Source organism: Amycolatopsis bullii, assembly GCF_014654205.1.
In the GTDB taxonomy this organism is placed as follows: domain Bacteria; phylum Actinomycetota; class Actinomycetes; order Mycobacteriales; family Pseudonocardiaceae; genus Amycolatopsis; species Amycolatopsis plumensis.
On sequence record NZ_BNAW01000007.1, the window covers coordinates 229249 to 271409 of the forward strand.

31 protein-coding genes (1 of these 31 running past the window's edge) are annotated in these 42161 nt (G+C 72.6%); 18 read left to right on the forward strand and 13 right to left on the reverse strand.

All coding sequences use genetic code 11. The features are described 5' to 3' along the window. Nucleotides 1–3428, forward strand: the 3' portion of a protein-coding gene (locus IE317_RS12500) for a HAMP domain-containing protein (protein WP_191309599.1). It extends 1123 nt beyond the left edge of the window; 3428 of the gene's 4551 nt are visible here — the last part of the coding sequence; the start codon falls outside the window, past its left edge; the stop codon is at nt 3426–3428. After that, entirely contained in the window at nt 3425–5809 is a 2385-nt protein-coding gene (locus IE317_RS12505; RefSeq protein WP_191309513.1) for a SpoIIE family protein phosphatase, read from the forward strand. The genes IE317_RS12500 and IE317_RS12505 overlap by 4 nt, the downstream gene beginning before the upstream one ends. A gap of 58 nt (nt 5810–5867) precedes the next feature. Here the strand turns inward: IE317_RS12505 and IE317_RS12510 are convergent, their stop codons facing one another. Together IE317_RS12510 and IE317_RS12515 are read right to left on the reverse strand one after the other, a co-directional pair. Then, nucleotides 5868–6965 (reverse strand): calcium:proton antiporter, encoded by a 1098-nt coding sequence (locus tag IE317_RS12510; RefSeq protein WP_191309515.1) that lies wholly within the window; start codon nt 6963–6965, stop codon nt 5868–5870. A 52-nt stretch (nt 6966–7017) separates the two neighbouring features. Then, nucleotides 7018–7932 (reverse strand): LysR family transcriptional regulator, encoded by a 915-nt coding sequence (locus IE317_RS12515; RefSeq protein ID WP_191309517.1) that lies wholly within the window; start codon nt 7930–7932, stop codon nt 7018–7020. A 70-nt stretch (nt 7933–8002) separates the two neighbouring features. Here IE317_RS12515 and IE317_RS12520 point away from each other — a divergent pair, with 70 nt between their 5' ends. From IE317_RS12520 to IE317_RS12530, 3 genes are all read left to right on the forward strand, one after another. Next, nucleotides 8003–9736 carry a pyruvate dehydrogenase gene (locus IE317_RS12520; protein WP_191309518.1) on the forward strand — a complete coding sequence of 578 codons (1734 nt, stop codon included), beginning with the start codon at nt 8003–8005 and terminating at the stop codon, nt 9734–9736. A gap of 134 nt (nt 9737–9870) precedes the next feature. Further along, a complete protein-coding gene (locus IE317_RS12525) occupies nt 9871–10971 on the forward strand; it encodes a hypothetical protein (protein ID WP_229902671.1) in 1101 nt (366 codons plus the stop codon). 89 nt (nt 10972–11060) lie between these two features. Next, nucleotides 11061–11729, forward strand: coding sequence for an HNH endonuclease family protein (locus tag IE317_RS12530; RefSeq protein ID WP_191309520.1), 669 nt, complete (start codon nt 11061–11063; stop codon nt 11727–11729). On the opposite strand, the gene IE317_RS12535 is transcribed toward IE317_RS12530, so the two are convergent. Next, a complete protein-coding gene (locus IE317_RS12535) occupies nt 11726–12478 on the reverse strand; it encodes a fructosamine kinase family protein (protein WP_191309522.1) in 753 nt (250 codons plus the stop codon). The two genes, IE317_RS12530 and IE317_RS12535, sit on opposite strands and share 4 nt — an antisense overlap. Before the next feature lie 54 nt (nt 12479–12532). Between IE317_RS12535 and IE317_RS12540 the strand changes: the two genes are divergently transcribed. Further along, nucleotides 12533–12889 carry an MmcQ/YjbR family DNA-binding protein gene (locus tag IE317_RS12540; RefSeq protein ID WP_191309524.1) on the forward strand — a complete coding sequence of 119 codons (357 nt, stop codon included), beginning with the start codon at nt 12533–12535 and terminating at the stop codon, nt 12887–12889. Here IE317_RS12540 and IE317_RS12545 read toward each other — a convergent pair. The 3 genes from IE317_RS12545 to IE317_RS12555 form a co-directional block, all read right to left on the reverse strand. Continuing rightward, complete coding sequence (locus IE317_RS12545) at nt 12814–13671, reverse strand: GNAT family N-acetyltransferase (protein ID WP_191309526.1); 858 nt, start codon at nt 13669–13671, stop codon at nt 12814–12816. The genes IE317_RS12540 and IE317_RS12545 overlap by 76 nt on opposite strands. 41 nt (nt 13672–13712) lie before the next feature. Beyond that, nucleotides 13713–15779 carry a putative Ig domain-containing protein gene (locus tag IE317_RS12550; protein ID WP_191309602.1) on the reverse strand — a complete coding sequence of 689 codons (2067 nt, stop codon included), beginning with the start codon at nt 15777–15779 and terminating at the stop codon, nt 13713–13715. 219 nt (nt 15780–15998) lie between these two features. Further along, nucleotides 15999–18974: an AfsR/SARP family transcriptional regulator gene (locus tag IE317_RS12555; RefSeq protein WP_191309528.1), complete on the reverse strand. Its 2976-nt coding sequence runs from the start codon at nt 18972–18974 to the stop codon at nt 15999–16001. A gap of 357 nt (nt 18975–19331) precedes the next feature. Here IE317_RS12555 and IE317_RS12560 point away from each other — a divergent pair, with 357 nt between their 5' ends. Further along, nucleotides 19332–19703, forward strand: coding sequence for a DUF488 domain-containing protein (locus tag IE317_RS12560; RefSeq protein ID WP_191309530.1), 372 nt, complete (start codon nt 19332–19334; stop codon nt 19701–19703). Nucleotides 19704–19782: 79 nt separating this feature from the next. Here IE317_RS12560 and IE317_RS12565 read toward each other — a convergent pair whose 3' ends face one another. Both IE317_RS12565 and IE317_RS12570 read right to left on the reverse strand, forming a co-directional pair. Continuing rightward, nucleotides 19783–22113, reverse strand: coding sequence for a glycoside hydrolase family 2 protein (locus IE317_RS12565; protein ID WP_191309532.1), 2331 nt, complete (start codon nt 22111–22113; stop codon nt 19783–19785). Between the two features lie 76 nt (nt 22114–22189). Further along, complete coding sequence (locus IE317_RS12570) at nt 22190–23236, reverse strand: LacI family DNA-binding transcriptional regulator (RefSeq protein ID WP_191309534.1); 1047 nt, start codon at nt 23234–23236, stop codon at nt 22190–22192. A 174-nt stretch (nt 23237–23410) separates the two neighbouring features. On the opposite strand from IE317_RS12570, the gene IE317_RS12575 reads away from it, so the two are divergent. Genes IE317_RS12575 through IE317_RS12615 form a run of 9 tightly spaced genes read left to right on the forward strand, consistent with a single transcriptional unit; the run spans nt 23411 to nt 34371 of the window. Continuing rightward, nucleotides 23411–24928, forward strand: a complete 1518-nt coding sequence (locus IE317_RS12575) for a sugar ABC transporter ATP-binding protein (protein WP_191309536.1) — start codon at nt 23411–23413, stop codon at nt 24926–24928. After that, a complete protein-coding gene (locus IE317_RS12580; protein WP_191309538.1) occupies nt 24925–25965 on the forward strand; it encodes an ABC transporter permease in 1041 nt (346 codons plus the stop codon). Before IE317_RS12575 ends, IE317_RS12580 begins: the two co-directional genes overlap by 4 nt. Further along, on the forward strand, nt 25958–26950 hold the full coding sequence (locus tag IE317_RS12585; RefSeq protein ID WP_191309540.1) for an ABC transporter permease: 993 nt from the start codon (nt 25958–25960) through the stop codon (nt 26948–26950). The genes IE317_RS12580 and IE317_RS12585 overlap by 8 nt, the downstream gene beginning before the upstream one ends. A 5-nt stretch (nt 26951–26955) precedes the next feature. After that, a complete protein-coding gene (gene rhaS, locus IE317_RS12590; protein ID WP_191309542.1) occupies nt 26956–28017 on the forward strand; it encodes a rhamnose ABC transporter substrate-binding protein in 1062 nt (353 codons plus the stop codon). Further along, nucleotides 28017–28352: an L-rhamnose mutarotase gene (locus IE317_RS12595; RefSeq protein ID WP_191309544.1), complete on the forward strand. Its 336-nt coding sequence runs from the start codon at nt 28017–28019 to the stop codon at nt 28350–28352. Before rhaS ends, IE317_RS12595 begins: the two co-directional genes overlap by 1 nt. Beyond that, the gene (gene rhaI, locus IE317_RS12600) at nt 28349–29524 is read left to right on the forward strand and encodes an L-rhamnose isomerase (RefSeq protein ID WP_229902672.1); all 1176 of its coding nucleotides are present in this window, start codon (nt 28349–28351) and stop codon (nt 29522–29524) included. Before IE317_RS12595 ends, rhaI begins: the two co-directional genes overlap by 4 nt. A gap of 2 nt (nt 29525–29526) precedes the next feature. Further along, nucleotides 29527–31545 carry a bifunctional aldolase/short-chain dehydrogenase gene (locus IE317_RS12605; RefSeq protein WP_191309547.1) on the forward strand — a complete coding sequence of 673 codons (2019 nt, stop codon included), beginning with the start codon at nt 29527–29529 and terminating at the stop codon, nt 31543–31545. A 10-nt stretch (nt 31546–31555) separates the two neighbouring features. Next, nucleotides 31556–32974, forward strand: a complete 1419-nt coding sequence (locus tag IE317_RS12610) for an L-fucose/L-arabinose isomerase family protein (RefSeq protein ID WP_191309549.1) — start codon at nt 31556–31558, stop codon at nt 32972–32974. A 44-nt stretch (nt 32975–33018) separates the two neighbouring features. Beyond that, the gene (locus IE317_RS12615; RefSeq protein WP_191309603.1) at nt 33019–34371 is read left to right on the forward strand and encodes a rhamnulokinase; all 1353 of its coding nucleotides are present in this window, start codon (nt 33019–33021) and stop codon (nt 34369–34371) included. Here the strand turns inward: IE317_RS12615 and IE317_RS12620 are convergent. The 4 genes from IE317_RS12620 to IE317_RS12635 all read right to left on the reverse strand — a co-directional run bounded on the left by IE317_RS12620 (nt 34368) and on the right by IE317_RS12635 (nt 37088). Next, entirely contained in the window at nt 34368–34964 is a 597-nt protein-coding gene (locus IE317_RS12620; protein ID WP_191309551.1) for a mycothiol-dependent nitroreductase Rv2466c family protein, read from the reverse strand. The genes IE317_RS12615 and IE317_RS12620 overlap by 4 nt on opposite strands. Before the next feature lie 66 nt (nt 34965–35030). Then, entirely contained in the window at nt 35031–35639 is a 609-nt protein-coding gene (locus IE317_RS12625) for a response regulator transcription factor (RefSeq protein WP_191309552.1), read from the reverse strand. Further along, nucleotides 35636–36703, reverse strand: a complete 1068-nt coding sequence (locus tag IE317_RS12630) for a sensor histidine kinase (protein WP_229902673.1) — start codon at nt 36701–36703, stop codon at nt 35636–35638. The genes IE317_RS12625 and IE317_RS12630 overlap by 4 nt, the downstream gene beginning before the upstream one ends. Nucleotides 36704–36713: 10 nt before the next feature. Further along, nucleotides 36714–37088 (reverse strand): hypothetical protein, encoded by a 375-nt coding sequence (locus IE317_RS12635; RefSeq protein ID WP_191309554.1) that lies wholly within the window; start codon nt 37086–37088, stop codon nt 36714–36716. Between the two features lie 133 nt (nt 37089–37221). On the opposite strand from IE317_RS12635, the gene IE317_RS12640 reads away from it, so the two are divergent. Together IE317_RS12640 and IE317_RS12645 are read left to right on the forward strand one after the other, a co-directional pair. Further along, nucleotides 37222–38262, forward strand: coding sequence for a LacI family DNA-binding transcriptional regulator (locus IE317_RS12640; RefSeq protein ID WP_191309556.1), 1041 nt, complete (start codon nt 37222–37224; stop codon nt 38260–38262). A gap of 241 nt (nt 38263–38503) precedes the next feature. After that, entirely contained in the window at nt 38504–41680 is a 3177-nt protein-coding gene (locus IE317_RS12645) for a TIM-barrel domain-containing protein (protein WP_229902674.1), read from the forward strand. 135 nt (nt 41681–41815) lie between these two features. Here IE317_RS12645 and IE317_RS12650 read toward each other — a convergent pair. Further along, on the reverse strand, nt 41816–42161 hold a 346-nt coding region (locus tag IE317_RS12650; protein ID WP_191309560.1), incomplete at its 5' end, for a DUF305 domain-containing protein.

Consider the following 42161-nt stretch of genomic DNA (forward strand, 5'->3'; position numbering starts at 1 on the left):
AGGACCTCACCGAGTCGGTCAACGTCATGGCCGACAACCTCACCGCGCAGGTTCGCTCGATCGCCCAGGTCACCACCGCGGTCGCCCGCGGTGACCTGTCCCAGAAGATCCGCGTCGACGCCCGCGGCGAGATCCTCGAGCTGAAGGACACCATCAACACGATGGTGGATCAGCTGTCCGCGTTCGCGGACGAGGTCACCCGGGTGGCGCGCGAGGTCGGCACCGAAGGCAACCTCGGCGGCCAGGCCACCGTCCGCGGCGTGTCCGGGACCTGGAAGAACCTGACCGACAACGTCAACGTGATGGCGTCCAACCTGACCGGCCAGGTCCGCTCGATCGCCCAGGTCGCCACCGCGGTCGCCCGCGGCGACCTGTCGGGCAAGATCACCGTCGAGGCCAAGGGCGAGGTCGCGGCACTGGCCGACGTCATCAACACGATGGTCGACACGCTGTCCGCGTTCGCGGACGAGGTCACCCGCGTGGCCCGCGAGGTCGGCACCGAGGGCATGCTCGGCGGCCAGGCGCGGGTGCCGAACGTGGCCGGGACGTGGAAGGACCTCACCGACAACGTCAACTCGATGGCGAACAACCTCACCGGGCAGGTCCGCAACATCGCCCAGGTGACCACCGCCGTCGCGCAGGGCGACCTGACCCGCAAGATCGACGTCGACGCCCGCGGCGAGATCCTGGAGCTCAAGACCACGATCAACACGATGGTCGACCAGCTCTCCGCGTTCGCCGCGGAGGTCACCCGCGTGGCCCGCGAGGTCGGCAGCGAGGGCCGGCTCGGCGGTCAGGCCGAGGTCGAGGGCGTGTCGGGCACCTGGAAGCGGCTGACGGAGAACGTCAACGAGCTGGCCGGGAACCTCACCCGCCAGGTCCGCGCGATCGCCGAAGTGACCAGTGCGGTCGCCGAGGGCGACCTGACCCGCTCGATCACCGTCGACGCCTCCGGCGAAGTCGCCGAGCTGAAGGACAACATCAACTCGATGGTGGAGTCCCTGCGCGAGACCACCCGGGCGAACCAGGAGCAGGACTGGCTGAAGTCCAACCTGGCCACGATCACCGGGCTGATGCAGGGCCGCCGGGACCTCGCCGTGGTCGCAGCCGCGGTGATGGACGAGCTGGTCCCGCTGGTCAACGCCCAGTACGGCGCCTTCTACCTGGCCGACGACACGGCCGACGTGCCCGAACTGCGGCTCGTCGGCGCCTACGGCCACCCGGACGACGGCGACGGCCCGGCCGTCCGCTTCCGGGTCGGGCAGTCGCTGGTCGGGCAGGCCGCCCGCAGCCGCCGCGCGATCGCCGTCGACGACGTCCCGCCCGGCTACGCCACGATCTCCTCCGGCCTGGGCAGCACCGCGCCGGCCAGCCTGATCGTGCTGCCGATCGTGGTCGAGGACCAGGTGCTCGGCGTGATCGAGCTGGCCTCGGTGCACGGCTTCACCACGGTGCACCGCGCGTTCCTCGAACTGCTGATGGAGCAGATCGGCGTCAACGTCAACAGCATCGTCGCCAACGCCCGCACCGACGAGCTGCTCGGCGAGTCGCAGCGGCTGACCGCGGAACTGCAGGCCCGCTCGGAGGAACTGCAGGCGCGGCAGGAAGAGCTCCAGTCGTCCAACGCCGAACTGGAGGAGAAGGCGGCGCTGCTGGTCACGCAGAACCGCGACATCGAGACGAAGAACCTGGAGATCGAGCAGGCCCGCCAGGAGCTCGAGGCGCGGGCCCAGCAGCTGACGCTGGCGTCGAAGTACAAGTCGGAGTTCCTGGCCAACATGAGCCACGAGCTGCGCACCCCGCTCAACAGCCTGCTGATCCTCGCCCAGCTGCTCGCGCAGAACCCGACCCGCAACCTCACCGCGAAGCAGGTCGAGTACGCGGGCATCATCCACTCGGCGGGCTCGGACCTGCTGCAGCTGATCAACGACATCCTCGACCTGTCGAAGGTCGAGGCCGGGAAGATGGACGTCACCCCGGAGCAGGTGTCGCTGCGCCAGCTCATCGACTACGTCGAAGCGACGTTCCGGCCGATGACCTCGCAGCGCAACCTGGACTTCCGGATCACCGTCGCGCCGGGCTCGCCCCCGGAGCTGCTGACCGACGACTCGCGGCTGCGGCAGGTGCTGCGCAACCTGCTGTCCAACGCGGTCAAGTTCACCGAGGTCGGCGGGATCGAGCTGCACATCGAGCCGGTCGACCCGGACACCCTGCCGCGGCCGCTGCGGGCCCACGGGCCCGCGCTCGCCTTCCGGGTCACCGACACCGGCATCGGGATCGCCGAGCACCAGCTCGAGTCGATCTTCGGCGCGTTCCAGCAGGCCGACGGCACGACCAGCCGCAAGTACGGCGGCACCGGGCTGGGCCTGTCGATCAGCCGCGAGATCGCGCAGCTGCTCGGCGGCGTCATCAGTGCCGAAAGCACGCTGGGCGAGGGCAGCACGTTCACCTTCACGCTGCCGGTCGCGCGCCCGGACTTCGCGCCGCTGCCGGCGGGGGAGCACCCCGGCACCGCGGTGGTGCCGGCCGACCCCGGCGCGGTCGTCCCGGCGTCCGGCCCGCGCGCCCACCGGCGGCTGCTGGTCGTCGAGGAACGCCAGCACGGGTTGCTGACGCTCGTCGCCGAGAGCGCGGCGGCGGACCTGGCCGACAGCCGGGACATCGGCCTCTCGCCCGCCGACGTCGAAGTCGTGACGGCGGTCGGCACGCAGGAGGCGGCCGCCGCGCTGGCCACCGACGCCTACCACTGCGTGGTGCTCGACCTGGACCTGCCGGACCGGACCGCGTTCTCCTTCCTCGACGCGATGGAGGGCGACAGCGCACTGCGGCTGGTCCCGGTGCTCGCGCACAACAGCCGCCGGCTCGACGGCGAGCTCGAGCAGCTGGTGCAGTCCCGCGCGGACATGCAGTCCCTCGAAGTGCTCTCCGGGCTGGACGAACTGCGCGAGCGCATCGCGCTGCACCTGTCGGCCGAGGAGCCCGGCGCGGTGCTGCCGCTGGTCCGCCAGGACGAGCCGGCCGCGCCGGTGCGGGCGGCCGACGTCGACACCACCCTCTCCGGGCGGACGGTGCTGATCGTCGACGACGACCCGCGCAACGTCTACGCGCTGACCGGGATCCTGGAGCTGCACGGCATGCACGTGCTGCACGCCGAGGACGGCCGCAAGGGCGTCGAGACGGTCGCGTCGCACCCCGGCATCGACCTGATCCTGATGGACGTGATGATGCCGGAGATGGACGGCTACACCGCGACGGCGAAGATCCGCGCGATGCCCGAGCACGCCGGGATCCCGATCGTCGCGGTGACCGCGAAGGCGATGCCGGGCGACCGGGAGAAGAGCCTCGCCTCGGGCGCGACCGACTACGTCACGAAACCGGTCGATGCGGACGACCTGATCACCCGCATCAAGCGGCACGTGACGGCGTGATCGGCGACGAGCGGTTGCCCGCCGAAGACCAGCCCGTCCCCGTGCTGCCCTCGCCGGCCGAGGTGTCGGCCAACCTGGCCCGGCTCGCCGACACCGTCGCCCGCCTGCGCGGCGAGGTCGACCACGCGCACGCCGTCGCCGACGGCCGCGGGCTGATCGAGCTGGCCAAGGGCGTGCTGATGGAACGCCTGCACTGCACGCCGTCGGACGCGGCGAAGCAGCTGGAGTCACTGGCCGAGCGCTCCGGGATGACGCCGCTGGAGTTCGCGGCGGACGTCGTCGGCGAGGCGGCCGAGGATCGCATCACCGAGGTGACGCAGGAGTTCCTGGCCCGGGCCGAAGGCGAAGAGTCCGTCGCGGTGCGGCTGCGGACGGCCGAGAGCGGGGTGCTCGCGGCGGGCGACACCCAGCGCGTGGCGGAGTCCATTCTGGAGCACGCGCTGCGGCCGCTCGGCGCGACCGCCGTCGCGGTGTGGCTGGCCGGGCCGGACGGGTCGCTGACGCTGGCCGGTTCGGCCGGGTTCTCCGCCGAGGAGGCGGCGCGCTGGTGCTACGTCCCGCCCGGCGTGGCGACGCCGGCCCGCAGCGCGCTGATCGAGCGCGACACCGTCTGGTTCCCGACCCTCTCCGGCGGCGGGCTGCCGTCGATCGGGCAGCACACGCTCTCCGGCGGCGGCCGGGTGGCCGTTCCCACCGGCACCGGCGGGCGGATCATCGGCGTCGTCGAGATGTGCTGGCCCGAGCCGCTGCCCGCGGAACCGGGCCGCCAGCGCCGTCAGCTGGAAGCACTGGCCGAGCTGTGCGCGCACACCCTGGACACCTGGGACGGCGTGGTCGCGCCGGCGCCCGGCGGCGACTTCCTCGGCGAGCTGGTCGACTTCATCGACGGCCTGCACGACCCGGCCGTGCTGCTGTCGCCGTGCGTCGACGGCGGTGACCGGCTCAGCGACTTCCGCATCCACCACGCCAACGTCCGGTTCACCGACCCTGGCGGGCGGCCGCGCAGCCGGATCGTCGGCACCCGGCTGCTGGAGTCCTACCCGCTCGCGGCCGAGGAGAGCGGCCTGCTCGACAAGATCCAGCGCGTCTACGCCACCGGTGAGCCGTTCCGGGCCGAGAGCATGGCGGTCACCACCCTGGTCGACCAGGTGCCGCTGACCGTGCTCACCGACGTCAGCCTCACCCGCTTCGCCGGGAACGTGCTGCTGATCCTGCGCATCCAGGACGACGCGGCGAAGCTCGCGGTGCTGCTGCAGCACGCCCAGCGGCTCGGGCGGATCGGTGGCTTCGAGGAGAACGTCGTCACCGGGGCGATCACCTGGAACACCGAGCTGTTCGCGTTGTACGGGCTGCCGCCGAACTCCGCGCCGCTGTCGCTGCACGACCTGGCCGGGCACGCGCACTCCGACGACGCGCCGGCGATCGGCCGGTTCCTGCGGGCGGTGCTGCACCACAAGCGCCCGTCGTCGACGGCGTTCCGGCTGCAGCGCTCCGACGGCGTCGCCCGGCACATCCGGGTGGTCGCCGAGCCGGTCGTCGACGGCCGTGGCGAACTGGTCGCGGTCCGCGGCGCCTACCAGGACGTTTCGTCGCAGCACTGGACCGAGGTGGCGCTGGCGGCGACGCGGGACAGGCTCGCCGAGACCGAGCAACAGGCGATGGAGCGCAACCGGCTCGCGCTGCAGCTGCAGCACGCGATCATGCCGCCGGCCAAGGGCCCGATCGACATGCCGGGCCTGCGCGCGGCCGTTCGCTACCGCCCGGCGGAGAAGGAGCACCTGGTCGGCGGCGACTGGTACGACGCGGTCGCGTTGCCGACCGGCGAGGTCCTGCTGTGCGTCGGCGACGTCGCCGGCCACGGCATCGACGCGGCGACGGGCATGGTGAGCCTCCGCAACGCCCTGCGCGGCCTCGCCGCGACCGGCGCCGGGCCGGGCCAGCTGCTGACCTGGCTGAACCTGGTGGCCTACCACCTGACCGATCACGTGACGGCGACGGCGGTGGCGGCGGTCTACGACCCGGCAAACCGCAAGCTGCGCTGGGCCCGAGCGGGCCACCTGCCCCCGATCGTCCGCCACCGCGACGGAACGGCCACGACGTTGCCCCTGATCCGCGGCTCGCTCCTCGGCGCGGTCCGCGACGTGACGTACGAGGAGGACGAGCTCCAGCTGGCCGAGGGCGACATCCTGCTGATCTACACCGACGGGCTGATCGAGCGGCGCGACCGCCCGGTGCAGGATTCGGTGTCCCGCCTGGTCACCCTGGTCGACGGCCACGACGGCGGCCTCGAGCACCAGCTGGACCGGCTCCTGACGTACAGCACGGCGGACACCGACGACGACACCTGCGTGGTCGGGATCGAGGTCCAGACGGACTCGTGAGTGGAAAAGAGGGTTCTAACCCGCTTTTCCACTCACGACCAGCCGCGGCAGAGGCGGGTCAGGGGTTGATGGCCAGGACGAGGAAGCCCGCCAGCAGGACCAGGTGCACGCCGCCCTGGAGGCGGGTGGCCCGGCCGGGGACCACCGTCAGGACGCTCACCACCACCGTCAGGGCGAGCAGGACGATCTGCGTCGAGCCCAGGCCGAGCAACAGCCGGCCCGGCAGCCACACCGACGCCAGCGCGATCGCCGGGATCGTCAGGCCGATGCTGGCGATCGCCGAGCCGTAGGCCAGGTTGAGGCTGATCTGCATCCGGTCGCGCTGGGCCGCGCGCACCGCGGCCAGGGTCTCCGGCAGCAGCACCAGCAGCGCGATCACCACGCCGACGAACGACTGCGGGAACCCGGCCGCGCGCACCCCGGCCTCGATCGCGGGCGACTCCACCTTCGCCAGCCCGACCACCGCGACCAGGGCCACGAGCAGCAGGGCCAGGCTGCCCAGTGCCGCGCGGTTCGACGGCGGGTCGGCGTGGTCGTCCTCCTTGACCGCGCCGTCGGCCGCCACCGGGAGGAAGAAGTCGCGGTGGCGCACCGTCTGGGTGAGCACGAACGTCCCGTACAGCACGAGGGACGCCAGCGCCGCGAACGTCAGCTGAGTGGGGGAGAACGCCGGCCCCGGCGTGCTGGAGGTGAACGCCGGGAGCACCAGGCTCAGCGTGGCCAGCGTCGCGACCGTGGCCAGTGCGGCCCCGCTGCCTTCGGAGTTGAACAACGTCGAGCCGTAGCGGCGGGCCCCGACGAGCAGGGAGATGCCGACGATGCCGTTGGTGGTGATCATGACGGCGGCGAACACCGTGTCCCGCGCCAGCGAGCCGGTGTCCGGCCCGCCGGACACCATCATCGTGACGATCAGCGCGACTTCGATGACGGTGACCGCCACCGCGAGCACCAGCGAGCCGAACGGTTCCCCCACCCGGTGGGCGACGACCTCCGCGTGGTGCACCGCGGCCAGCACGGTCGCCCCGAGTGCGACGGCGACGAGGGCCACGAAGACCGGGCCCAGGTCGCGGCCCCAGGCGAGCGCCAGCACGAGCACGCCGAGCACCGGGGTGACGGAGGTCCAGGACAGCAGGAAGGATCTCAGCGCGGCGACCATGCCCTCCACCTTGACACACGACCACGGGTTCCGCTGCCCCGCAAGGCACTTCTCACATCGTCCCATGTGGACGGTGCGGGTCCGTCGGCACCAGCCGCGGCGCCGCGGCGACGACGTGACGGCGGAAGGTTTCGCTCAGCGGCGGCAGGTTCCGGCCCGCCGCCCAGGCGAGCCCGATGTCGCGCGCAGCGTCCACATCGGTCAGTTCGAGGTGTGGTGCCGGAAATTCCGCGCTGTGCGGCAGCGGCACCACGGACACGCCGAGCCCGGCGGTGACGAGACCGCGCAGCGTCTCCACCTCGTCGCCCTCGAACCCGACACGCGGCGCGAACCCGGCCTCGGCGCACAGCCGCTCGGTCGTCTCGCGCAGCGCGTACCCCGGGCGCAGGAGGATGAACGTCTCGTCCGCGACGTCGGCGAGGCGCACCCGCCGCCGCCCGGCGAGCCGGTGGCGCGGGGGCACCGCGAGCCGCAGCGGCTCGACGAGCAGGCGGGACCAGTGCAGCTGTGGGTGCCCGCGGTCGCCGCTGGTGATGACCAGGTCCGCGGTGCCGTCGAGGAGCTCGGCCTCGAGCCCGGCCTCGCCGTGCTGCCGCAGCTCGAAGCGGGCGCTCGGGTGGTCACGCAGGAAGCCGCTCAGCACGGCGGGCACCAGCCAGGTGCCGAACGTGTGCAGGAAGGCCAGCGGGACGACGCCGGTGTCCGGCGCGACGATCTCGCCGACTTCGCGCAGGCCCTGGTCGAGCTGGTCGAGCACGAGGTCGACGTGCCGCTTGAAGGCGTGCCCGGCCGGCGTCAGCCGCAGCACCCGCCCGGACCGGCGGAACAGCTCGGCGCCGGCGTCGTGCTCCAGGCGGCGGAGGGCCCGGGACAGCGCCGGCTGGGTGAGGTGGGCCCGCGCGGCGGTCTCGGTGACGGTGGCGCCGGCCGCGACCGCGCGGAAGAGCCGCAGCGTCTGGACGTCCATGCGTCCAGTGTATGGATTTTCAGCCAATCAGGCATTGGACGCATCGATCATCGGAGGCCACCCTGGAGGTATGGCTACCGTGGCAGAACAACTGGTCAGGACCCTGCGCGACGCCGGGGTCGAGCGCATCTACGGCATCGTGGGGGACAGCCTGAACCCGATCGTCGACGCGGTCCGCCGCACCGACGGCATCGAGTGGGTCCACGTCCGCCACGAGGAGACCGCCGCCTTCGCCGCGGCGGCCGAAGCGCAGGTCACCGGCAAGCTCGCGGTCTGCGCGGGTAGCTGCGGGCCGGGCAACCTGCACCTGATCAACGGCCTGTTCGACGCCCATCGCTCGGGCGCGCCGGTGCTGGCGATCGCGTCGCACATCCCGTCGAACCAGATCGGCACCGGGTTCTTCCAGGAGACCCACCCGGACCGGCTCTTCGCCGAGTGCAGCCACTTCAGCGAGGTCGTGGCGGACCCGGCGCAGCTGCCGCGCCTGCTGCGGATCGCCACGCAGGCCGCCGTCGGCAAGGGCGGCGTCGCAGTGCTGACCATCCCGGGCGACCTAGCCGACCGCAAGGCCACCGGCCCGCTCACCGAGCGGCTCCCGCTGGTGACGCCGTCGCCCGCGGTGCCTTCCGCGGAGACCGTCCAGGAGCTGGCCGATCTGCTGAACTCCGGCGAGAAGGTGATGCTCTTCGCGGGCGCCGGGGTCCGCGGGGCGCACGACGAGGTCATGGCGCTGGCGGAGAAGCTCGCCGCGCCGGTCGGGCACTCGCTCGGCGGCAAGGAGTGGATCCAGTACGACAACCCGTTCGACGTCGGCATGAGCGGCCTGCTCGGCTACGGCGCCTGCTACGACGCGATGCACGAGGCCGACCGGATCGTGCTGCTGGGCACGGACTTCCCGTACGACAACTTCCTCCCGCAGGCGCACACGATCCAGCTCGACCACGACGCCTCGCGCCTGGGCCGCCGCACGCCGCTGGACCTGGCGGTGCACGGCGACGTGCGCGAGACGCTGCGCGCGCTGCTCCCGCTCCTGCGGCCGCGCACCGACCGGGCGTTCCTCGACCGGATGCTGCGCGAGCACGTGCGGAAGCTGGAGAAGGTCGTCGGTGCGTACACGACGAAGATCGAGCACCGCCGTCCGATCCACCCGGAGTACGTCGCTTCGGTGCTCGACGAGGTCGCGGCCGACGACGCGGTGTTCACCGTCGACACCGGCATGGGCAACGTCTGGGCCGCGCGCTACCTGACGCCGAACGGCCGCCGCCGCGTGCTGGGTTCGTTCCGGCACGGCAGCATGGCGAACGCGCTGCCGCACGCGATCGGCGCCCAGCTGGCCCAGCCGGGCCGCCAGGTCGTGTCGCTGTCGGGCGACGGCGGGCTCGCGATGCTGATGGGCGACCTGCTGACGCTGCCGGCGTACGACGTCCCGGTGAAGGTCGTGGTGTTCAACAACGCCACGCTCGGCATGGTGAAGCTGGAGATGCTGGTCGACGGCCTCCCGGACTTCGGCACCGACCACGCCCCGGTGAACTTCGCGGCGATCGCCGCGGCCTGCGGCGTGTTCTCCGAGCGCGTCGAGGACCCGGCCGACGTCCGCGGCGCGCTGGAGAAGGCGTTCGTCCACCCCGGCCCGGCGGTGGTCGAGGTGGTGACCGACCCGAACGCGCTGTCGATCCCGCCGCGGATCACCGGGGAGATGGTGCGCGGGTTCGCGCTGGGGGCGACGAAGACGGTGCTCAACGGCGGTGTCGGCAAGATGGTCGACCTCGCCCGCGCCAACCTCCGCAACACCCCGCGGCCGTAGCCTCCCGGCGCGCCGGGTCCGGTCCACTGTGGACCGAACCCGGGGTGCCGGCCGACCTCGGCTACGCACGGTGGTGATCGACCACTCGTTCGGCTGCTGGGGGCGCGGTGGGGTTGCCTCTTACCGTCGAGGGAGTGCTCGCCGTCGGCGTCGTGGGAGGTGTGACCGGCGTGCTCGTGGCCCTCCAGCGAACCGGCGAAGACCGCCCGCTCCCGCCGGCGGCGGCGCACCTGGTGGCGTTGCTGCGATCGTGGGGCCCGGGCCCGGAACACCTGACGGGGCTGGCGCTGGCGGGCATCACGCTGCCCGGGCGGCTCGGCCCCCGGGTCGTGGACGCGCTCGTGTTCACCCGGTGCGGAGTGGTGGTCATCGCGGCGCACGAACCCGGCCCGGCGGAGTGGCCGGGCCCGGGCGACCGCACGGGAGCGGCGGTGGCGGCGGCCAGGGGAGCTTTGGCCGGCCACGAAGGCGGGCGGCACGTGACGGGCCTGGTCGCGGTGGTTCCCCCGGCGGAAGCAGCCGGGAAGGGGAGCGCGCAGGAGTTGCGGTTGGGCGAGTGGGCGGCAGTCGGGCGCGAGGCTGCCTCCGAGCCGCTGCCGCGGACGAATGGCCCAGGTGGCAAGGGCACGCCGGAGGCGCCTGGCCCCGGGGTGGCGGCGGAAGGTCGAGCCGGATCCACCTCCGCGCCGGTCTCGCGAGGGAATGGGGCAGGCGGCGAGCGGCCGCCCGGTCCCGAGATGGCGTCGGAAGACCAACCCGGCCCCGCCCCGGCGCAGCAGCCTGCTCTGCGGTGGCCCGATCCGCACCCCGTGCCCGGCGTCGCCGTCGTCCTCGCCGATCCCCGTGGGCTGCGGCGGATCATCGCCCAGCACAACCGGTGGCGGACCGTCTGGTCGGCCGATGACGTCCTCGATGCCTGCTACGCCCTCTCCCTCGCGCACCTCGCCCCGCCGCGGGGCGCGCTCATCGCCGACGGGTTCCCGGCGCGGCTTCCCGTGCTCGACCGGCTGCCCGAACTGCCCGCCGTGATCGCCGTGCCCCCGCCGGAACCGCCGCCGCCGGCGGCCGCCGAAGACGATCCCGTCGCGTGGACTCCGTCGGCGCGGGCGGTCGTCTTCCCGCGGCAGCGGCCGATCCGGCAGATCCCGTGGGGCCTGCTCTTCGTGCTCGTCGTGCTGGTCACCATCGGCGTCGTCGCGGCCGTCTTCGTCGGGCAGGTCTTTCACGGCTCTTGACCCGATCGGATCGCGTCAACTAGGCCATCTGCACCGTTTCCCGCACGCACCGGCTGGGCACCTCCCGGTAGACGTGAAAGGGGTTCACGATGCCGCGCACCCGAGCGCTTGTCCTGCTCGCCGTCCTCGCCGGTTCCTCCCTCACCGGGTGCAAGCTCGCCGACGAGCTGGCGTCCGGGGCCGGGCCGGTGACGCAGGGACCCGAAACGGCCGCCGCGCCGCGGATCGCGCCCGCCGATGCGCGGAACGAGCTCGCGGCCCTTCAGGTCGCCGTGCGCGGCACTATGGACGGCTACAGCCGGGACGAGTTCCCGCACTGGGACAAGGTCGACGCGAACTGCGACGTCCGCGAAGAGGTGCTCAAGCGCGACGGCAAGGACGTCCAGACCGACTCGCGCTGCGCCCCGAAATCCGGCACCTGGGTCAGTCCCTACGACGGCGAGACCTGGCACAAGCCGTCCGATGTGGACATCGACCACATGGTCCCGCTCGGGCAGGCCTGGATCAGCGGCGCGAAGAGCTGGACGCGGGAACGGCGCGAGCAGTTCGCGAACGACCTCGTGCGCCCGCAGCTGAAAGCCGTCACCGACAACCTCAACGAACAGAAGAGCGACAAGGGCCCGGACGAGTGGAAGCCGCCGCTCGTGTCGTACTGGTGCGCCTACGCCACCGACTGGATCGTCGTGAAGCACGACTACGGCCTGACGATCACCGTCCCCGAACGGGCCGCACTGGAGTCGATGTTGCAGCACTGCTAGAACGAGCGGGCCGCCGCCACCGCCTGCCCGACGTAGGACTGTCCGAACAGGACGGTGTGCACCAGCAGCGGGAACAGCTGGTGCAGCCCGATCCGGTCGCGCCAGCCGTCGGCCAGTGGCGCCGACTCGTCGTAGGCGGCGATGACGCGATCGAGGTGGGGGCAGCCGAAGAGGTGCAGCATCGCCAGGTCCGTCTCGCGGTGCCCGCCGTGGGCCGCCGGGTCGATCAGCCACGCCTCGCGCCCGTCCCACAGGACGTTGCCGTTCCAGAGGTCGCCGTGCAGCCGCGCGGGCGGCTCGGCCGACGCCGGGATCCGCGCGCAGGCCCGTTCGAACAACGTCGCTTCGGCCGGGCCGAACGTCCCCGCGTCCACCGCCAGCCGCACGTAGGGCAGCACGCGATCGGCGGCGTACCAGGACGCCCAGTCGTCCGCCGGGACGTTGGCCATCGGCGCCCGGCCGATCCACGCGTCCGCGGGGCCGCCTGGGGGAGTGGCGCCGAACGCCGGAGCCCCGGCGGCGTGCAAGCCGGCCAGCCCGCGGCCGAAGCGTTCCGCCGCCGCGGCCGAGGGACGGCCGGCCGGGACGCGGTCGATCACGAGCTGGTCCTGGTCGAAACTCCGCACGGTGGGCACCGGGACCGTGCCCGCGGCCGCGAGCCAGCGCAGGCCCGCCACCTCGGCCACCGTCGCGCCGGGTGCGTGGCCCCGCTTGACCACCACCTCGCGGCCGTCTTCGGACTCGCTCATGGGCCGCACGCTACCGGGGCGCTACGGTGGTGGCCGGAGACAGGGGGAACAACGGTGACGGTGCAGGTCCGGGAACTCGAACAGCTGCTCGGAACGCTGGCGGAGGTCCAGCGTTCGGAGGCGCGCGACTACTCGTCGTTCAGCGTGCGCGGCAAGCGGTTCGGGTACTTCTGGCCGCGGACCCGGACCGTCGGGCTGAAGCAGACCGTCTCCGAACAGCTGGCGCTGGTGTCCGAACGCCCGGACGTGTTCGAGGTGCAGTTCACCGCGGGCGGCTTCGGCTGGGTCGTCGTCTACTTGGACGGCATCGACGCCGATGAGCTTGCCGAGCTCCTCTACGAAGCCTGGCGGCTCTCCGCTCCGGAGGACCTGGTGGCGGAGGTGCCCTTCACCAGGATCGCCCGCGCGTAGAGCAGGTCGAACCCCTGCCGCTGCGCGTTCTGGTGCGACTTCGACCCGGGCTGCGTGGTGACGACGGCGAGGTCGCACCCGGCCTCGGCGGCCGCTGCCAGCCGGGCCCGCAGCAGGGCCGTCTGGACGCCACGGCGGCGGTGGGCGGGCAGTGTCGCCGCGCCGCTGAACTGCGCGATCCCGTCGGTGACACGGAAACTCGCGCCGCCGGCGAACTCGCCGTCCCGCGTCGCCAGGTACCGCCGGACGCCTGCCATGTCCCGCAGGGCGTTCACGAGCAGGTCGCGGGGGAAGTCTTCGTGCGAGGGCACGCCTTGCTCGTCGGCCACCAGGGACGCTTCGGCGACCGCGGACAGCCAGGTCTCCAGCTCGTCGTCGCGGCAGGCCCGGACACCTGCGGGGAAGCCGCTGTTCCCGATCCGCCGTCCGAGCACGTTTTCGTAGGACTCCAGGCGGTAGCCCCGGGCGGTCAGGAAGGCGCCCACCGCGGGATCGGCGAGCTGGCAGAGTTCGACCTGCACCGGCGCGCCGCGTTCGGCGAAGGCTGCTTCGACCTCGTCGAGACCTTCGGGCAAGCCCGCGAAGCCCAGTCCGGCGATCTTGTTGAACGGCGAGCCCGCCTCGGCGAAGGTCGCGACACCCCCGGCGAGCGGGCGGGTGAAGCCGCGGCCATCGCCGAGCCGCCGCCGGGCCGCGTCGGCGCACGCGCTGACGAACCGCGTCTCCGCGCGTTCGATGCGCTCGGCCAGCGCTGTGTCGCAGAAAAGCCGTTCCCCGTCCACGTCCCCACAGTGGCGGACGCGGACGGGGAACGCCAACCGGTTTACCCTTCCACGCGGTGCGAGGCCCAGAACGACGTCAGGTCGGTCGACCCGGCCGCCGCCTGTGCCGCGGCCTTGAACTCCGCGGTCGTCGACACGCCGTACCAGTGCGACTGGGCGTAGGACTTCAGCAGGTTCGCCATCGCCGTGTCGCCGATCAGCCGCCGCAGGTCGTGCAGGGTGCACTTGCCGTAGTTGTAGACCACCGTGGAGTACCGGGACGAATGCGCGTCCCAGTAGGCCATCGAGTTGGTCAGCTTCTCCGCGCTCGACTGCCAGGTGATGCCGCAGCCGCTGCCGGTGATCCCGCGGTAGAGGTCGGTGGCGTAGTCGGTGAAGCTCTCGTCCAGCCACGGGGAGTTGTACTCGTCGTCGCCGACGATCCCGTAGAACCACTGGTGCGCCAGCTCGTGGGGGAGTGCCGTGGTCGAGACGAGGTCCATCACGAAGCCCGGGTACTCCATGCCGCCGAACCAGAAGTTGTTGTCCAGCACCACGTCGACTTCACCGTAGGGGTAGTCGCCGAAGCGGCCCGAGTGGACGTCGATCGAGTCGGCGGCCAGGGACAGCATCTGGTTGGCGCTGCTGGTGGAGATCCCGCTGACCGAATAGACGTTGACCCGCACGCCCTTGCCGGACGTCGTGGTGATCTTCGCGAACGGCCCGGCGGCCCACGCGAAGTCCCGCACCTTCGACGCGACGGCGTGCGTGGTGGTCGTGGTGCCGCTGGTCGTCTCGGTCGAGGTGCCGGTGGCCGGGGTGAGCAGCGATGCCGGGTGCACGAGGGTGACGTCGAAGTCGCTGATCACCGTGTAGAACGACTCACCGTTGTTCGTGTACGGGTCCAGGTGCCAGCCCGCGCCGTCGCGGACGGCGAGCACCGGCAGCGCGTTGCCGATCATGTTGTACGCGCCGTCGTGGCCGAACCGGTCCGCGCCGCTCGGCACGACGATCTTCAGGTCGAACCCGATGGTCGCCGACTGGCCCTGGGCCAGCGGCGCGGGCAGCGTGATCTTCATGGCCGTGCAGTTGACGCTCAGCGCGGACGCCGTGCCGCCGGTGACGTTCGTGACGGTGATCGGCGTCGTCGGGCAGGCGCCGTGGTAGTTGTCCCAGAGCCGCAAGTACACCTCCGGCAGCGCGGTCGAGGAGCCGTTGGTGAAGCTGACGCTCTGGTGCCCGGTCCACGTGTCGCCCGCGGTGTTCGACGTCAGGTTCACCGTGTAAGCGGGGTTGACCGGCGTGCGCGTCGAGTCGGCCGGGGCGGCCGAGATCGTCCAGGTGAAGGTGGCGCTGCCGCTGTTGCCGGCCGGGTCCTTGGCCGTCACGGTCACCGAGGAGGTACCCGCGGTCGTCGGCGTGCCGGTGATCTTGCCCGTGCTCGCCCCGATCGTGAGGCCCGCGGGCAGGCCGGTGGCGCTGTAGGTGAGCGCGTCGCCCTGCGGGTCGCTCGCCTGGATCTGCAGCGACGCGGCCTGGCCGACGGCGCCGGTCTGGGCGCCCGGTGCGGTGACGACCGGCGACTGCGAGGTCCCCGCGGTGGTCAGGGAGAAGTCGTCGAGGACGAAGTTGGTGGCGAGGCTGGAATCCTCGGTGCCGGTGACCTTCAGCGTCACGGTCTGGCCGAGGTAGCGGGAGACGTCCACGGTGCGCTGGACGTAGCCGGTGTTCTTGTCCAGGTTGGAGTAGCTCGCCAGGGTGTCCGAACCCGCCTGCACCACCAGCTTGTCGTACTTCGTGCCGGTCGTCGTCTCCTTGGTGTCGATGTGCTGCCACCACGAGAGCGTGGCCGACGCGCAGCCGGCGGGCAGCGTCAGCGACTGGGACAAGGTGTCGGTGTGCGTGCTGCCGGTGCCGTCCAGGCGGGCGAGCATCGTCCCGCCGTGCGCGGGTTGCGCCGTGGTGGCCGCGGTGATGACGCCGCTGGTCTGGGTCCACGGCGTGGTGCCGCTCTCGAACCCGCCGTTGCCGACGATCTGGTCACCGCAGACCGCGGCGGCCTCGGCCGGCGCGGCGACGGCGACGGTGCCCAGCAGGCCGATGGCCACGCCGAGCACGGCAGGAAGCACCCTCGATCTCATGGAGGTCGTCCTTTCCCGGCTCCGCCCGTGGGAGCCAGGAGAAGCGTCCCCTTCGGTCCGGAAGGGCGGAACCCGCCAAGAGTCGGGTTCCGTGCCGCTTTCGTCGTGTATGCGCGGCAAAGTCCGGCTGTGCACCGCTTTTGCGAGCTGAGCAGTCTGCCGCAGCCGGTCGTGAGTGGTAAGGCGGGTTCTAACCCTCCTTGCCACTCACGACGGGTCGAGGACGCGGGCGGCTCGCGTTTCCAAGGGCCGGTAACCCGCCTGGGCCGCGAGCTTGACCGCCGCTTCGCCGTGGGTGCGCGCCACTTCGGTGTCGCCCACGGCGAGCGCCGCTTCGGCGAGGCCGGTCAGGGCCGCGGCTTCACACCACGTGAAGCTCGTTTCGCGGGCGATGTCCAGTGCCGCCGTCAGGTGCTCGACCGCCTCCGCCGCGCGGTCCAGGCGGAGGCACGTTTCGCCGAGCGCGGCCAGTGCCGACGCCTCGGTGCCGCGGTCGCCGATGCGGCGGGTCAGCTCCACGGCGTCGGCGGCGTCGGTCAGCGCCCGGGTGGCGTCGCCCGCCCGGGCCTCCATGACCGCGCGGCCGGACAGCGCCGCCGCTTCGCCGTACTGGTAGCCGAGTTCCCGGTTCGCCGTCAGGGCCCGCTCGTAGAAGTCGGCCGCGACGGCGTGGCCGAGATCCCGGTGGACGTGCCCGAGGTCGACCAGCAGCACGGCGACGCTGAACCGCGCGTCGTCGCGTTCGGCGATCTCGAGCGCGCGGGAGAAGTGGCCGAGCGCGGCGTCGAAGTCGCCGACCTGGCCGCAGGCGAACCCGAGGTTGGCCAGTGCCATCGTGATGCCCGGCATGGCCGCTTCTTCGCACAGCCGCAACGCTTCCAGGCCGCACGCGATCGCTTCGTGCGCGTCGCCGAGGCGCTGGAGCACGGCGCTCAGGTTGTTGAGCGCCGCGGCTCGCCCGGCCGGCCACTCCGCCGCCAGCCCGTCGGCCAGCACCGTCGTCAGGTGGGCGCGGGCGTCGGCGTAGCGGCCGCTGTTGACCCCGGCGAGCGCGATGGACAGCCGCATCGCCGCCTGCGCCTGCCGGTCGCCGTCGGCCTGGGCGGCGGTCAGCGCCGTCGTGGCCGTGTCGATCCATTCCGTGTGGTGGCCGCGGTGGTGGAAGAAGGCCCGGAGCGCGTCGGCCAGGTGCCACGCGTATTCGCGCGGCCCGTGCGCCGCCGCGTGCTCGACGGCGGCGGCGAGGTTCGGCCACTCCGTGTCCAGCCAGGCCAGCGCGTCTTCGGTGCCCTCGAACACCGTTTCGGGATCGGGCCGGGGGAGCCGGAGGAAGTGCGGGATCAGCAGGCGGCCGGCCGCGTCGGCCGTCGCGAGGTAGTGGTCGAACAGCCGTCGCCGCGCCGCCGCCCGTTCGGCGGGGGTGTCGTCGGCCGCGACCCGCCCGCCCGCGTAGCTGCGCAGCAGGTCGTGGAAGCGGTAGCGGCCGGGCAGGTGCCGTTCGACGAGGTTGGCCGCGGCGAGGGCCTTGAGCTGCTGGCTCGCCCGACCGTCGGCCACGTCGACGAGCCGGGCGGCCACCGGCGCGGTGAACGTCTGGCCCGGCACCAGCGCGAGGCGCCGGAACAGCAGGCGGTGTCCGGCGGGCAAGGCGCGGTACGACACGGAGAACGCCGTCGTGACCGCGCTTTCTTCGGCACCGTCCACGCTCAGCCCGGCGAGGGGATCACCGTCGGCGAGTTCCCGCGCCAGCTCGGCGATGCCGGACACCTCGCCGGCGCCGAGGTTGGCCGCGGCCAGCCGCAGCGCGAGCGGGAGGTGCCCGCACAGCCGGGCCAGCTCCGCCGCCGCGGCCGGCTCCGCGGCGACCGCGGGCGGCCCGAGCACGGTTTCCAGCAGCTGCCGGGAATCGTCGGCCGGCAGCACGGACAGCGGCACCGCCCGCGCGCCGGTACGGGCGATGAGGTCGCCGAGCCGCTGGCGGCTGGTGATCAGCACCGTGCCGGAGGGCGGCAGCAGCGGCGTCACCTGGGCGCTGTCGCGCGCGTTGTCGAGCAGGACCAGGACCTGCCGGTCGGCCAGCAGCGAACGCCAGAGCGCGGTGCGGCCGTCCGGGTCCGGCGGGATCGCGCGCGGGTCGGTGCCCAGCGCGCGCAGCAGCTGCGCGGCCGCGACGGCCGGGGTGAGTGGCTCGTGGTCGGGGTCGAACCCGCGCAGGTCGAGGTAGAGCTGGCCGTCACCGAACCGGTCGCGGACGCGGTGCGCCCAGCGGACGGCGAGCGCGGTCTTCCCGACGCCCGCGGTGCCGGTGACCACGCGGATGTCGGCGCCGGGGCCGGGAGCCGCCGGTTCGTCGAGCCGGGCCAGCTCGGCGGCCCGGCCGGTGAAGCCGCGGACGTCGTGGGGCAGCTGGGCCGGGCGGACCGGTTCCGGTGGCGGCTCCGGCACGAGGTCGAGCGCGGGATCGGCGGCGAGGATCGCGGCCTCGAGCCGGGTCAGGTCCGGCGACGGGTCGAGCCCGAGCTCGGCGACCAGCCGGGCGCGCAGGGCGCGGAACGCGGCGAGGGCGTCGTCGGTGCGGCCCTCGCGGTGCAGGGCGAGCATCAGCTGGCCGACGAACCGCTGGCGGAACGGGTGCGCGGCGACCAGCGTCGTCAGCTCGGCGAGGAGGTCCCGGCCCCGGCCGAGCCGCAGCTGCGCGTCGATGCGGTCTTCCAGCGCGCTCCAGCGGGCTTCGTTCAGCCCGGCGAGGAGCAGCTCGGCGACAGCGCCGGACGCGGCTCCGGCGAGGGCGTCGCCCCGCCAGAGCGCGAGGGCCTCGTCGAACAGTTCGACGGCGGCCTCGTCACCGGCCGCGCGGGCCCGGCGGACCAGTGCGGTGAACCGGTGGGCGTCGATCGTGTCCGGGTCGGCGCGCAGGACGTACCCGTGCCCCTCGGTGACGAGATCGGGGCCGCCCGCGGTGCGGAACACCGCGCGCAGGCGGGAGACCAGCGCCTGGACGGTGTTGCGCGCGCTCGCCGGGGGATCGTCGGGCCAGAGCAGGTCCACGAGGTTTTCGACGGTGACCGGGCGCGGGGTTTCGAGGAGCAGGACGGCGAGGACGAGACGCTGCTTGCGGGAGCCGAGGTCGACCGGGTCGCCGTCCGCCGTCGCCTCGACGGCGCCGAGGACGCGGAACTCCACCCGTCACCTCCACTCACCCGATCGGGGGTGCAAGCGTACTGCAAGCGTGGTGCAGTCCCGGTCCGCCATCCTGACGGTGCTGCAGGACATGCTCCCGACGATGTCCACGGCCGGCTCGGCTGCCGGGGAACCGGCGGATTCGGCTGTCGTCGTTCACGGGCGGCACGAGCTGGGGGTAGGACCACCGCGGCGACCCCTCCACGGTCGCCGTGGTGGCCCTTTTTTCGTTCGTTGCCCAGTGCAGCTTCCGCCGCGGGCTGTGGCGCCCGGTCCATCCTCCCGGGCGTGGTGATCACGGACGGTGACCACCACGGCGTTCCGGTGGCGGAGTGCGTTCGGCCGACGCAGAATGCGCGCATGCAGCCGACGGTCGTCCGGGTGGCGCGCCTGGCCGACCCGGCCGGGCCCGCCGACGGCGTCCGTGTGCTCGTCGAACGGCTCTGGCCCCGCGGGACGGCCCGCGGCGCGGTGGTCCTCGACGGCTGGTACCGCGGCTTGGCCCCCTCCGACGAGCTCCGCACGTGGTACGGCCACGACCCGGAGCGGTTCGCGGAGTTCGCCGAGCGTTACCGGGCCGAGCTGCGCGAGCCCGATCGGGCGGCGGCGCTGGAGCGGCTGCGGGCCCTGGCCGGTGACGGCCCGGTGACCCTGCTGACGGCGAGCGGATCCCCCTCGATCAGCCAGGCGGCCGTGCTGGCGGCGGTGCTCACCGGAGCCGAAATGCAGTGAATGACTCATTCCTGGCGTCCGACGCGAGGAATGAGTCATTCACTGCACCGGCCACGCTGCCGCCGGTCGTGTTGTCGCTTCAGGAGCGGGTGGCGTTCGGGGTGACCCGGACCGTCGCCGTGGCCGAGCCGAGGGTGTCGTGCGTGGCCGTGAGCGCCAGCGTTCCGGGCGGTCCCGCGGACGGGCGCAGCCACACCGCCGCCGCGCCGCCCGTGGCGCCGAAGTCGAGCACCGGGTCGCCGATCAGCTCGCCCGGGCCGGTCAACGTCAGCCGCACCTCGCCCGCCGTTGCCGCGCGCAGTGTCCCGAAGCGATCCGTTGCCGCCACCACCACCCGGGTCGCGTCGCTGCCGTCCGAGCGGAGTTCCGGGTCGTCCGGCACGCAGCTGAGCACGTCCGCACCGCGGTCGCCGCTGAAGCGCCGGCTGACGACCAGCCGCCCGCCCGCGTAGCCGTCGATGCGCAGCTCGGGCCGCCGTCCCTTCGGCACGGCCAGGTCCGCGGCGAACGGCGGGTACCGCAGGTGCGGGAAGTCCCCTTTCCGGCTGCGGGCCTCGCCCGCGGGCCGGCCGTCGAGGAACAGCAGCAGGCGCTCGCAGTTGGACCAGATCGTCGCCCCCGGCCCGGGACCGGACGGCTGGGCCGTGAAGTCCCAGGCGAAGCCGGGCTCGGCGACCGCCCGAACCCGCGGGTCGCCCTGCGAGGCGTAGAAGGCCGCGGCGGGCTTGGCGATCCGGAAGATGTCCGACACCCCGGCGTACTTCACCCCGTCGACCGACCGCTGCCAGCCCGACGGGTAGTCGAACGCGCACCACGCGAGCAGCCCGCAGTACCGGTCGTCCGCCGCCGCCAGGTCGTGGGCCTTCGCGTGCAGCTCGGCCTGCTGCTCCCGGACGCCGGGGGCGTCGGTGCGGCGGTACGCCCGGGCCCCGGCGAGCGTGCCGATCGTCTCCGTCACCAGGTACGGCACCCCCGGCCGGGGCGGGCGCAGCTTGAAGGGCGTGCCGCGCCGGGCGGTGTAGTCGTTGTAGGCCAGGACTTCGACGTCGCTGCCGGCGAACCGCCCGAGCGTGGTGCTGGCCAGCGCGCCGCTCGTCGGCCGCGACGGGTCGAGCCGCCGGGCGAGCTGCCCGGTCCGCTGGTACATCGCCGTCGTGCCGTTCGCCTCGTTCACCCGGGTGCCCCAGACGACGATGCTCGGGTGGTTGCGGTCGCGCACGACCATCCCCTCGACGTCCGCCAGGTTCCGGCGCTGCCAGGCGTCGTCCCCGACGTGACCCCAGCCCGGGATCTCCTCCCACACCAGCAGGCCCAGCTCGTCACAGGCGTCGAGGAACGCACTCGACTGCGGGTAGTGCGAGCAGCGGACCATCGTGCAGTTCAGCTCGCGGCGCAGGATTTCGGCGTCACGCCGCTGCACGCGGTCCGGCAGCGCGCCGCCGGCGAACGGGTACCACTGGTGGCGGTTGAGGCCGAACAGCCGGAGCCGGCGTCCGTTGAGGAAGAAGCCCTCGGTGGTGAACCGCGCGTCGCGGAATCCGGTCCGCACCACCCGCTGGTCCAGGGCGCGCTTTCCGGCTTCGACCGTCACCACGACGTCGCACAGGGCGGGATCCTCGACGTCCCAAAGGCGCACCCCGCCGAGCCCGCCGACGTCGAACTCGACCGTCCTGCCCCGCACCGGCGCGGCGCCGCGCGCGAGTTCGCGGCCCGCCTGGCGCACCGACGCGGTCACCTGCCCCACGACGGGCACGTCGAGCGTGCACGTCAGGTGCAGCGACCGGCCGGGGGAGAGGACGTCGACGGGCCGCGCGAAGACGTCGGCCAGCCGGATGCGGGGCACCGCGCCGACCGTGGCGGGGCGGTAGATCCCGGCCGGCTGGTAGAAATCGATCACCGACGGCCCGCCGCGCGGCAGGTTCGGCGGGACGTCCAGCGCCCACCGCCCGTCGACCACCACGGCGAGCACGTTGTCGCCCGCCACGACGTCCGGCAGCTCCACTTCGAACGGCAGGTAGCCGCCTTCGTGCGTGGCGACGAGCCGGCCGTTGAGGTGCACCTCGGCGTTGGTCATGACGCCGTCGAAGCGGGCGGTGTGGCGTTCGGTCGCCGACCCGGTGAAGTGCTTGCGGTAGATCCACCGGTCCTGCCAGGACGCCGGGTCCCACCCCGTCCACGAAAGCGGGGTGACGCAGTGGGGCAGCTGCACCGGCGAGAGGTCGATCTCGTCGAAGCCGAGATCGGTGCAGCCGTCGTCGTACCGCCCGAACAACCAGAAATCGCCCAGCTGCGCGGAGCCGGCGCCGGCCGCGACGTGCCCGGCCGAGCCCGCGACGACGGCGCCGAGCAGCGCGGCCCCGCTCGCGGTCAGGAACCCGCGCCGGGACAGCCGTGGTTGCCAGTCGGCCATTCACGACCTCCGTGCTCGGGCTCCCCTGGGATATCGCCGGTGACCGGTAAGACGTCACAAACGATCAGCGGGTTGCTCAGCGCAAGGTGGAGGCGCGGACCACCAGCTCCGGGGTGAACACGACCTTCCGGTGTTCGTGGGCGGTTTCGGACGCCTCCGCCAGCAGCAGTTCCACGGCCGTGCGGCCCAGGCGCCGCCGCGGCTGGCGCACCGACGTCAGCGGGACCGCGGCCGCCGCGGCGAACTCGATGTCGTCGTAGCCGACGATCGCCAGGTCGTGCGGGACGCTCATGCGCAGGTTCGCGCACGTCTGGAGCAGGCCGAGGGCGACCAGGTCGTTGGCGCAGAAGGCGGCGGTCGGGCGGACCGGCGCCGGGAGGCCCGCCAGTCGCTCGCCCGCGCCGCGGCCGTCGGCCACCGTCAGTGCCGTCGTCGTCAGGTCGACCAGGTGGTCCGGGCCGAGCCCGGCCGCGTCCAGCGCCCGCAGCGCGCCGAGCCGCCGGTCGCGGACCTGGCCGACGGTCGTGTGGTTGCCGATGAAGGCGATCCGCTCGTGGCCCTGTTCGACCAGGTGCCGCACGGCGATCTCCCCGCCGTGGACGTCGTCGACCGCGACCGAGCAGTGCGTCGTGCCCTCCGGCGTCCGGTCGACGACGACCACCGGCGTGCCGCGGCGCGCGATCTCGCGCAGCAGCGGGGCGTCGGGGTCGACCGGCGTGATGAGCACGCCTTGCACGCGCTGCTGTTCGAGGCGCCCGAGGTAGGCCTCCTCGCGCGCGGGCTGGTGCGCGCTGTTGCACAGGAAGAGGGAGAGGCCGCCCTCACCGGCGGCGTCCGCGGCGTCTTCCATGCCGGCCGCGACGTCGGTGAAGAAGGGGTTGCTGCCGTCGAGCATGACGTAGGCCAGCACCCGGCTGCGTCCGGCCCGCAGCTGCCGCGCGGATTCGTTGCGCACGAAGCGGAGTTCGGCCATCACGGCCTCGACCCTGGCCCGGGTGGCCGGGCTGACCCGATCGGGCCGGTTGAGCACATTGGACACCGTGCCGAGGGAGACGCCGGCCGCCGCCGCGACTTCCTTCATGCCCGCCGCGCGAGGCTCGGCACCGGGCTCCCTGACGACCATCGCAACCCCCTCTTTGATCAGCACTGCGCAGCGCGGTTGAAACGTAACATCACCGCGACGGAGCTGGTGAAGATGCCGTTTGGCCACGCCTTCGCCGATCCATTGACTTCTCGTTCCGGCGCATAGTAGCTTCACCGCACCAGATTTGTGAAACCTTTCAATCCGGAGGTCGCGATGACGCGGCAGGACCCCGCCGGAGCCCCTCTGCTGGAGGTGCGCGGCGTGACGAAGTCGTTCGGCGCGGTCGCGGCCGTCGCCGGCGTGAGCTTCGGACTGCACGCCGGGGAGGCCCACGCGCTGGTCGGGGAAAACGGCGCCGGAAAGTCCACGATCGTCAAGATGCTGGCCGGGGTGCACAAGCCCGATGACGGCACGCTGCTGCTGGACGGAGAGCCGGTCGAGTTCGGCTCACCCGCCGACGCCAAGGCGGCCGGCATCGCCGTGATCTACCAGGAGCCCACGCTGTTCCCGGACCTCAGTGTCGCGGAGAACATCGTGATGGGCCGCCACCCGCGCAAGAGCCTCGGCCGGATCGACCGGGCGGCGATCCGCGCCGAGGCCGAGCGGCTGTTCGCCCGCCTCGGCGTCCGGATCGACCCCGCCCGGCCCGCCAGGGGGCTGTCGATCGCCGACCAGCAGATCGTGGAGATCGCCAAGGCGCTCAGCGCCGACGCCCGCGTGCTGGTGATGGACGAGCCGACCGCCGCGCTGACCCGGATCGAGGTCGAGCGGCTGTTCACCGTGGCCAGGGCGCTGCGCCAGGAAGGCGCGGCGATCATGTTCATCTCCCACCGCTTCGAGGAGATCACCGAGCTCTGCCAGCGCGTGACGATCATGCGCGACGGCAAGCACGTCTCCACCGACGCCCTGGAGGACGTGACCGTCGAAGAGATGGTGAAGCGGATGGTCGGCCGCGATCTCGACGCGCTGTTCCCCAAGCAGGACGTCGAACCCGGTGCGGTCGTGCTGGAGGTCGAAGGCCTGGCCCGGGAGGGCGTGTTCCGCGACATCTCCTTCTCCGTGCGCGCCGGTGAGATCGTCGCGTTCGCCGGGCTGGTCGGGTCGGGCCGCTCGGAGGTCGTCCAGGCCGTCTTCGGCGTCGACGAGCGGGACGCGGGAGTCGTCAAGGTCAGCGGCAAGAAGCTGAAGCCGCACTCCTCGCGGGCCGCGATGGCCGCCGGGATGGCCCTCGTTCCCGAGGACCGGCGTCAGCAGGGCCTGATCATGGACCTCTCGATCGAGCGGAACGTGACGCTGCCGCGCTCGCGCGCGCTGTCGAAGCTCGGCTTCCTCAGCGGCGCGAGCGAACGGCAGGAAGCCCGGCACTGGACCGAGCGGCTGCGCACCAAGTACCGCCGGCTCGGCGACCCCGTCGGCACGCTTTCGGGCGGCAACCAGCAGAAAGTCGTACTGGCCAAGTGGCTGGCGATGGCGCCGAAGGTGCTCATCGTGGACGAGCCGACGCGCGGCATCGACGTCGGCACCAAGGCCGAGGTCCACCGGTTGATGTCCTCGCTGGCCGCCGAAGGGGTCGCGGTCGTCATGGTGTCTTCGGAACTGCCGGAGGTGCTGGGCATGGCCGACCGCGTGCTGGTGATGCGGGAGGGCCGGATCGTGGCCGAGCTCCCGCGCGCGGAAGCGACCGAAGACTCCGTCATGTTCGCCGCGATGGGGCAGGGGGCCGCCGCATGACCGCGACGAAGGAGGCGCCCGTGACCGCGCAGGCCACCGTCCACTCCGGACGCTCGTGGACCGCGAACGTGCTGAAGGCCCGCGAATCCGGCATCGCGGGAGCCCTGATCGTCCTGGTCGCGTTCACCGCGACGCAGAACTCGCGGTTCCTGTCCGGGCAGAGCATCCGCGACATCCTGCTCGGCACGGCCATCCTGGCGGTGCTCGCGGTCGGGCAGGCGATCGTGATGATCACCCGCAACATCGACCTCTCGGTCGGCTCGGTCCTCGGCCTGTCCGCGTTCGCCGTCGGCACGCTGATGAAGGACAACCCGGGCCTGCCGGTGCTCGTCGCCGTCCTCGCCGGGCTCGGCGTCGGCGCGGTGTGCGGACTGGTCAACGGTGCGCTCGTGCGCTTCGGCCAGGTGCCCGCGCTGGTCGTCACGCTCGGCACGCTCTACGCCTACCGCGGGGTCAGCTACTTCTGGGCCGGTGGCCAGCAGATCAACGCCGACAAGCTGCCGGCGTCCTTCCTGGACTTCGGCACCGCGTCGGTGCTCGGCGTGCCGTGGCTGGTGTTGATCGCGGTGCTGGTCCTGGTCGCCGCCGGGATCGTGCTGCGCAGCTACCGCGCCGGGCGCGAGCTGTACGCGATGGGGTCGAGCCCGCAGGCCGCGCAGCTGGCCGGCATCCGGGTCGGCCGCAAGACCAGCGCGGCGTTCCTGGTCAGCGGCGCCCTCGCCGGGCTCGCCGGAGTGTTGTTCGCGGCCCGGTTCGGCACCGTGGACGCGGCCGCCGGCACCGGCTACGAGCTCAACGTCGTCGCCGCGGCCGTCGTCGGCGGGGTCGCGGTGTTCGGCGGCAGCGGCTCGGTCTGGGGCGCGGGCCTCGGCGCGCTGCTGCTGACCGTCATCGGCAGCGCCCTGGCCGTGCTCGACATCAACCAGTTCTGGCAGCAGGCCATCGTCGGTGCGCTGATCCTCCTCGCCATCGGGGCGGACCGGCTCGTCGCCGTCCGGGTCGCGAAAGCACTGAAGAAGAGGGACGCCCATGTCTGACCGAGGGAACCGGCTCGGCCGGCTGCTCAGCTGGGACGCCGCCGTCGTGCTGGTGACGGTGATCGTGCTCGTCGTCGCTTCGGGCGCGGTCGAGAACTTCGGCACCAGCCGCAACTTCACCTTCCTGCTGCTCGACCTGCTCCCGATCGCGCTGGTCGCGCTGCCGATGACGTTCATCATCGTCACCGGCGAGATCGACCTCTCGGTGGCGAGCACGCTCGGCCTGACGTCGGCGGTGATGGGTTCGCTGTGGGACGCCGGGATGACGATCGAGACGATCATCCCGCTCTGCATCATGCTCGGCGCGGTCCTCGGCGCGCTGAACGGCTTCTTCGTCACCGTGCTGAAACTGCCGTCCCTCGCCGTCACGATCGGCACGCTGGCGCTCTACCGCGGGCTCGCCTTCGTGGTGCTGGGCGACGGCGCGGTCGCCGACTTCCCCCGCGCCTACACGACCTGGGTCACCGGGACGATCGGCGACGGCCCGATCCCGAACGTGCTGATCCCGCTGATCGTCGTCGCCCTGATCTTCGGCGTCGTGCTGCACGCGACCCCGATCGGCCGCGGCGTCTTCGCCGCCGGCGCGGGGGAGCAGGCGGCCCGGTTCGCCGGCATCCGCACCGGACGGCTCAAGTTCTGGCTGTACGTCGTGAGCGGCGCGGTCGCCGGTCTCGCCGGGGTCCTGTGGACGCTGCGGTACTCCAGCGCCCGCGCCGACAACGGCTTCGGCCTCGAACTGGCCGTCGTGGCCGCCGTGCTGCTCGGCGGCGTGTCCATCTTCGGCGGCAAGGGCACGCTGCCCGGCGTGCTCGCCGGGGTGGTCCTGCTGGCCTCCCTGCAGAACGCGCTGCGCCTGCAGGACGTGTCCAACGAAGCCCTCAACATCGTGACCGGCGTGCTCCTGATCGTGTCGGTCCTGCTGCCCAACATCGTGCGCGCGGCGTCGCGGCGCCGTCCTCGCCAAGCGGTATCCCCAGAAAGGTGACGAAGATGTCCCGACGGTTCCTCACCGGCGCAGTGTCGGCCGGGCTGGTGCTGGTCCTGGCCGCGTGCAGCGGCACGACCAAGAACGACAACGCCGGCTCCGGCGGCCAGCAGTCCACCGCCGCGGCCAACCCGAACGCCGCGGCCGCCACCGGCGTCAAGATGGCGTTCCTGCCCAAGCAGCTCAACAACCCCTACAGCGACATCGAGGTCAGCGGCGGCAAGGCGGCGCTCGAAGAGCTGAAGGGCGAGTACAAGCTGGTCGGGCCGAACGACGCCAGCGCGTCGTCGCAGGTCAGCTACATCAACACGCTGATCCAGCAGCAGCAGGACGTCATCGGCATCGCCGCGAACGACCCGAACGCCGTGTGCCCGTCGCTCAACCAGGCCCGCAGCGCCGGCATCAAGGTCGTCGCGTTCGACTCCGACGCCGCCAAGGACTGCCGCGACGTTTTCATCAACCAGGCCACCACCCAGGGCATCGGTGAGGCGCTGGCCAAGCAGGCCAAGGACCTCTCCGGCGGGTCCGGCGAGATCGCCGTCCTGTCCGCGACGCCGAACGCCACCAACCAGAACGCCTGGATCGAGGTCCTCAAGAAGGAACTGGCCAAGCCGGAGTACGCGGGCCTGAAGCTGGACAAGATCGCCTACGGCAACGACGACGACCAGAAGTCGTTCCAGGAGGCCCAGGGCCTGCTCCAGTCGTTCCCGAACCTGAAGGTGATCGTCTCGCCGACCACCGTGGGCATCGCGGCCGCCGCGCGGTACGTCAGTTCCTCGACCTACAAGGGCAAGGTCGCGGTGACCGGCCTCGGCACGCCGAACCAGATGCGCGCCTTCGTCAAGGACGGCACGGTGAAGCAGTTCGCGCTGTGGAACCCGGCGGACATCGGCTACCTCGCCGCCTACGCGGGTGTTGCGCTCAAGTCCGGCCAGATCACCGGCAAGGAAGGCGAGAAGTTCAAGGCGGGCAAGCTCGGTGACTACACGATCGGCGCCAACGGCGAAATCGTGCTCGGCCCGCCGACGACGTTCGACGCGAACAACATCGACAAGTTCACCTTCTGATGCCCCGGTACTGCTTCTGCCTTCAGGTCAAGCCCGACCGGAAAGCCGAATACACCGAGCGGCACCGGGCGGTGTGGCCCGAGATGCGGCAGGCCCTGCACGACACCGGCTGGCGCAACTATTCGCTGTTCCTCCGCGACGACGGCCTGCTGATCGGGTACGTCGAGGCGGACGACCTCGAAGCCGCGCGGGCCGCCATGGCGGAGACCGACGTCAACACCCGCTGGCAGGCGGAGATGGCGGAGTTCTTCACCGGTCTCGACGGCGGCCCGCCGGACGAAGGGTTCCAGCTGCTCGACGAGGTCTTCCACCTCGACGTCCGGGAAGGACAGTGATCGCCATGGGTGATCTGACTGCGGTCAAAGCGGCCCTGAGGGCCCAGCGCATCGAAACGCCGTCGTGGGCGTACGCGAACTCGGGTACCCGGTTCAAGGTGTTCCCGCAACCGGGCGTGCCGCGCACCCCCGAGGAGAAGATCGCCGACGCGGCGGTGGTGCACAAGTTCACCGGGGTGGCGCCGAGCGTGGCGCTGCACATCCCGTGGGACAAGGTCGACGACTATGCCGCTCTGACCGCCTACGCGCGGGACCTCGGCGTCGAAATCGGGGCGATCAACACCAACGTCTTCCAGGACGAGGACTACAAGCTCGGTTCGGTGACCAACCCGGACGCCGGGATCCGCCGCAAGGCGACCGACCACCTGCTCGAGGCCATCGACATCATGGACGCGACCGGCTCGCGCGACCTGAAGCTGTGGTTCTCCGACGGCATCAATTACCCGGGCCAGGACGACCTCCGGGACCGCCAGGACCGGCTGGCGGCGGCGCTGCGGGAAACCTACGACCGGCTCGGCGAGCACCAGCGGATGCTGCTGGAGTACAAGCTGTTCGAGCCCGCGTTCTACGCCACCGACGTCCCGGACTGGGGCACGTCTTACGCCCACTGCATCGAGCTGGGCGAGCGGGCCACCGTCTGCATCGACACCGGCCACCACGCGCCGGGGACGAACATCGAGTTCATCGTGGCGTTCCTGCTGCGGGCGGGGAAGCTGGGCGCGTTCGACTTCAACTCCCGCTTCTACGCCGACGACGACCTGATGGTGGGGGCGGCGGACCCGTTCCAGCTGTTCCGGATCATGTACGAGATCGTCCGCGCCGACGCCCTCGATCCGGCGTACGGGATCGCGTTCATGCTCGACCAGTGCCACAACATCGAGGCCAAGATCCCGGCGATCATCCGGTCGGTGATGAACGTCCAGGAAGCGACCGCGAAGGCACTGCTCGTGGATCGCCCCGCGCTGCGCTCGGCGCAGCAGGCGGGCAACGTCCTGGAGGCGAACGCCGTGCTGATGGACGCCTACAACACCGACGTCCGGCCGCTGCTGGCCGAGCTGCGGGAGGACTCCGGGCTCGACCCGGACCCGATCGCCGCCTACCACCGCAGCGGGTACCAGGAGAAGATCGTGGCCGAGCGCGCCGGCGGCACGCAGGCCGGATGGGGAGCATGAGGATGACCGTGCCGGAGCAGCTCATCGCGCGCAGCAACGCGCTCGGGGCCGACCCGCGCAACACCAACTACGCCGGCGGCAACACCTCCGCCAAGGGCGCGGTGACCGACCCCGTCACCGGCTCGCCCACCGACGTGGTGTGGGTCAAGGGCTCCGGCGGCGACCTCGGCACGCTGACCGAGGCCGGGCTCGCGGTGCTGCGGCTGGATCGGCTGCGTGCCCTGGTGAACGTGTACCCGGGTGTCGAGCGCGAGGACGAGATGGTCGCCGCTTTCGACTACTGCCTGCACGGCCGGGGCGGGGCGGCGCCGTCGATCGACACCGCCATGCACGGTCTCGTCGAGGCCGCGCACGTCGACCACCTGCACCCGGACTCCGGGATCGCGCTGGCCACCGCGGCCGACGGCCCGGCGCTGACCAAGGAGTGCTTCGGCGACCGGGTCGCGTGGGTGGACTGGCGACGCCCCGGCTTCCAGCTGGGCCTCGACATCGCCGCGGTCAAGGCGGCCAACCCGCAGGCCATCGGCGTCATCCTCGGCGGCCACGGCATCACCGCGTGGGGCGCGACCTCCGAGGAGTGCCAGGCCAACTCTCTCGAGATCATCCGCACGGCCGAAGCCTTCCTGGCCGAGCGGGGCGCTCCCGAACCGTTCGGCCCGGTCGTCCCCGGCTTCGAAGCCCTCCCCGAAGCCGAGCGGCACGCCCGCGCCGCGGCGCTGGCGCCGGTGATCCGCGGGCTCGCCTCGACGGACCAGCGGGTCGTCGGCCACTACACCGACAGCGACGTCGTGCTGGAGTTCCTCTCCCGGGAGAAGCTGGCGCCGCTCGCCGCGCTGGGCACCTCGTGCCCGGACCACTTCCTGCGCACGAAGGTCCGCCCGCTGGTCGTGGACCTGCCCGCGACCGCGCCCCTGGACGACGTCGTCGCGCGGCTGAAGGAACTGCACGCCGAGTACCGCGACGAATACCGCGCCTACTACGAGCGGAACGCCGACGCCGATTCGCCCGCGATGCGCGGCGCCGACCCGGCCATCGTGCTGGTGCCGGGTGTCGGGATGTTCTCCTTCGGCAAGGACAAGCAGACCGCGCGGGTGGCGGGAGAGTTCTACGTCAACGCCATCAACGTCATGCGCGGCGCCGAAGCAGTCTCCACCTACGCGCCGATCCCCGAAAGCGAAAAGTTCCGGATCGAGTACTGGGCGCTCGAAGAGGCCAAGCTGCAGCGGATGCCCAAGCCGAAACCGCTGGCCGGGCGGATCGCCCTGGTCACCGGGGCCGGATCCGGGATCGGCAAGGCCATCGCGCAGCGGCTCGCGGCCGAAGGCGCGTGCGTGACGATCGCCGACCTCAACGGCGACGCGGCCGCGGAAGTCGCCGCGGAGATCGGCGGCACGGCCGTCACCGCCGATGTCACCGACGCCGCGGCGGTCCAAGCCGCGATCGACGCCACCGTGCTCGCCTTCGGCGGCATCGACCTGGTGGTCAACAACGCCGGGCTGTCCATTTCGAAGCCGCTGCTGGAGACCACCGAACGCGACTGGGACCTCCAGCACGACGTCATGGCCAAGGGCTCGTTCCTGGTCGCCCGCGCGGCGGCCAAGGCCATGATCGACCAGGGCATCGGCGGCGACATCGTCTACATCTCGTCGAAGAACTCGGTGTTCGCGGGCCCGAACAACGTCGCCTACGGCGCCGCGAAGGCCGACCAGGCCCACCAGGTCCGGCTGCTGGCCGCCGAACTCGGCGCGCACGGCATCCGGGTCAACGGCGTCAACCCCGACGGCGTCGTCCAGGGCTCCGGCATCTTCGCCGGCGGCTGGGGCGCCCAGCGCGCGGCCGTCTACGGCGTTCCCGAGGAGAAGCTCGGCGAGTTCTACGCCCAGCGCACCATCCTCAAGCGGGAAGTGCTGCCCGAGCACGTGGCCGCCGCGGTGTTCGCCCTGACCGGCGGCGAGCTGACCCACACCACCGGCCTGCACGTGCCGGTGGACGCCGGAGTGGCCGCCGCGTTCCTGCGCTGAAGGAGGACCGATGATCGACCGCATCACCCCGCGCCGCACACGCGTCGGGCTCGTGTCCGGCGGGCTCGGCGCGTACTGGCCGCAGTTCCCGGCCCTGCTGCCGCAGCTGCAGGCCTCGGCCCGGCGCGTCACCGAGCGTCTGTCCACCATGGACTGCGAGGTCGTCGACGCCGGGTTCGTGTCGGACGCCCGGGAAGGCGCGGCCGCGGCGGAAAAGCTGCGGGTGGCCGGGTGCGACCTGATCATCGGGTTCCTCACGACGTACCTGACGTCCAGCATGCTGGCCCCGGTCGCGCAGCGCTCGGGCGCGCCGGTGCTGCTGCTGAACCTGCAGCCCACCGAGGTGATGGACCACGAGTCCTTCGACACCGGCGCGTGGCTGGCCTACTGCGGCGCCTGCCCGCTGCCGGAGATGGCCAACGCGTTCCGGCGCCTCGGCGTCGAGTTCCGTTCGGTGTCCGGCTACCTCGAGGACGAGCGCGCCTGGACGCGGATCTCCCGCTGGATCAAGGCCGCCGGAGTGCGGGCGGCGCTGCGCCGCGGTCGCCACGGCCTGCTCGGGCACCTGTACCCGGGCATGATGGACGTCTCGACCGACCCGACGCTCGTCTCGGCCCAGCTCGGCGGGCACGTCGAAATCCTGGAGGTCGACGACCTGCGGGTGCGCGTGGAGAAGGTCACCGAGGCCGAAACGAAGGACCGCGTCGAACTGGCCCGCGAAGTGTTCACCGTGGACGAGTCCGTCGTGGACGAAGACTTCGCCTGGGGTGCCCGGGTCTCGGTGGCCCTCGACCGGCTCGTCGACGACTTCTCGCTCGACTCGCTGGCCTACTACCACCGCGGCCTCGACGGCGAGACGCACGAACGCGTCGGCGCCGGGTTCATCCTCGGCGCGTCCCTGCTCACCGCGCGCGGCATCCCGGCGGTCGGCGAGTACGAGCTGCGGACGTCACTGGCGATGCTCGTCATGGACCGGCTCGGCGCGGGCGGCTCGTTCACCGAGCTGCAGGCGCTGAACTTCCGCGACGGCGTGGTCGAGATGGGCCACGACGGCCCGGCCCACCTCGGTATCAGCGCCCGCAAGCCGCTGCTGCGCGGCCTGGGCGTCTACCACGGCAAGCGCGGCTGGGGCGTGTCGGTGGAGTTCGACGTCAAGCACGGGCCGGTGACGCTGTGCGGGCTCGGGCAGCGCCGCGACGGCACGTTCACGCTCATCGCGTCGGAAGGGACGGTGGTGCCCGGGCCGCTGCTGCGGATCGGCAACACGACCTCCCGCGTCGACTTCGGCTGCGACCCGGGGGAGTGGACCGACGCCTGGTCGGCGAGCGGGATCGCGCACCACTGGGCGCTGGGAACCGGCCACCGCGTCGCCGAGCTGACGGCGGTCGCGGACCTGCTCGGCCTGGAGCTGACGGTGGTGCGCCCGTGAAACGGGTCGCGGCCGTCGACCTCGGCGCGTCCAGCGGACGGGTGATGGCCGGGACCGTCGGCTCGTCGGCGCTGGAGGTGTCGGAGGTACGGCGGTTCGCCAACGGCGGGATCCAGGCGGGCCCGGTGCTGTACTGGGACGTCCTGGGTCTCTACCGCGAGACCGTGACCGGAATCCACGAGGCCGGGCACCTGGACGGGGTCGGCATCGATTCGTGGGCGGTCGACTACGGGCTCCTGGACGAGCGCGGCGCCCTACTCGGCAACCCTGTCCACTACCGCGACCCGCGCACGGACGGGATCACCGTCCCGGTGCCCGACCGGGAACTGTACGACGTGACCGGGCTGCAGCAGCTGCCGTTCAACACGCTGTACCAGCTGCTGGCCGAAGGCGACCGGCTCGCCGCGGCGCGGACCGTGCTGCTGATCCCCGACCTGCTGAACTACTGGCTGACCGGCGAGATCGGGGCGGAACGCACCAACGCGTCGACCACGCAGCTCTACGACGTCCGCGCGCGGACCTGGGCCACCTCGCTCGCCGCCCGCGTGGGGATCCCGCCGCGGCTGCTCCCGCCGTTGCGCGACCCCGGCACGGTGGTGGGCACGGCCCGCGCACTGTCCGGTTTGCCGGTGATCGCGGTGGGTTCGCACGACACGGCGTCCGCGGTGGTCGCCGTGCCCGCTTCACCCGGCACGAACTTCGCGTACATCTCCTCGGGAACGTGGTCGTTGGCGGGCTTGGAGCTGCCGGCGCCGGAGCTGAGCGACGCCGCCCTCGCGGCGAACTTCACCAACGAGGGCGGCGTCGACGGCACGATCCGCTTTCTCCGCAACGTGATGGGCCTGTGGGTGCTGTCGGAGACGCTGCGGACGTGGTCCACTTCGGACCTGCCCGGCCTACTCGCGGCGGCGGCCGCCGCGCCCGCGCTGGCGGCGGTGGTGGACATCGACGCCCCGGAGTTCCTGCCACCCGGTGACATGCCGGCGCGCCTGGCTGCCGCTTGCGAGGCGACCGGCCAGCAGCCGCCTGCGGAGCGGGCCGCGGTGGTCCGGTGCATCCTCGACAGCCTGGCGCTGGCCTACCGCCGCACGCTCCGGGCCGCGGCGTCGATCACGGGCCGCACGATCGACGTGGTCCACATCGTCGGCGGCGGGGCGCGCAATGAACTGCTGTGCCGGTTGACGGCGGACGCGTGCGGAGTTCCGGTCCTGGCGGGCCCGGTCGAGGCGGCGGCGCTGGGGAACGTCCTGGTCCAGGCCCGGGCGCTGGGGGAGGACCTGCCGGATCTGGCGTCGATGCGGGCGTTGGTGCGGGAGACCCAGGAGGTGAGGCGCTACGAGCCGTCGGGTGTCGGTGACTGGGACGCGGCAGAGGCCCGGCTGACGCGAAACGCCTAGCTCGTCACCGGCCGGCCGCGGCCCCGCTTCAGCTCGGAGAACCCGGGCGTGCCGGCCACGAGCAGCACGCCGTCCCACAGCCGTCCGGCTTCCTCGCCGCGCGGGACCGGGCTGACGACCGGGCCGAAGAAGGCGTGGCCGTCCACGTGGATCGCGGGGACGCCGAGGTCCTCGCCGATCGGGTCGAGCGCCGCGCGGTTCCCGGCGCGCAGGTCCGCGTCGAGGTCCGGCGACTCGGCGGCGTCCGCCAGCGATGCGGGCAGGTCCACCGAGGCCAGCGCGGCGACGATCGTTTCGCGCGTCACCGGTTCCTTGTCGCGGTGGAGGCGCGTGCCGAGCGCGGTGTAGAGGTCGCGCAGGACCTCGTTCCCGTGCGCTCGCTCGGCGGCCAGTGCGACGCGCGCGGGACCCCAGCGCTCGTCGAGCCAGCCGCGGTACCAGTCGTCCACCTCCCGCCCTTCGTTGTGCAGCGACAGGCTGAACACCTGGAACCGCGTCCGGACCTCGCGGACCGCCTCCACCTCCAGCAGCCACCGGGAGGCGATCCACGCCCACGGGCACACCGGGTCGAACCACAGGTCAACGGTCTTCACCCGGCCAACCTAAGGCGGCGGGCGGCCCGGCAGAAGATCCAATTCCGGGCGGGCGGACCGGGCCAATCAGAGCCAGCCGCGCTCGTCGGCGATCCGCACCGCCTCGACCCGGTTGCGCGCGCCGGTCTTGGCGATCGCCGCCGAGACGTAGTTGCGCACCGTCCCTTCGGACAGATACAGCCGGGACGCGATCTCGGCGACCGTGGCCCCGGTCCGGGCGGTGACGAGCACGTCGCGTTCCCGGGCGGTCAGCGGCGACTCGCCCGCGGCGAGCGTGGCGACCGCCAGCGCCGGGTCGACCACGCGCTCACCGGCCCGCACGCGGCGGATCGCGTCGGCGAGGACGTCGGCCGGGGCGTCCTTCACGACGAACCCGGCCGCGCCCGCGTCCATCGCGCGGCGCAGGTAGCCCGCCCGGCCGAACGTCGTGAGCATGACGACGCGGCAGTCCGGCACCTGCGCGGCGAGCACCGCCGCGGCGGAAAGACCGTCCAGGCCCGGCATTTCGATGTCGAGCAGGGCCACGTCGGGCCGGTGCTCGCGGGCCGCGGCGACGACCTCGTCGCCGCGGCCGACGGAGGCGACCACCTCGAAGTCGTCCTCGAGCGCGAGGAGCGCGCACAGCGCCTGACGGACCAGCTCCTGGTCGTCCGCGAGCAGCAGCCGGATGGTCACACCGTCACCCGCAGCCGCCAGCCGCGGGGCCGCACCGGCCCGGCGCCGAACTGCCCGCCGGCCGCTTCGACCCGCTCGCGGAGGCCGGCCAGCCCGGCGCCCTCCCCGGGGGACCCGCCGACGCCGTCGTCGACGACCTCCACAGTGGACTCCGAGACGGTGACCGTGCACCGGGTCGCGCGGGCGTGCCGGGCCACGTTGGTCAGGCCTTCCCGCACGACCCACCCGAACAGCTCCTGGTGCGCCGGGCCGACGACGTCGGTCGCGGTCGGCAGGTCGGCGGTGACACCGCACGCGCGCAGCAGCTCGCGCCCGCGCGCGAGTTCGCCGGCCAGAGTGACTTCGCGGTAGCCGGACACCGCCGCGCGGACGTCGGTCAGCGCCTGGCGGGCGAGCGTTTCGACGGCGGTCATCTCCTCGCCCGCGCGAGCCGCGTCGGCGTCCACGAGCCGCCGGGCGAGGGTGCTCTTGACGGTGATCGCGGTGAGCGAATGGCCGAGCAGGTCGTGCAGGTCCCGGGCGATGCGGGTGCGTTCGGCCTCCGACGCCAGCCGCGCGACCTCGGCACGCGCCTCGACGAGCGCGGCGTTGGCCCGGATCGCCTCGGCGAACGCGGACACCATGAGCACGGTGAACACGAGTGCGACCGCCTGTGTCCACGCCGGTCCGCCGGGCCAGGGGCCGATGACGGCGGCCAGTGCGGCTGCGGCCACCAGGCCCGCCCCGACGCGGCGGGGGAGCCGGGGCACGGCCAGGGAGAGCACGACGGCGGCGAGGAAGAACGCATCGGCGTGGACGAACGGGATCGCGGCGGCGAACAACACGGCACAGCCGCCGGTCAGCAGCCAGAACGGCCGCGTCGCCCGTCGTGCGGCCGCTGCCGCGGCGAACAGGTAGCTCACGGCGAACGCGGCCACGACCAGGCACCCCGCGAAAGCGTTCGAGGAGTGCTGCAGCACGCTCGCCACGGTCACGGCGGGGTAGACGAGCATCCCGGCGTCGAGCAGCCGCAGCCGCCAGCCGCGCACCCAGCGCTGCACGTCGGCCGGTTCCACCCTGTCCACCTCCGGCACGCTACCGGGCCCGGACCCGCCGGCCGTTGACGAGCACCGTGACACCGAGCAGCAGCAGCCCGCAGACGGCCTGCTCGATCCGCAGCCACATCGGGAACAGTCCGGGCAAAGCGACGATGACGGCGATCGCCACGAGCATCGCCGCGGCGACGATCCGCAGCCTCAGCAGGCCCTTCCGCGACCCGCGCGCCGCGCTGCGGGCGAAGGCGAACGTCAGCAGCGAACTGGCGACGACGAGGGTGGCGCGCACCCAGACCGCGTCGGTCACCAGCGCGTGGTCGTTCCGGAGGAGCACGATCGCGACGAGCGTGAGGACGCTGAGGCCGGCGTAGCCGCCGGTGAGCAGGAGAACGGGCCGGAAGGCGGTGGTGGTCATGCCGGAAATGCTGGTCTCGCCGGTGGGTCCGGGGGCAGTGCCGTCCCGCACCGGGCGCCCATGACATTTGTCATCGGCGCGCCGTCGGTCGCAGGGCTGGGAGAGCGCTCTCACAGCGTGCTACAAAGAAGGGGTGACGACGCACCCGCCCTCGGCGCCGCCGACCCTGGAGGACGTCGCGCGGGTCGCCGGCGTCTCGCGGGCCACGGTGTCCCGCGTGGTCAACAGCGTGCGCAACGTCGACCCGAAGCTGCGGGAGACCGTCGAACGCGCGATCGCCGCCACCGGGTACGTGCCGAACCGCGCGGCCCGGTCGCTGGTCACGCGCCGCACGGGTGGGATCGCGCTGGTGGTGTCCGAGCCCGAACGGCACATCGAAGCCTTCGGCGGCGTGTTCGGCGACCCCTTCTTCGGCCGGGTCGTCGAGGGCGTCGTCGCGCATCTGCGCCCGCAAGGCCTGCACCCGATCCTGATGCTCGTCGACAGCGACGAAGAGCGGGAGAAGCTCGTGCCGAAGCTGCGGCAGGAGCAGGTGAGCGGGGTGCTGCTGATCTCGCTGCACCCCGCGGAGGACCCGCTGCCGCGGATGCTGACCGACGCGGGTGTCCCGACGGCGCTGTTCGCGCGGCCGGGCCGCCCGGCGCCGGTGAGCTACGTCGACGTCGCCCACCAGGACGGCGCCCGGCTGGCCGCGGACCGGCTGGTGTCCCGCGGGTGCCACCGGGTCGCGACGATCGCGGGCCCGGCGGGGACACCGGCGGGCCAGGACCGGCTGGCCGGGTTCCGCGACGCGATGGCCCGCCACGGCCACGCGTACGTGGCGGTCGCCGAGGGCGACTTCACCGAGCACGGCGGCGAGCGCGCGATGGAGCGGCTGCTGGCCGAGGAACCGGCGCTGGACGGGCTGTTCGTGGCCAACGACCTGATGGCGTACGGCGCGCTGACGGTGCTGCGCGAGGCGGGCCGCCGGGTCCCGGACGACGTGGCGGTGATCGGCTTCGACGACAGCCGGGTGGCGCTGAGCTGCCGCCCGAGGCTGACGACGGTCCGCCAGCCGGTCGAGGAAATGGGCGCGGCGATGGCGCGGATGGTCCTGGACCGCATGGCTGACCCGCAGCGGCGTGCGGAGTCGGTGATCTTCGACCCGGAGCTGGTGATCCGCGAGTCGGCTTGAGCAAGCCGCGAGCCGCGACCCGCTCCAGTACCACCCCCGTGACCGGTTCGCCCCGATACTCCGCCCCGCGTGGCCTGCCGGGCAGTGACACTGGCTGTCCGGACAGATCTTCCCGCTGGTCTGGACATCCGCCCAGCGCCTGTGCTCAGATCGGAACGCCTTTTCCAACGTTGTAAAACTGGTCCCCTGACCGGAACGGAGTTCCGCCGTGCGGCCGAGAGCAGTCAGATCCCTCCACCTGGTGAGCGTCCTGGCGGTCGCCGCCGCGGTCGTCACCGTCGCGGCGCCCGCCGACGCCGGCCCCGCCGCGCGCGGGACCGTCGCGGCGGGGAACGCGCGCTTCCAGGTCCTGTCCCCGACCCTGATCCGCACGGAGTACGCGGGCGACGGCCGGTTCACCGACGCCGCCACGTTCAACGCCGTCGGCCGCGGCTCGTTCACGCCCCCGCCGTTCACCGCCACGACGGCGAACGGCGTGCTGACCATCCGCACGAGCGCGACGACCCTGACCTACCAGCTGAACTCCGGCCCGTTCGATTCCGGCAACCTGCAGATCAAGACCACGGCGGGCGCGCCGGTGACCGCGGCGCCGTGGCGCCACCTGACCTGCGCGACCGGCGCGCTCTGCGAGGCCGAAGACCTCACGGCCGACGGCCTGGGCGTGGCCACCGACCACACCGGCTACACCGGCGAGGGCTTCCTCGCGGGCTTCGAGAGCACGGGGACCTCGGCCACCGCCGACGTCTCCGCCGCCACGGCCGGGACGTACAACGTCACCGCCCGCTTCGCCAACGGCACCGGCGGGGACGGCCAGCACGTCACGCGCACCCTGAGCGTGTCCGTCGACGGCGGCGCGGCCCAGAAGCTGACCCTGCCCACGACGGCGGACTGGAACAGCTGGGCCACCGCCTCGGTGCCGGTCACCCTCACCGCGGGCCGCCACAACCTCCGCCTGGAGCGGGCCGCGAGCGACTCCGGCAACGTCAACGTCGACGCGATCGCGGTGCTGCCGCCCGGCGCGTCCTTCCCGCCGGCGTCGGCGCGCGCGATCACCGGCTGCGCCCTCGATGTCAGCTGTGAAGCCGAATCCGGCCTCCGCGCGGGCTCGGCCGTGGTCGCCACCGACCACACCGGGTACGCCGGCCGCGGGTTCGTCGCCGAGCTCAACCGCGGCTCGTCGCTGACCCACCGCGTGGTGGCGGTCCCGAGCGCCGGCACCTACCAGCTGGCCGTCCGCTACGCCAACGGCACCGGCGGCGACGGCCTGCACCAGACGAGGACCGCGACGGTCGCGGCGTCCGGCGTGACCCGCACGCTGTCGCTGCCGGCCACCGCCGACTGGGACACCTGGGGCACGGCCTCGGTGCCGGTCGATCTCAAGGCCGGCGCGAACGACGTCGTCCTCGGCTGTCCCGACGACGCGAGCTGCCACGTCAACCTCGACACGGTCGCGGTGACGCGCACCGGAGCCGCGGTACCGCAGCCGCACCTCGCGCTCGGCGGTTACCGGCGCGGCCTCGACGGCGTCAACGGGGACAACGGCACGCCGTCGCTCACCGAAGGGCTCCTGCACTCCGACGGCTGGTACCTGCTCGACGACAGCCCGTCCGCGCTGTACGACACGGCCACCGAGAAGGTGACGCAGCGGCCGTCGCACGGCGGGAACCCCTACCAGGACGGCTACGCCTTCACCTTCGGCCACGACTACAAGGCGGGGCTGCGGGACCTGGCCACCCTGACCGGGCCGTCGGAGCTGCTGCCGCGCTGGGCGTACGGCGTCTGGTACTCCGAGTACATCGACCGCACGGCGGCCGACTACCGCGACAAGATCCTGCCGAAGTTCCGCAGCGAGGGCGTCCCGCTGGACGTCCTGGTGACCGACACCGACTTCAAGGCGCCGGACACGTGGAACGGCTGGCAGTTCGACACGAACAAGTTCCCCGACCCGGCGGCGTTCTTCGCCTGGTCGCACTCGCAGGGCCTGCACAACACGCTGAACATCCACCCGAGCATCATGGGTTCGGACCCGCAGTTCGCCCGCGCGCAGGCGACGGCGAAGGGCAAGCTGGCGAAGTCGAACTGCGGCACGGACTGCTACGTCTTCGACTGGGGCGACCCCGACCAGCTCAAGGCGTACCTGGACCTGCACGGCCAGATGATGAACCAGGGCAACGACTTCTGGTGGCTCGACTGGTGCTGCGACGCGTCGAAGTCCAGCCTGCAGGGCGTCACGCCGGATTCGTTCATCAACCAGAAGTACGCCGACCTGTCCGCGCCCGCGATCGAGCGGGGCTTCGCGACTTCGCGGGCGTACGGCTCGCTGCAGGCCGGTGGCTACGGCGGTCCGGTCGGGCTGTCGACCGGACCGTGGGCCGACAAGCGCAGCACGGTCCACTTCACCGGCGACACGTCCTCGACGTGGGGCACGCTGCGGATGGAGGTCGGGATCACCCCGGCCGAGTCGGCCGCGACGGGCCTGTCGCCGATCAGCCACGACATCGGCGGCCACAACGACACGACCGGGCTGCGGGGCAGCGAGACCTACACCTCCGGCGGGCAGCAGCACCAGACGTTCAAGCTGCCGGACGACCTGTACGCGCGCTGGGTGCAGCTCGGCACGTTCCAGCCGATCGACCGGCTGCACAGCAACCACAGCGACCGGCTGCCGTGGCAGTACGGCGACGCGGCGAAGGCGTCGGCGACGAAGTTCCTGAACCTGCGCGAGAACCTGGTGCCCTACACCTACACGCTGGCCCAGCAGGCGGCGACGACGGGCGTGCCGGTGGTGCGGCCGACGTACGTGGAGTACCCGGACGACCCGGCGGCCTACGCGGCGGCGTCGAGCGAGTACTTCTACGGGCCGGACATGCTGGTGGCGCCGGTGACGAACCCGGGCACCTCGGCGACGACGTCGGTCTGGTTCCCGCCGGGGCAGTGGACGGACTACTTCAGCGGCAAGGTCTACCAGGGCGGGAGCACCCAGCAGGTGACGTCCGACCTCGGGACCATGCCGGTGTTCGTCCGGGCGGGCGGTATCACGGTGACCCGCACGGCGGACGTGCCCAACGACGTCCAGAACCCGCTGAACCGCGCGACGGTCACGGTGGCGCCCGGTGCGCCGGGGTCGTTCTCCCTGTATGAGGACGACGGGAGCTCGTCGAAGCACAGCTCGACGACGCGCATCACGTACTCCGAGCGGCGCGGCGCCCACACGGTGACGGTCGAGCCGACGCGGGGGCGGTCCCAGGTGGCTTCGCGCGAGTGGACGGTGAAGTTCCTCGGCGTGCCGTCGGCGCCGTCGCGGGTGCGGGTCGGCGACGGCTGGGCGCCGTCGCAGAGCTGGAAGTGGGACGCGGCAACGCAGACGCTCACGGTGACGGCCCACGCCGGAAGGGGCCCGGTGACGGTGACGTACTGAGCGCAGCCGAGCCGGTGAACTGCCGTCGGGGCCACCGCACGTGGTGGCCCCGACGGCACCGGCTCGGCCACCCTGTGGGGTCGGTGGCCTCCGCGGCCCGAGCTTCGGCTCGGACCGAGTCGTGTTTCCGCGCGTTCAGTCACCCAGGCCGGTCAGCGCCTTCTCCTGCCGCGCCCCTTCGGCGCCGACTTCGCCGGCCAGTTCCCGCGTTTCCGCATCCCCTCCCGAGGTCTGCTCACCCCGCGCCAGCACCACGAGCTGCGCCGCGTGGGCTCGCAGCAAGGTGACCAGGCGCCGGTCGAACTCCTCGCCGGTCCCGGTGCGCAACGCCACCAGGTCCGCCGCCGTGACCATGCCCGGCATCCTGTGTCCACCATGGACATCGGCCGCAGGGAGCCCGGCCCGGTCGCGGGCCGACTTCAGCCGCGCCAGCAGCCGTTCCGCCGGCGCCGCCACCGAGTCCGCGGCCGCGCGCACCGCC

Excerpts from the sequence above, each read along its gene's own strand:
- IE317_RS12510 (WP_191309515.1), bottom strand. The coding sequence starts at position 6,965 with ATGGTCGCCGCGCTGAGATCCTTCCTGCTGTCCTGGACCTCCGTCACC.
- IE317_RS12515 (WP_191309517.1), bottom strand. The coding sequence starts at position 7,932 with ATGGACGTCCAGACGCTGCGGCTCTTCCGCGCGGTCGCGGCCGGCGCC.
- IE317_RS12520 (WP_191309518.1), top strand. The coding sequence starts at position 8,003 with ATGGCTACCGTGGCAGAACAACTGGTCAGGACCCTGCGCGACGCCGGG.
- IE317_RS12530 (WP_191309520.1), top strand. The coding sequence starts at position 11,061 with ATGCCGCGCACCCGAGCGCTTGTCCTGCTCGCCGTCCTCGCCGGTTCC.
- IE317_RS12535 (WP_191309522.1), bottom strand. The coding sequence starts at position 12,478 with ATGAGCGAGTCCGAAGACGGCCGCGAGGTGGTGGTCAAGCGGGGCCAC.
- IE317_RS12560 (WP_191309530.1), top strand. The coding sequence starts at position 19,332 with ATGCAGCCGACGGTCGTCCGGGTGGCGCGCCTGGCCGACCCGGCCGGG.
- IE317_RS12565 (WP_191309532.1), bottom strand. The coding sequence starts at position 22,113 with ATGGCCGACTGGCAACCACGGCTGTCCCGGCGCGGGTTCCTGACCGCG.
- IE317_RS12570 (WP_191309534.1), bottom strand. The coding sequence starts at position 23,236 with ATGGTCGTCAGGGAGCCCGGTGCCGAGCCTCGCGCGGCGGGCATGAAG.
- IE317_RS12575 (WP_191309536.1), top strand. The coding sequence starts at position 23,411 with ATGACGCGGCAGGACCCCGCCGGAGCCCCTCTGCTGGAGGTGCGCGGC.
- IE317_RS12580 (WP_191309538.1), top strand. The coding sequence starts at position 24,925 with ATGACCGCGACGAAGGAGGCGCCCGTGACCGCGCAGGCCACCGTCCAC.
- IE317_RS12585 (WP_191309540.1), top strand. The coding sequence starts at position 25,958 with ATGTCTGACCGAGGGAACCGGCTCGGCCGGCTGCTCAGCTGGGACGCC.
- rhaS (WP_191309542.1), top strand. The coding sequence starts at position 26,956 with ATGTCCCGACGGTTCCTCACCGGCGCAGTGTCGGCCGGGCTGGTGCTG.
- IE317_RS12595 (WP_191309544.1), top strand. The coding sequence starts at position 28,017 with ATGCCCCGGTACTGCTTCTGCCTTCAGGTCAAGCCCGACCGGAAAGCC.
- IE317_RS12605 (WP_191309547.1), top strand. The coding sequence starts at position 29,527 with ATGACCGTGCCGGAGCAGCTCATCGCGCGCAGCAACGCGCTCGGGGCC.
- IE317_RS12610 (WP_191309549.1), top strand. The coding sequence starts at position 31,556 with ATGATCGACCGCATCACCCCGCGCCGCACACGCGTCGGGCTCGTGTCC.
- IE317_RS12615 (WP_191309603.1), top strand. The coding sequence starts at position 33,019 with ATGGCCGGGACCGTCGGCTCGTCGGCGCTGGAGGTGTCGGAGGTACGG.
- IE317_RS12635 (WP_191309554.1), bottom strand. The coding sequence starts at position 37,088 with ATGACCACCACCGCCTTCCGGCCCGTTCTCCTGCTCACCGGCGGCTAC.